This window comes from Microlunatus sp. GCM10028923 (assembly GCF_042666975.1).
Lineage (GTDB): Bacteria > Actinomycetota > Actinomycetes > Propionibacteriales > Propionibacteriaceae > Microlunatus.
This window is the reverse complement of record NZ_JBHTFF010000020.1, coordinates 108,191-153,748: the sequence shown is the minus strand read 5'-3', so window position 1 is coordinate 153,748 and position 45,558 is coordinate 108,191. Positions and strand designations below refer to the sequence as shown.

Below are 45,558 nucleotides of genomic sequence, written 5' to 3'. Positions count from 1 at the left end.
CCAGGCGATGGGCGGGCAGCTGACCAAGATCGAGGACATCGCTCCGATCGTGCAGTTCCTGGCCACCGACGGCTGGTGGATCACCGGGCAGACGATCTTCGCCAACGGCGGCTACACCACCCGCTGATCCCGAGACACCGAGGAGCATGATCATGACCACGATTCCGGAACCCGTCGCGTCGTTCGTCGCGGCGGTCAACCGGCAGGACGAGCCCGCCTTCCTCGGCGCGTTCACCGACACGGGCTACGTCGACGACTGGGGCCGGGTTTTCTCCGGCCGGAACGCGATCAAGGCCTGGAGCGATGTCGAGTTCCTCGGCTCGCACGGCACCCTGACCCCGGACACGGTGACCGAGGAGGGCGACACCGTGACGGTCGTCGGTGACTGGGCCAGCAGTCACGCCAACGGGCGGTCCCGGTTCGAGTTCACCGTCGCCGGCGACAAGATCGCCGCGATGATCATCCGCGAAGGCTGATCAGGCGAGGCCGCGGGCGGACAGCCAGGCGGCGGCGACCCGGTCCACCGGTTCGCCGCTGCCGACCTGGCTCTTCAGCACCGTGAGTTCCTGGGTGGTGAGGGCCGCGTGGACGGCCTCGATCGCCGCCTGCGCGGTCGGGTTCGCCTTGAAAGCGCCGCTCCCGACGGCCGTGATGTTCTCCGGCAGCACCATCGACTCGGTGTCGTCCAGCCGGACGAAGCTGTCGCCGGCGAGCACCGGATCGGTGCCGCTGAACGCGCCGACCGAGACCGTACCGGCACCAAGATCACGAGCCAGCGCGGCCGAGTCCTGGTACGGCTTGAAGGAGGCGAACGTCGCGCCGTAGATCGCGGCCAGCGCCTCCGGGCCGTACTTCTGCCGGGGCAGGTCGGCCGGGCCGCCGAGCACCGTACCGTCGGCGATCTTGGCCAGGTCGTCGAGCGTGGCCACCTGCTTCGCGTCGGCCGTGGCCTTGGTGATCACGAAGCTGACCTTGGCCGAGGCCGGTGCCGGTTCGAGCACCACCAGGTCGGGCCCGGCCGCCTCCGGAAGCTGTTCCTCGACCTCGGTCGCCGTGCTGGCGGCCTGGGACGGGTTGAGTTCGGTGAGCAGGGCGCCGGTGTGGTCCGGGACCAGAGCCAGCGAGCCCTGGCGCAGCCGCTGCAGATAGTCGGCCCGCTCGCCGACCGGCTCGGTGCCGGCCGAGAGCCCCTTGGCCTGCAGGGCGCTGACGTACAGCTGGGCGAGCAGGGCACCTTCGGCCGACTCCGGCGCACCGACCACGAAATCCGGCGCGGCCGAGGCCTGGCCACTGCCGCGCAGCGGATCGGCATCGAGCGAGCAGCCGGCCATGATCATCACCAGCAGAGTGATCATGGCCGGAACGGCGAGACGGCGTCGCATCGGCGTCAGGCGACGCGCCGCCGGGCGGCCCAGCCGAGCCCCGCGAACGTCAGGTAGAACAACCAGCCGAGCCCGATCAGCAGTACCGCGCCGGCGAACACCTGCGGGTAGCCGGAGTCGAAGCCGGTCTTGATCACGCCACCGAGACCGGGGGCGCCGATCATGCCGGCCACGGCGAGCGCGGTCACCGTACCGGCGCCGACCCGGGCCAGCGTGCGCAGCACCAGCGGCAGCAGCAACGGCAGCCGGTAGCCGAAGAACAACCGCGCCCGGGACAGGCCCATCGCCCGGCCCGATTCGATCACCGCGACGTCACTGACCCGGAGTTCCCGGGCGGTCACGCCGGCGACCGAAAGCATGATCAACAACAGCAGGCAGCCGGCCAGCACCGGCAGCCCGGCGCCGAAGATGATCACGCCGACGGCGAGCAGGCCGAGCACCGGAACCCCGGTGCCGAGCCAGGAGACCAGGCGGATCACCGGCCGGCTGCCCCGGAAGGCGCCGAACAGGCAGCCGAGGCCGAGGCCGAGCAGGCCGCCGCCGACCAGCAGCACCAGGGTGGTCAGCGCGTGGACCGCGAGCGCGATCAGCAGCGGGCTGCTCCAGGTCCAGTTGGCCGCGTCGAACAGGTATCCGGTGAGATTCATGCTGCCACCTCCTCGATCGGCTCGGTCGCGGCGATCCGGCGGAGCCCGCGGAAGATCAGGTCGACCACGATCGCCAGCACGACCACCAGAACGATCCCGCTCACCGCCTGGGTGAGGTCCCGGGTGTCCAGGCCGCGCCAGATCAGGCCGCCGAGCTCACCGCCGGGACCGAAGGCCGCGGACACGATCACCCCGCCCAGCGTGGTCAGCACGACCGTGGCCACGGCGACCCGGCCGACGGTGCCGAGCACCCGCGGCGCGAGGTAGGCCAGGTCGAGCCGGAACCGCGTCGCGGCACCGAGACCGGCCACCCGGAGATACGCGTACGGGGCGGCCGGACGCTTCCGGTGCGCCACCAGGACCGACCGGCAGATGCGCAGGATCGCGAGGGTGCCGAAGGCCATGATCAGGTTGAGCCGGTCGTCGATCGCCGTACCGCGCACCAGCGGGGCGATCAGCAGCAGACCCAACGGCGAGGCGTACGAGAGCAGGTCCAGGACCGGCGCCAGGACCGGGCCGACCCGCAGCTTCGCCAGCAGGTAGCCGAGCGGGATCCCGATCACCACGCCGGCGGCCAGCGCCAGGCCGAGGACGATCGCGTGCCCGGCGAGCAGGGTGCCCAGCAGACCGGCGTTCTGGACCACCCAGTCCCAGTTCACCGCCGGCCTCCGGCGGCGACCGGCTGCCGGTCGTCGCTGTCCGTTTCCGGATCGGCCTGGTCGGTGCTCGGACGCACCTTGTCCACCCCGCCGGCCTGAGCGCGGCGGGCGACCGTGGTGCCCGGCTTGGTCTCGGCGGCGTCGTCCGCCTCGGCGTCGGCTTCCGCTTCCTCGTCGGCGGCCCGGATCGCGGTCTCCTGATCGGCCTCGTCGACCGGGCGGACCGTGGTCTCCTCGTCGGCCTCGCTGAGCACGATCTCCGGCGAGCGCGGGCTGGTCGGAGCCGGCCGGCTCGGGTTGGCCGCCGCGTCCTGGGCGGCTTCGATCCCGGCCCGTACCGCCGTGGTCCGCTGTTCGACCGCGGCCGCGACGATCTCGGCCGCGCTGAGCACGCCGGCGTAGCGCCCGGTGCCCCGGGTGACCGCAACGGCCAGCCCGACCGGCGAGGTGAGCGCGGCGTTCAGCGCGTCCTGCAGGGATCCGCTGCCCGGATCGAACACGTCACCGAGCGGCAGGACCGTACCGGAGCGTTCCGGGTCCACCCAGCCGAGCGGCACCGCGTCGTTGTCGACCAGCAGCGTCGCGCCGGCGTCGGGATCGGCCGACGCCGGGTCGCGGACCACCGGGACCCGCTGCAGCGGCAGCCCGATCGTCGTCGCGTACGCCAGCGCCCGGTAGCCCCGTTCGGCGCCGACGATCTCGGCGACCAGGGGGTTCTGCGCGTCCAGCACGGCCTCCGGCGGGCCGGAGTCGATCACCGTGCCGTCGGCGATGACGACCAGCCGGTCCGCGATGGCGAGCGCCTCGTCGACGTCGTCGGTGGCGACGATCGCGGTGAACTCGCGGTCGGCCTGCAGCCCGCGCAGCAACTCCTGCAGGGCCGTCCGGTCGCCCGGATCAAGATCGCCGAACGGGTGGTCGAGCAGCACCAGGCTCGGATCGCCGGCGATCGCGCGGGCCAGACAGACCCGCTGCCGCTGGGCGGCCGTCAGCCGGGACGGCTTCAGCCGGCCGGTGGCGCGGTCCAGCCCGACCTCGCGGAGCAGATCGTTGGCCTCGGTCAGCGCCTTGCCCCGGCCGGCCGCGCGGACCCGCGGCACCATGGCGATGTTCTCCGCCGCGTCCCGGTGCGGGAACAGCCCGCCCTCGCGCAGCAGGAAGCCCTGGCCACGCCGCAAGGCCTTGCGGCGAAGGGTTCGCAGCGGTTTGCCGTTGATCATGATCCGGCCGTCGGCCGGCTCGATCAGGCGGTTGATCATGCGCAGCACGGTGCTGGTCCCGGAGCCGGGTTCACCAAGGAGCACCGTGATCTGGTTCTGGTGGGCGGCGAAGGTGACGTCGGTCACCGCAGCCGAGCCGCGTCGAGAGGCCCGACTCACCGATTCGAACTCGATCACAGGGATCACCAACTACTCTGCCCAACCGTTCGGGGAAGTTTTCTGTGGCCACGGGGGCAGACTTAGCCACGAATCTGAGGCTAGAGGGAGGTTGCCGACTTCCCGTGGAACCACTCCGGCGCGCCTCCACTTTCCCTTCTCACCAACGCCCACAACGCCAATCCCGGACCCAGCCGCGACCGATCCGCCCACCCGCGACTGGTGCAGAGCCTGTCGCACGATGAAGATTGTCGACAACGCGACTGCAGTTCTTGCTGCGTCGGAGTCCGATGCGCCGCTCAGAACCCCGGATCCGACCCGATTTCATGATCAACAAGGCATCCAGCGCCACCGGCCGGACGAGCCACGAGAAATCTTGCGGTGAGCCTCACAGCATTCCCGATTCTGCAACGGGCTCTGCAACGATCGCGAACGCGAGGAACGGTCGCGGATCAGCGCAGCGAGCGGGCGCGTTGGGTTCGGCAGGGAGGACCTCACCGAGGTGATCGGGCCGGTCACCGTCCCGCCACGCCACGCCACTAATCCTGCGGTACGGAAGCGGCCCGCGCCAGGATCTCCCGGGCGACGGTCGCCGGATCCTGCTCCGGGATCCAGTGCGTGATCCCGTCCAGTTCGACGAAGCGGTACGGCCCGGTGACGTGTTGCTCGCAGCGCAGGGCGCCGGCCCGCCCCAGCGCCTGGTCCTCGGTGCTCCAGAGGTAGCTGGTCGGCACGGTCGAGGGCCCCAGCTCGTCGGCTTCGTCGCTCAGCGCCCGGTACCAGTTGAGCGCCGCAGTCAGCGAGGCTCGGTCGGCCATCAGTTCCAGGTGCGGCGCGGCCTGCTGCTCGGTCAGCGGTGGTACGAAGAGCCCACGCAGGGCGTCCGGCCGGCCGGCGAGCCGGTCCTCGAGCTCACCCTCACGCCGGAACAGTTCGATGTAGGCGGATCGCCGTTGCTGGTCGGCGTCGTGCCGACGGGCCCAGGAGAACGCGGCGGGATGCGGCACGGACAGCGCGGTGAGGCTCCTGGTCCGCTCCGGGTGGCGGACCGCGACGTGCCAGGCCACGATCGCGCCCCAGTCGTGGCCGACGACGTGCGCCCGGTCCACGCCCAGGGCATCCAGGATGCCGACCGCGTCGGCGACCAGCGCCGGGATCCGGTAGTCGGCGACGGACGGCGGCCGGGCACCCGGCGAATAGCCGCGCTGGTCCGGGGCGATCGTGCGGTACCCCTCGGCGTTGAGCCGTTCGACGACGCCGTCCCAGCAGTGGTGGGACTGCGGGAATCCGTGCAGCAGCAGGATCGCCGGCGCACCGGCAGGCCCGGAATCCGCGACCTCGAAGATCAGGTCACCGAGTCGGACGGTGGTCAGCGGCAGGGGCGTGAACGTGCCCTCGCCCGATCGATCGGTCATGAGAGCTGGCCCTTCCGAGTTGCCCGACCAGATTCAGACATCTGTCAGATTATGCGGAAGTCGGCCGGACGCAAGTGCGCGGGCTCAGGGCCGCGCGGGGAGGAGGTCGGCGGCGAAGTGGCAGGCGGAGCGGCGGCCGGGGCCGACCTCGAGGACGGGCGGCGGCGGGTCGGTCCGGCAGACGTCCTGGACCCGGCCGCAGCGCGGATGGAACGGGCAGCCGGCGGGGATCCGGGTCAGCTCGGGCGGCCGGCCGGTGATCACCTCGAGCTGCTGGCCCTTCCGGTCCACCCGCGGGATGGACCGCAACAAGGCCTCCGTGTACGGATGCGCCGGCGCCGCGAACAGGTCGTGCACGCCGGCCTGCTCGACGGCCCGCCCGGCGTACATCACGGTGATCTCGTCCGCGACGTCGGCCACCACGCCGAGATCGTGGGTGATCAGGATCAGGCCCATCGACCGCTCGGCCTGGATCTCGGCCAGCAGCCGCATGATCTGGGCCTGCACCGTGACGTCCAGCGCCGTGGTCGGCTCGTCGGCGATCAGCACCTCGGGCTCCATCGCCAGGGCCATCGCGATCAGGACCCGCTGCCGCATCCCGCCGGAGAACTCGTGCGGGTAGTCCCGGACCCGCTGGGCGGAGTTCGGCACCTGGACCAGGTCGAGCAGTTCGACCGCCCGGGCCCGCGCCGCCCGCCGGGACAGGCCGCGCCGCGCGACCAACGCCTCGCCCAGCTGGAAGCCCACGCTGTAGACCGGATTGAGCGCGGCCAGCGCGTCCTGGAACACCATCGCGATGTGCTCACCGCAGACCGCCCGGTGCTCCCGCCGGGACAGGGTCAGCAGGTCGACCCCGCGGAAGTTGATCTTGCCACCCGTGATCTTGGCCGGCGGGGTCTGCAACAACCCGAGTACGGCCTGCGCGGTGACGCTCTTGCCGCTGCCGGACTCGCCGACGATGGCCAGGGTCCGGCCGGCGTCGACCGCGAACGAGACCCCGTTCACGGCTCGGACGATCCCGTCGTCGGTACGGAACTCGACGGCGAGCTGATCGACCTCGAGCAGCGGGCCGTCGTGATGCCCCTCTTCGAACCGGTCCATGATCACCTCAGCTTCGGATCCAGGGCGTCGCGCAGGTTGTCGCCGATCACCACGAAGGACAGGATCGTGGCCAGCAGGCAGCCGAGCGGGAACAGCAACAGGTGCGGGAAACCGCCGGTGAACCATTCGGCGCCGTCGGAGATCATGATCCCCCAGCTGACCGCGGGCGGCCGGACCCCGATGCCGAGGAACGCCAGCACCGCCTCGGTCGCGATCACCCCCGCGATCGACGTCGGCACCAGGGCGGTCACCGGACCGATCGCGTTCGGCAGGATGTGCGAGAACATCAGCCGCAGATCGGAGGCGCCGAGCGAGCGCGCGGCCGCGACGTAGTCGAGGTTCTTCGCCTCCAGCACGCTGGCCCGGACGTAGCGGGTGTAGCCCATCCAGCTGAACAAGATCAACACGATCGCCGGCTGCACGATCGAGGACAGCTGACCGCCACCGAAGTCGACGTTGCGGAACAACGAGAGCAACAGCAGCGCCGCCAGCAGGAGCGGGATCACCAGGAAGATCTCCAGCACCCGGGAGGTCACCGCGTCCACCCAGCCGAGGTAGTAGCCGGAGACCGTGCCCAGCACCAGCCCGATGATCAAGGAGATGCCGACCACGGTGAACGCGAGCACCAGCGACGGCCGGGCGCCGTGCACCAGTTGGGCCAGCACGTCACAGCCGTGCAGATTGGTGCCGAACGGGTGCTCGCCGCCGAGGCCCTGCGGCGGCAGCCGCGACTCGGAGATGTCGCAGCGTTGCGGATCGGTGGCCGTGAACAGGGACGGGAAGACGGCGACGATCACGAAGAACAGGCTGATCAGGGTCGCGATGATCACGTCCGGCCGGCGCCGCATCCGGCGGAACACGTCGGACCAGAGTGACCGCGCGGCCTGGTCGACCCGGCCGCCCGGTTCCGTCCCGGCCGCGATCGCTGCCGAAGTGGTGGGGTCAGTCATAGCGAATCCGGGGATCGAGGACCGCGTACAGGAGATCGACCAGGAGCATCACCGCGATGGTGATCACGGCCAGGATGGTCACGACACCGATCACGACCGACACCTCGCTGCCCCGTACGGCATCCCAGAGCACTCCGCCCATCCCGTAGATGTTCATCATGCCCTCGGTGATCACGGCCCCGGCGAGCGCCTCGGCGAACACGAAGCCGACCGCGGTGATCACCGGGATCGCCGAGTTGCGGACGATGTGGTACGCCGCGACGTGGGTGTCACCGAGTCCCTTCGCGCGGGCGGTCCGGACATGATCGGCGTTGTAGTTCTCCAGCTGGCTGGCCCGGACCAGGCGCAGGAACGGCGCCGCCCCGGCCAGGCCGAGCAGCAGGCCGGGAATGATCACGGTCGCCCACGGATGCTCGGGCGAGAACGAGGGTTTGAACAGCAGCGCCGGCAGGCTGTCGTCGCCGAACCGATCGCTCATCCAGTTGCTCACCGGCACCGTCACGATGAACTTGTAGACCAGCAGCATCACGAACACCGGGAACGCGTCGATCAGGATGCTGAGGAAACGGATCGAGTGATCGGGAGCCCGGCCGCGGAACCGGGCCGCGACCGACCCCAGCAGCATGCCGGCGATCATCCAGGTGATCGTGACGATCACGAACAGGCGCAGCGTGTTCGGGGCCGCGGTGGCCACGATGTCGGCCACCTCGCGACCCCGGTGGTTGGTGCCGAAGTCGCCGGTCAGGTAGTCGCCCATCCGCTTCACGAACGGTCCGACGCAGGGGTTGCCGGGCTGGTCGTAGCAGGGGTCGGCCAGCCCGAACCGTTCCTCCACCGCGGCCAGCTGGGACTTCGACGGCACCCGTTCGCCGAAGAACGCCAGCGCCGGGTTGCCGTTCAGCTGGATCGCCAGCGTCATCAGCAGGTGCAGCAGGAGCATCACGCCGAGCAGTGAGCCGACGCCCTGCAGCACCCGCCGGATGAGGTAGCTACCCAATGATCTTGTCCTTCGACAGCCTCAGGACCCGGACGCTGATCAGCCGACGTACTTCAGCAGGCGCAGCTTGGTCGCGCCGCTGAACGGATCGATGACGACGTTCTCGACCCGGTCGCTGTGGAAGGTGACCGCGAGCGCGAAGCTGAGCGGGACGGTCGGGAAGTCCTGGGCCAGCACCTTCTCCGCCTCGGCGTACTTCGCCACCGCCTCCTCGACGCTCTTCGACTGGTCGCCCTCGGAGATCAACTTCTCGAAGTCCTGGTTGTAGTAGCCGAAGTTCGTGTTGCCCTTCGGGTCGCCGCTGGCGTACACGGGAGCCAGGTAGTTCTCGTTCAGCGGGTAGTCCGGGAACCAGTTGTTGCGGAACGCCCCGTCGAAGTCGCGGGCGCCGCGCCGGGAGAAGAAGTCCGGCGTCGGGTCGAGCTCGTACGGGATGCCGAGGTTGAGCTTGATCTGATCACCGATGGCGCGGAAGTACTGCTCCTGGGTGTCGTCCTGGCCCAGCGAGATGGTCAGTGTCTTGCCCGCCGGCCAGCCGCCGGCCTTGGCCAGCGCCGCCTTCGCCGCCTCCGGGTCGAACGTGCACCACTCGCAGGTGCCCGCCTCGCCGCCGGGAACGCCGCCCGGCACCACCCAGCTGTCGGCCGGCACGGCCTGGCCGGGCAGCACCTGCTCGATGATCGACTTCCGGTCGATCGCCATCGAGATCGCCTTCCGGAACTCGAGGTTGTTCCACGGGGATCCCTTGTACAGCGGGAATCCGAGGTACGTCAGCCCGGCGCCCGGCCGCTCCACCTTGCGCGCCGTCAGCTCCGGATCGTTGTTGGCCGACTGCCATTCGGCGGGCGGCGGCGCACCGGTGTCCAGGTCGCCCGCCTGGAAGTCCGGCCAGGACGAGGAACCCGAGTACTCGGTCCACTCGACCCGGTCGAAGTTCGGCGTCTCCTCGCCCTTGTAGTCCGCCCACTTGTTCGCGGTCAGCTTGACGCCCTGTTCCCACTCCTCGACCTGGAACGGGCCGTTGCCGATCGGCTTCACGGCACAGGCCTTGATGTCGTCGAGGCAGGCCTTGGCGACCGGGAAGAAGCCGGTGTAGCCGAGCATCGTGGAGAAGCCGACGAACGGGGCGTTGAGGGTGACCTTCAGGGTCGCGGCGTCGACCACCTCGACCCCGGACAGCTCCTTGGCCGTCGGCTCCTTGGAGACGGTGACCTTGCCCTCGTCGTCCTCCTCGTACTCGCCCTGCATCTCCTCGTAGCCCTTGAATCGCTCGAAGAAGTAGTTGTTCTCCACGGCGTTCGGGCCGTACGCGGCGTAGTTCCAGGCCCGGGCGAAGGACTCGGCGTCCACCGGCTCGCCGTTGTGGAACGTGAAGCCGTCCTTGATCTTGATCGTCCAGACCGTGTTGTCCGGCGAGCTGATGTCGGAGGCGATGTAGTTGTACGGCTCGGTGGTCTCCGGCTGGTAGCGGACCAGGCCGTCGTAGATCACGTCCAGCACCGCGATGTTGTCGTTGACGTTGGAGTCCATCGGGAGCAGCGTCTCGACGTCCTGGGTGAGCGCCAGCCGGACCGTCTTCGGCCCTTCCGGCTCCTCGCCGCTGGGAGAACTGCCACCGCCGCAGCCGGACAGTGCCAGCGCCGATGCGGCCAGCAGCGCGAGGGCTGCCGTCACCTTCGACTTGATGATCGACATCGATTTCCTCCCGGTCGGCCGAGCTCAGGGTGAAACGGATCATGCCACGATCCACCCCGACACGTGCCAGACGCGCATATTTGTTACACCGCTGTAGCCGGTTACCGGCCAGTAGGGTGTGGGCGTGAGGATCATCGCCATCGTGCTGGCGCTCGCCGTATCGGTCGTCGGCGTCGCCCTCTTCGCCCGTGCCATCGCCGGCATCGCCGGCGTCGTGCGCCTCGGTCGGCCGGTCGGCGGGCTGCGCTCCGACGCGCCCGCCGAACGCTGGAAGCACCTGCTCGCCGAGTCGCTCGGGCACACCCGGATGCTGCAGTGGACCAAGATCGGCGTCGCCCACTGGTTCGTCTTCGTCGGCTTCGGGCTGCTGTTCTTCACCCTGGTCACCGCGTACGGGCAGCTGTTCGACCCGACCTTCGCGCTGCCGCTGATCGGGCACTGGGTGGTCTACGAATGGGCCAGCGAGATCATCAGCTGGATCATGATCATCAGCATCCTGTTCCTGATGATCATCCGCTTCCTGCAGCGGAACAAGGGCCGCGACTCGCGCTTCTTCGGGTCCCGGACCTGGCAGGCCGTGTACGTCGAGCTGACCATCCTGGGCATCGGGATCTGCATCGTCGTGCTGCGCGGGCTGGAATACCGGCTGCTCGGCGCCGAGACCTCGGCGATCCACTTCCCGCTGACCAACTTCCTCTTCCCGGCCGGGATCTCGGCGGCCGCGCTGGCGACGGCGGTCGTCTGGGTCGCCGCGATCAAGATCATCATCTCGATGGCCTGGATGATCACGATCAGCCTCAACCTGACCATGGGGGTGGCCTGGCACCGGTTCACCGCCTGGCCGAACCTCTGGTTCAAGCGGGAGTCCTCCGGCCGGCCGGCCCTCGGCGCCCTGCAGCCGATCATGGTCGACGGGAAGCCGCTGGACTTCGAGCAGATCGAGGACCTCGACCCGGAGGCGACGCCGCTCGGGGTCAGCAAGATCGAGGACTTCACCTGGAAGGGCCTGCTCGACTTCACCAGCTGCACCGAGTGCGGCCGCTGCCAGTCCCAGTGCCCCGCCTGGCACACCGAGAAGCCACTCTCGCCGAAGTTGTTGATCATGGGCCTGCGCGAGCACGCGTACGCCAAGGCTCCGTACCTGCAGGCGGCCGAGGCGGCCCGGGAGACGCTGCCGGCCGAGCTGCGCAACGAGGCGGCCCGGCCGCTGGTCGGCCCGATCCAGGTGACCGACGGGCTGGCCGGGATCGTCGATCCGGACGTGCTGTGGTCCTGCACCAGCTGCGGCGCCTGCGTGCAGCAGTGCCCGGTCGACATCGAGCACGTCGACCACATCATGGATCTGCGCCGGCACCAGGTGCTGCTGGAGGAGGAGTTCCCGGCCGAGCTGAACGGGTTGTTCAAGGGCCTGGAGAGCAAGGGCAATCCGTGGAACCAGAGCCCGCGGAAGCGGATGGACTGGGCCAAGGACCTGGAGTTCGAGGTGCCGGTGGTCGGCGACGACGTCGAGGACCTGACCGCGGTCGAGTACCTGTTCTGGGTGGGCTGCGCCGGCGCGTACGAGGACCGGGCGATCAAGACGACGCGCGCGGTGGCGGAGCTGCTGCACCGGGCCGGGGTGTCGTACGCGGTGCTCGGCAACGGCGAGACCTGTACCGGCGACCCGGCGCGGCGGGCCGGCAACGAGTTCGTCTTCCAGCAGCTGGCCCTGGAGAACGCGGCCACCCTGACCGAGGCGAAGGCGAGCAAGGTCGTCACCACCTGCGCGCACTGCCTGAACACGCTGAAGAACGAGTACCCGCAGGTGGGCGTCGAGCTCGAGGTGGTGCACCACACGCAGCTGCTGAACCGGCTGGTCCGGGACGGGAAGCTGACCCCGGTCGCCCCGCCCGAGGGCTCGGTGGCCGGGCGGACGATCACGTACCACGATCCTTGTTACCTGGGCCGCCACAACGAGATCTACGAGGCGCCGCGGGAACTGCTGGACGCGCTGCCCGGCTCGACGGTGGCCGAGATGCCGCGGAACCGGCAGCAGTCGTTCTGCTGCGGGGCGGGCGGCGCGCGGATGTGGATGGAGGAGACGCTCGGCACCCGGATCAACGCGAACCGGACCGACGAGGCGGTCGCCACCCTGGCCGCCACGAACGGTCACGCGAAGGGCGCGATCGCCACCGGCTGCCCGTTCTGCCGGGTGATGCTGACCGACGGGCTGGCCGCGAAACAGGCCGACGGGACCGCGCCCGAATCCGTCGAGGTGATCGACGTGGCGCAGCTGTTGCTGGAGTCCGTGCAGCGCCCCGACGCTCCCTGAGCCGGCCGGAGGGGAGTGTCAGTGGTCGCACGCAGAATGGCGGCCATGGATGTGACGACGCTGAAGGCGCAGGCCGACCGGCTCCGGGACCTGCATTCCGGCGAGCTGCTGGTGCTGCCGAACGTGTGGGACGCAGGGAGCGCGAAGGTGGTGGCCGAGGCCGGGTTCCCGGCGGTGGCGACGGCGAGCGCGGCGGTCACCGAGATGCTCGGCTACCCGGACGGTGAAGGGGCGCCGTGGCAGGAGATGTTCGCCGCGGCCGGGCGGATCGCTGCGGCGGTGCCGGTTCCCATGACGGTCGACGCCGAGGCGGGGTACAGACTCGCTCCGGCCCAGCTCGTCGAGGAGTTGATCAAGGCGGGCGCGGTCGGCTGCAACCTCGAGGACACCGACCACCGGGCCGGCGGACTGAAGGACGCCGAGGCGCAGGCCGGGTGGCTGGCCGAGGTGCGGGCCGCGGCGGACGCCGCCGGGGTGCCGATCGTGATCAACGCGCGGGTGGACGCGTTCCTGCCCAGCTCCGGAGTCGCCGAGACCGACCGGATCGACGAGACCGTGCGGCGCGGCCGGCTCTATCGCGAGGCCGGTGCCGACTGCATCTATCCGATCGCGGTACGGCGAGCGGACGACCTGGGCGCGCTGATCAAGGGGCTGGACTGTCCGGTCAACGGCAACCCGAGCGACGAGCTGGACCTGCCCCGCCTCCGCGAACTCGGCGCGGCCCGCGTCTCGTACGGTCCGACCTTCTACCGCAAGGCCCTGGCCGGCCTGAAGTCCGCCGTCGAGGGGTTGCGAGCTAGTCTCGACACCTGAGCTTCACGGAACATCGGGGATCAATGATGATCTTGGTTCGCGGACGACCCTGGCTGGTCGTCGGGTTGGTGACGGTACTGGCTGGCCGGGTGGCCGCGGCAAGATCACGAACGAGACGGCCGAGGCGCTGACCTACCAGGACCAGTCGGGGATTGTGCTGCAGTTCGTGCCGGGCGACGGCAAGATCGAACCCTGCGACTGACCGTGGGCCTTGGGGGAAATCCCGCCGGGTAGACGCGGCGGGATCTCACCCAGTCGAAGGCGAAGGCGATCAGCCGAACATGCCCGGCTGGTAGCTGCCGGCGGGCTGCTGGATCATCACGTTGACCCGGTTGTAGGCGTTGATGATCGCGATCTGGACCACCAGGGCGGCGAGCTGCTCCTCGTCGAAGTGCTTGGCGGCCCGCTGCCACACCTCGTCCGGGACGCCGCCGGCCGCGTCGGCCACCCGGGTGCCCTCCTCGGCCAGTTCGAGCGCCGCCCGCTCCGCCTCGGTGAACACCGTGGCCTCGCGCCAGGTCGCCACCAGGTTCAGCCGCTGCTGGGTCTCCCCGGCCGCCGTCGCGTCCTTGGTGTGCATGTCGGTGCAGAACCCGCAGCCGTTGATCTGGCTGGCCCGGATCTTCACCAGTTCGGCGGTGGACTGCGGCACGACCCCGGACTCGGCGGCCTTGCTCGCCGAGGTGACGTACTTGAGGACCTTGCCACCGACCGCGCTGCCCATGAGGTTCAGTCGAGCTTCCATCGTGCACTCCTTCTGCCGTGTGTGCTTACACCTCCTTTGACAGCACGGCCCGGCCCGGTGTGACAGCCCCTCGACGTGATCCGACCCACACCCGGCTCAGAGCCCGTACGTCTCCAGCAGCCGGAGCCAGATCTCGCTGATCGTCGGGTACGACGGCACCGCGTGCCAGAGCCGGTCGAGGGTGACCTCCCCGGCGATCGCGACCGTCGCGGCATGGGTCAGCTCGGCGATGCCCGGGCCGACGAAGGTGGCGCCGACGACGGTCCGCCGGTCCTCGTCGACGACCAGCTTGGCGGTGCCCTGGTAGCCGTCCGCGAACAGGGAGGCGCCCGCGACGTTGCCGATCTCGTACGTCACCGCACGGACCCGCAACCCGGCCGCCTTGGCCTGCTCCTCGGTCCGGCCGACCGCGCCGACCTGGGGCACGGTGAAGATCACGCTCGGCGTGGCATCGTGATCGGCGGTGGCGACCGCCGTACCCCAGGCCTGGTCGTCGACCTCGGTGCCGGCGGCCCGCTGCAGGATCGCCGTACCGCACATCCGGGCCTGGTACTTCCCCATGTGGGTGAGCAGGTTCCGGCCGTTCGCGTCGCCGACCGCGTAGAGCCAGCCGTCCTCGACCCCGGTGGCCCGGCAGGTGTCGTCGACGTCGAGGAACCGGCCGGGTTCCAGGCCGACCGTGTCCAGCCCGAGGTCGGCGGTGGCCGGGTTCCGGCCGGCCGCGACCAGCACCTGTTCGGCCGTGACGGTCTCGCCGCCGACGCTCAGGTGCACCTCCGCCCCCTCGCGCCGGGCCGCGTCGACCGAGACCCCGGTCCGGACCTCGACGCCGGACTCCCGCAGGGTCGCGGCGACCTGCTCGCCGGCGAACGGCTCCAGCCGGTCCAGCAGCCGGTCCCCGCGGACCAGCATGATCACCTTCGTGCCGAGCGCGTTCCAGGCGGTCGCCATCTCGCAGGCCACGACGCCGCCGCCGATGATCGCCAGCGAGGCCGGCGGCTGCTGGGCCGAGGTGGCGTTCCGGCTGGTCCACGGGTCGACGTCCTTGAGCCCGTCGATCGGCGGGATCGCCGCCACGGAACCGGTCGCGACCACGACCGCCTGGCGCGCGGTCAGCGTCGTGCCGGCGCCGTCCGGGCCCTCGACCGTGACCTGGCGCGGGCCGGACAGCCGGCCCCGGCCGCGATGCAGCGCGATGCCCGCACCGTCCAGCCACTGCACCTGGCCGTCGTCCTTCCAGCCCGAGGCGAACGAGTCGCGCCGGGCCAGCGTCGCCGCCACGTCCTGGCTCCCGGTGACCGCGGCCGCCGCGCCGGAGACCGCCTTGGCGTCGACCAGCGCCTCGGTGCCGCGGAGCAGCGCCTTGCTCGGCATGCAGGCCCAGTAGGAACACTCGCCGCCGACCAGTTCGGCCTCGACGATGGCCGCAGTCAGCCCGCCGTCCACCACCCGTCCCGCAACGTTCTCGCCCGGCGGCCCGGCCCCGATGACCACCACGTCGTACTCGAATTGATCAGTCATGGTCGCCATCCTCGCCCCTCCACCCCGGCCGGTCAGCGGCGGGCCCGAAGCCGGCGGGTCATTCGCCGACGCGACTCCAGAAGGTCGTCTCGATGCCGTGGTCCTTGAGGGTGCGTTCCAGTTCGGCCGAACCACCGGGGTGGGCGAACCGCCGGCGGAGCTCGTCGCCGAGGTCCGCTTCGGGGTCGAGGTCGAGGACTTCGCGGAGCCGGCCGACGCCGGCGGCGGTCACGGTGCGGGTGAACTCGTACTCGGTGTTGCCCTCGCCGAAGAAGCGCTCCACGCCCACGCCCAGGTCGTGGCCCTCGATCGTGAGGCCACCGTCGTCGGCGAACAGGACTCTGCGTACCGAGAAGCCGCGGTCGTCGTCGGTCTGTTCCAGGGTCAGGTGCACGGCGGAACGCTCCCGGTCTTGAAGTGACGCCACCATGGTGTCATGATGGCGTCATGGATCTCTCACCCTATCTGGCCTCGGTCCGCGAGGGCGTCACGAACGCCGCCGCGCTCGCCGACGAGAATACGCAACAAGTCGCGCAGCGCCTCGGCACGGCGATCGACTCCTCCACCCGGCTGGCGATGATCCGGGCCCTGTCCGATGCGGCGAGCACGATCAGTGCGGACCTTGCTCCGGCCTCCGTCGAGGTACGGATCGTCGGCGGTGACCCCGAGTTCGCCGTGTCCGTACCCACCGCGCCGAGCGAGCCGACCATGATCGCCCCGGCCGCCGAGGAGCCGGCCGAACCCGAGGAGCCGGAGCCCGGTGCCGAGGACGAGCCGATCGCCCGGATCAGCCTCCGGCTGCCCGCCTCGGTCAAGACCAAGGTGGACGAGCTGGCCGACGCCGACGGCATCTCGACCAACGCCTGGCTGCAGCGCGCCATCCTGGACGCCATCAACGAGCGGCGCCGGCCGCCGCACGCCCCGCACCCGCCGGGACCGCCGTCCGGCGGCGTGTTCGGACCGGACGGACCGTTCGGCCCGAACGGGATCTTCGGCCCGGGCGGCGTCTTCGGCCACAGCGGTCCCCCCGCCGGCAAGAACCGCAACCGTGAGGGCCGCGGCCGGTCCCACCCCGGTGGCCAGAGTGTCCAGGGGTGGGTCAAGTGAGCCTCTTCGAGCAGGTCTACCGCGGCATCAGCTCGGTGTCGGTGAATCTGCCCGGCGAGGGTGACGTCCTGATCAACTCGGGTGCGGAGCCGGAACAGGTCCGCTGCACGATCGAGGAATGGGACGCGAACGATCCGTACGCGCTCCGGGTCGAGCAACGGGACGACCGGCTGACGATCTCCGCCGACCGGGTCTGGGGCCGCGGCTCGAACTCCGACGTGTTCCTCGAGGTGCCGGCCGGCCTGGACGTCGAGGTCACCACCCAGTCCGGCGATGTCGTGATCAACGCCGAGCTCGGCTCCAGCCGGATCGTCACCGGCTCCGGCGACATCGCCGTCGGCACCGCCCGGGCGCTGTCGGCCAAGTCGGGTTCCGGCGACGTCGCCGCCGGTACGGTCGCCGAGGCCGCCGAGGTCACCACCGGCTCCGGCGACATCGTGATCCGCGAGGCCAACGGCCCGGTCACCGCGAAGTCAGGGTCCGGCGACGTGCAGCTGGCCCGGCTCCGGTCGGCCACGCTCAGCGTGTCCACCGGCTCGGGCGACATCAGCGCAGCCTCAACCACCGGCTCCGTGGACCTCCGGTCGGCCTCCGGCTCCATCGAGGTCGGCGTCGCCGACGGGCTGCCGGCCTGGCTGGACCTGAACACGGTGAACGGCGACATCACGATCGATCTCGACGCCAGCCAGCAGCCCGAGGAGGGCAAGCCGTACGTCACGGTCCGCTGCCGTACCGCTTCCGGCGGAATCGACATCCACCGCGCCCGCGACTGACCGGGCGAACACGTTCCCTGAGCCTGTCGAAGGGCGAGGCCCCATCCGGCTTCGGCACTTCGGCAAGCTCAGTGCACGGTGGGTCAGGGGATGTCGGAGCGGTGGAAGTTCAGGTGGGACCGGCTCGGCGTCGGGCCGCGCTGGCCCTGGTAGTGCGAGCCGTACCGCTCCGAACCGTACGCGTGCTCGGCCGGCGAGCTGAGCCGGAAGAAGCAGAGCTGGCCGATCTTCATGCCGGGCCAGAGCTTGATCGGCAGGGTGGCGACGTTGGACAGCTCCAGCGTCACGTGGCCCGAGAAGCCGGGATCGATGAAGCCGGCGGTCGCGTGGGTCAGCAGCCCGAGCCGGCCGAGCGACGACTTGCCCTCGACCCGGGCGGCGACATCGTCCGGCAGCGTGACCGACTCGTACAGCGAGCCGAGCGCGAACTCGCCCGGATGCAGGATGAACGGGTCGCCGCCGGTCACCTCGACCGGCCGGGTCAGCTCGGACTGCTCCTCCGCCGGGTCGATGTGCGGGTAGCGGTGGTTCTCGAAGACCCGGAAATGCCGGTCCAGCCGGACGTCGATGCTCGAGGGCTGAATCAGCCCGGCATCGAAGGGCTCGAGCACGATCCGACCAGCCTCGACCTCGCTGCTGATGTCGCGATCCGAAAGCAACATAGGCAGACCCTACCGACGAGCGCCCGCCGGAGCCCGGTCAGGGGCGCTTGACCTCGAGCCAGTGGTCGCCGAACGACACGATCGTGCCGGCGTCGACCTGGACGACATCGCCCGGCGCGCAGGGCCGGGTCTGGCCCTCCGAGTCGGTGGCCGTCGAGCCGTTGGTCGAGCCGCGGTCCATCACGTACATCCCGCCGGCGTCCACGCCCAGCGCCAGATGGGTCTTGGACACGGTCCGGGTCTCGTCCGAGATCTTGATCAACTGGGCGTCGTCCTCGTTCGGCCGCGCCTGCGGATTGCGGCCCAGCAGCACCAGCCCGTTCACCGCGATCTCCCGGCCGTCGTCCAGCGAGGCCCGCCAGCCCTGGTTCAGCGGCCGCGGGTCGGCGTCCCGGTAGTCCGCCGATCCGGCGCTGCTCCCGGAGACCGGGGGCGGCGCGGCGGCCGGGAACTGGGTGGCGCCGGGGATCGGTGCCGCGACCGCGGGTCCGGAGTCGTAGCCCTGGTCCTGGCCGAATTGATCTTGGTACTGGTCGCCGTAGCCCTGCTGGTACGCGTCCTGCTGCTGACCGTACTGGTCCGGCTGGGCGTATTGATCTTGCTGCTGGCCGTACTGGTCCTGGCCGTACTGCTCCTGCGGATAGGCGTCCTGGGGCTGGCCGTACTGGTCCTGCTGCGGGTACTGCCCCTGCTGTTGCGCGTACTGATCCTGCTGGTACTGGTCCTGGCCGTACTGGTCCTGCGGGTACTGGTCCTGGCGGTACTGGCCCTGCTGCTGGCCGTACTGATCCTGGCCGGCCTGCTGGTACTGGTCCTGCCCCTGCTCCGGGTACGGGCTCTGCTGCGACTGCTGCCCGTACTGGTCGCGGCCGTAACGGTCCGTGTGGCCGTAGCGGACCGGCGTCTGGACGCCGTGCTCCGGCTGCTGCGGGAACAGGCCGCGGTCGCCGGGTCCGGCCGGACCGGGCGCGTACTGCTGCTGGTGGTCCTGCGGCAGCTGCTTCGGGGCGAGCGGCCGGGCCTGGATGACCACGGCGTCGGCGATCTGGTCCGGCCAGGTCTGCCGGCGCGGGTTCTGCAGCATGAAGACGAGCAGCAGGATCGCGCCGATGCCGGTGCCGGCGATGACGCCGAGCAGCAGCCAGCGCAGAATGACCCGGCCCCAGCTGAGCGGCCGGCCGTCGGAGTACCCGACCAGCTGCAGCCCCATCAGCTTCATCCCGGGCCCGGCGGCCTGACTCACGTAGCTCCACCAGACGAACACGACCCAGCCGATCAGGGCGATGAACGAGACGATGCCGAGGACCAGGGAGAGCACCGCGCTCTGGGCGAGCACCCCGATCAGGGACAGCAGCCACACCACGATGCCCGGCGCGGCCCATTCGATCAGGTAGGCGGCGACCCGCTTCCCGACGTCACCAGGCTGCACGCCCGGCGGCAGGCCAGTGCCCGGCGCCGGTACTGGCTGCGGCGATTCCATCTGCGGCTCCTATCCGGACGGCGATCGATCCCCCGTAACGACAACTTATGCGTCACGACAACCTTCTACGGTCAGGCCACAACCTATTGGCTGCACCGTCAACCTGTGCCGATTATCAGCCCAAGCGAAATGTAACTTGGCATCCGGTACCCGGAATCCGGCCTCAGGAGGCCGGATCAACGTTGATGCTGACCCCGTCGCCGAGCTCGAGAATGCTGCCCACCGGCACCACCATCGACTCTCCCGGAGCCAGCCGCCGGCGCACGATGTCGGGCCCGCCGAGCACCACGGCGGTGCCGTTCGTGGAGTGCAGGTCGGTGACCACGATCTCCCAGCCCTCGGCCTCCACCTGCGCGTGGGTACGGCTGATGTCGTGGCCCGGGCTCAGCACCGTCATCAGGCTCGGGTTCTCCGCCGTGCTCCGATCACCGTTCGGGGCCCGGCCGATCACCACCGCCGCGTCCAGCTCGGCGACGACACCGTCCGGGCCGCGCAGCGTGGCCAGCGACGGCCGGGTCACCAGCCGCGGGTTCTGCGGCGGGATCTGGTCCCCACAGACCCGGCAGGAGATGCTCTCCGGCGGATTGCTGTGCTGCTGGACACAGAGCACGGCCATGATGAGCGACTCGCCCGCCATCAGCTCGGCGTCCGGCGCCGCCCGCCGGCCGCGCGGCTCGTCGGCGTAGATCCCGGCTGCGTCGGCGGCCGAGACGTACGGCTCCTGGTAGTCCTCGCGGACCCGCTGGGTCGGCTCGACGTCCTCTTCGTTCCAGCCCTGCTGGTCGTACTGGTCCTCGAACCCGTACTCCGCGGCCTGGCCGTACTGACCCGCGTTCGGGTCGTACGAGTAGTCGGCGTCGGCCGACATCAGCTCGGTGTCGGCGTTCTCGGTCTCGACCTGCGCCGCCGACACCGGCCCGCCGGCCTGCGGCGAGACGACCCGCGCCTCCACCCCGGCCTCGAGCGTGATCGACGACGCGGTCACCACGCCGACGACCAGCGGCAGCTCGAGCAGCGTCTGGTTGCCGTTGCTGGCCAGGTCGACCCGGACCTGCTCGACGGTCTCCAGCCCGACCTCGCGCCAGGTCTGGACGCCCTCGCCGTCGGCGACGATCTTGCCGTCGGCCAGATTCATCACGGTGATGCCGCCGCGGATCAGGGAACGCATCCCGTCCGGTGACCAGAAGAAGGCGGCGAAGCTCGCCATCTCGTCGATCCGGTAGTGGGCCAGCCGCTCCGCGACCTCAGCCAACGACGAGGAGCCCATCACCTCGGCCCACAGCGTGTTGATCAGCGAACTGTGCCCCATCGACGACGGCTCCAGCACCACCAGCGATGTCGGTCCGGACAGGACCACCCATTCGCCGGGGGTGTAGGCCGCCCGCCAGCGACTCACCTCTCCGCTGCCCCGAACGGACTCAGCTGTGTTCGTCACGCGCACTCCCATCGTTTGCCCCGTTCACCGGCAGGCCAGCGCCTGAGCCAACGCGCGCCACACCGGGTTCCCCGACGCCGCCCGACCTTCGAAGCCCCCCGCTTCCGGCTCCGACCGGGCATGATCGTGCCTATTGTCCACGCGATGCAGGACGATGGAAAGCCCGCGGCGGGCGCACCCGCGGCGCGAGCGGTGGATCGGGAACCGTCAGCCGACCAGGGCGTCCCGTTCGGAAGCCTCCATCTCGGCCACGAACTGGCCCTTCGTCGACTGCCACCGATCCTCGGTGTACTCGGTCCGCCAGTAGCCGGAGATCGAGGCCTGGGAGCGGTCCAGCTTGGACTCGACGAAGAGGAACCGGCGCAGGTCGCGGACCAGGTAGGCGTTGCCGTGCACGAACGCCTGCACCCGCCCCTCGGGCAGCCCGGCCGAGCGGACCGCCTGGGCGAGCGCGACGCCGTAATCGGTGCCGGTGTCGTCGCGGTGCACCCAGGTGACGGTGGTGTTGTCGGTCTGCCGCAGCGGGAGTTCCTCGTCGGCGTTGGCCACCTCGACGAAGACGTACGCCCTCGCCTGCGGGTCCAGCCGGTCCAGGGCCGCCGCGATCGCCGGGATCGCCGCCTCGTCGCCGACCAGCAGGTGGGCGTCCGCCTCGGGATCCGGGGCGTAGTCGCCGCCCGGGCCGTAGAAGCCGAGCTGATCGCCCGGTTGAGCCCGCGCCGCCCACGGTCCGGCCAGGCCGGAGTCGCCGTGCACGACGAAGTCGATCGCCAGCTCGTTGCTCTCCGGGTCGAAGGACCGGATCGTGTACGTCCTGGTCACCGGCCACCGCTCTGCCGGCTCGGTCTCCCGCAGTTCGTCCGGGTCGAACGGCCACCGGTAGTCGGCGCCGGCCGGCGGGAAGATCAGCTTCACGTAGTGGTCGGTGAACGTCAGCTCGGGAAGCTGGCGCAGGTCGTCGCCGGTGAAGATCACCCGAACCATCGAGGGCGCCAGCCACTCGGTCCGAACGACCTCGACGGTCCTGGCGACCCGCTTACGGCGGGTCTGCTGCTGGTTCAACGGTCCTCCCCCAACGGATGTGGTAAGGCCGACCTTACCTGACTCGGAACGGCTACCGTCAGGGCATGGTCCACGCCGCGGAATCCGCCGTTCGGGAGTATTTCGACCGGATCTTCGGCCGGCGGGACCTGACCGCGTGCGCGGAACTGCTCGCCGGGAACTATGTTGATCATGATGCTCCGGCCGGGACGCCGCCCGGCCCGGCGGCCACCCGCGCGTTCCTGGAGACCTTCCTGCGCGAGCATGATCCGCTCGAGTTCGAGCTGGTCGATCTGGTCGCCGGCGATGGTTCGGTGGCGGTCCGCGCTCGCTGGCGCGGCCGGCACCGGGACACCGGAGCGCCGCTGCGCCAGGACGGGTTGTTGTTGATCAAGGTCGATCGGGATGGCCGGCTGGCCGAGCGGTGGTCGACGTACCGGGGAGAATGAGGGGACATGTCCGATCTGACCAGCTTCATCGCCGGCCTGCCGAAGGCCGAGTTGCACGTCCACCACGTCGGCTCGGCGTCGCCGCGGATCGTCGCCGAGCTGGCCGCCCGGCATCCGGGCGTGGTGCCGACCGACCCGGCCGAGCTGGTCGACTACTTCACCTTCACCGACTTCGGTCACTTCATCGAGGTCTACCTGTCCGTCGTCGACCTGATCCGGACCGCCGAGGACGTCCGGATGCTGACCTACGAGGTGGCCGCGGACCTCGCCGCCCAGCAGGTCCGGTACGCCGAGCTGACCGTGACCCCGGACTCCTCGATGGTCCGCGGCATTCCGGGCGAGGCGTTCGTCGAGGCGATCGAGGACGCCCGGACGGCCGCCGAACGTGATCATGGAATCCGGCTCCAGTGGATCTTCGACATCCCGGGCAACCGGGGCCTGGCGGCGGCCGAGTCCACCCTGGCGCTGGCGCTGGAGCACGGGCCGTCGTCCTTGATCGGCTTCGGTCTGGGCGGTCCGGAGGCGGGCGTACCACGGCCGCAGTTCAAGCCGTACTTCGAACGGGCCCGGGCCGCCGGGCTGCACTCGCTGCCGCACGCCGGCGAGGTGACCGGTCCGGAGACGATCTGGGACGCGCTCAACGAGCTCGGTGCCGAACGGATCGGGCACGGCACCTCCTGTGTCCGCGACGAACGGCTGCTTGATCATCTGGCCGAACACCGGATCCCGCTCGAGGTCTGCCCGACCTCCAACTACGCGACCGGTGCGGTGGCCGGAACCGAGGTCCATCCGATGGTCCGGATGGTCGAGCACGGCCTGGTGGTGACGATCAACAGTGATGATCCGCCGATGTTCGGCACCACCCTGAACACCGAGTACGGGATCGCCGCCGACCTGCTCGGCCTGGACCGGAACGGCCTGGCCGAACTGGCCCGGACCGCCGTCCGGAGCAGCTTCCTCGACCCGGCCGGACAGACCGCCCTGCTGGCCGAGATCGATGATCACCTGGCCGCGGCCGATGATCAGACGGCGGCGTCGCGATGATCACGGGTGATCAGGTGAGCCGGGTGATCATGGCCGAGGCGGACCGGATCGGCCTCGAGGCGCCGGGCCGGGTGACCGTACTCGATGATCAGGACGGTTCGTTGCTGCTGGCCGCCGCCGAACGGTGGCCGGACGCCGGCCTTGCCTGGTACTGCGACGATCTGGCCGACGAGCGCGCCTGCCGGGCAGCCGCCGAAGCGGCCGGCATCACAGCCCTGGCCGATGATGATCTTGATGCGGCGACGGCCGGGAGCGCGCTCTGCCTGGCCCGGCTGCCGAAGAGCCTGGACGCACTGGACCTGCGCGCCAGCACGCTGGCCGGGCGGGCCGACCCGCCCGTGATCATGATCGCCGGCGGCCGGGTGAAGCACCTGACCCGCTCCATGAACACGGTGCTGGAGCGGCACTTCGGCGAGGTCCGCGGCTCGCTCGGCCTCGGCAAGGCCCGCGCCCTGGTCGCCGCCGGGCCGCGCGACGGGGCCGCGGAACCGGAACCGCACCGGGCGACCGTGACCGGGCTCGAGGTGGTCGCGTACGGCGGCGTCTTCGCCGGCGCCGCCCTCGACCCGGGCACCCGGCTGCTGCTCGACCAGGCCGACCGGTTCCCCGCTGCGGAGACCGCGATCGACCTCGGCTGCGGCACCGGCCTGATCGCCGCGACGCTGGCCAGGCGGTTCCCGAACGCCACCGTGACCGCGATCGACAGCTCCCACGAGGCCGTACGGTCGGCGCGGGCGACCGCGGCAGCCAACGGCCTCGCCGAACGGATCGACGTCCGCCGCGGCGACGGCCTGGCCGAGATCCCGGACCAGTCCGCCGAACTGATCGTCTGCAACCCGCCGTTCCACCGCGGCACCGCGAAGGACAGCTCCACCGCGCTGGCCATGATCAAGGACGCCGCCCGCGTCCTCCGCCCCGGCGGCGAACTCTGGCTCGTCTACAACACCCACCTGCCCTACCGCTCCACGCTGAGGACCATGATCGGCCCGACCGACCTGATCGCTCAGGACCGCAGCTACCTGGTCACCCGCTCCCGCCGGCCCGACTGACTCAGCGGAGGCGAGCGACGTGGCCGAGCAGGTCGGCGTGCACCTGCTCGGAAGCGCTCAGCACCAGCCCCTCGCCCTGATGCAGCGGACCCCCGGAGAGGTCGGTGACGATGCAGCCGGCCGCCTGGGCGATCGCCAGCCCGGCCGCGAAATGGACATCGCCGCGGAGTCTTCCGTCGGACACATACCCGGCCCGGCGGCCCGCGGCGACCCAGGCGACGGCCAGCGTCGAGGACAGCACCCGGGGCGGGTAGTGCGCCCGGAACCCGGCGTCGGCGATGAGCCGGTCGCTGACGGTCGGGGCGTCGCCGGAGCGGTCCAGATTGATCTCGACCAGTCCGGTCGCCGGGCTGGGCACCAGTCGATGATCATGGCCCCGGCGCCGCACCTGCGCGGACCGGCCGTCGGTCCAGAAGATCTCCTTCGCGATCGGGTCCACGGACGCCGCCGCGAGCGCCCGGTCGCCGTCGAGCAAGGCAACGTTCACGGCCAGCAGCGGAGTCACCGCACCGAAGTTGAGCGTCCCGCACAGAGGATCGATCAGCCACCGCCGGGTCGCCGTCGCCGGACCCGACCGGCCGAACTCCTCGCCCTCCCGCGCATCGTCCGGTCTGCGGGCCGACAGCACGGCGACGATGGCGCGCTCGGCGTCCAGATCGGTCTGGGTCGCGAAGTCGGTCGCCGACTTCGCGTACCGGACCTGCTCCTTGCCGTAGGCCGCCGCCACGACCGCGGAGCCGGCCTCGGCGGCCTCGATCGCCACGGCCGCGTCGCCGGAGGTCATGACTCGAGCTGACGCACCCGGCGGCGCCCGAAGTCCCGCAGGGCCCGGACGAAGTCGAGCTCGCGGAAGCCGGGCCAGAGGGTGTCGCAGAAGGAGAACTCGGCGCCGGCGCTCTGCCAGAGCAGGAAGTTGGACAGCCGCAGCTCCCCGCTGGTCCGGATGATCAAATCGACACCGCTCATGGTCGGCGCATAGAGCCGGCTGGCCAGGTCGGCCACCTCGACCCGGCCGGCCAGCTCGGACAGGTTGCCGCCGGCCCGCCGCTCGTCCCAGAGCAGCTCGCGTACGGCATCGACGATCTCCTGCCGGCCGCCGTAGCCGATCGCCAGGGCCAGCCGGCCGCCGGTCACGTCGGCGGTGGCCTCGGCGGCCCGCTTCAGCGCGTGCCGGGTGCCGTCCGGGAGTACGTCGAGCCGGCCCATCAGTTCGATCTTCCAGCGGTTGCCCGGGCGCGCGGCGCGTTCGGTGACGACGCGTTCCATCGCGCCGAGCAGGAAGTCGACCTCCTCGGCCGGCCGGCGGTGCAGGTTCTCGGTGGAGCAGACGAAGATCGTCACCTCGTCGATGCCGTACCGGTTGCACCAGCCGAGCAGCGTGTCCACATGATCGGCACCGTGGGCGTGCCCGACGCTCGGGTTGTCGAAGCCCTGCTGCCGGGCCCAGCGGCGGTTGCCGTCCATCACCAGCGCGATGTGCCGCGGCCGGGGCAGCCGGCGCAGGCCGTGCCGCAGCCCGGACAGATAGGCCCGCCGCAGCAGATCCCCGATCACGCTCATCAGGCGTACGGCTTCCCGGCCTGGGCCAGGGCGTCGCCGGCCAGCCGGTGCACGGTCCATTCCTCCATCGGCACGGCGCCGAGGCTGCGGTAGAAGTCGAGCGCCGGCTGGTTCCAGTCCAGCACCGCCCACTCGAACCGGCCGTAGTCGCGGGCCACGGCGATCGCCGCCAGGGACTGCAGCAACGCCTTGCCGAGACCGCTGCCACGGCTCTCCGGGCTGACGTACAGGTCCTCCAGATAGATGCCCAGCTTCCCTTCCCAGGTTGAGAAGTTGAGGAAGTAGATGGCCATGCCGGCGACCCGTTGTTGATCTTCGGCGACCAGGGCGTAGACCCGCGGGTCAGGCCCGAACAGGAGCGCGGTGAGCTGCTCCTCGGTGATCTTGACCGCGTCCGGTTCGCGCTCGTACGCGGCGAGTTCCTTGATCAGGCCGATCAGGGCCGGCACGTCGGCCTCGGTAGCCGGCCGGATGGCGGGATGGAGTTCGGGCATCGGAAGAGTCACGCGTCCAATATGACCGATCCGTCCGCGGAGGTCTTGTCCAGGCGATGTTAATGCGATTAACATCGAAGCCATGGACGGACGTCGGCAGCGGATCGCGCTGCGCACGGTGCACCTGCTGGTGGCCGCGGCGCTGGGCTGCTACGTCTATCTGCCGCCGGCCTGGACCGGCGGTCTGCGGCTGGCGCTGATGATCATCGGCGTGCCGCTCACCGTGATCACCGGACTGGCCCTCTGGCAGCACGCCCGGGTGCGCGGCTGGCTGCGCAGCCGCCGCCCCGCCGGCGACCGGAGCCGATGATCATGACCCGGAGGCTCGCGCTGGCCCTCGGACTGGTCGCCGTCCTAGCGGCGCTCGCCCAGGTCGCGGTCCAGCGGACCTTCGCGGAGGTACGGCATCCGGTCAGCCTCGGCCAGGCGAACACGACGGCCGATCCCGGCATCGTCCGCGGCTGGTATCGGCAACTCCGGGAGCAGGACACCTTCGGCTGGATGGTGGCGACGGAGCTTGTCGACTGCCTCTGGGTGGCCGCGGTCGCGAGCTTCGTCCTGCTGGGCACACTGCTGTTGTCCCGCCTGGTGTCCCGGCGGAATCCGGCGGCCGCGTGTCTGCTGCGCCGGGCGGCTCCGTGGGTGGCGCTCGCCCCGGCCCTGGATCTGCTGGAGAACGGGCTGTCGCTGGCGATGCTGGCCGACCCGGCGGGCTTCGCCGACTGGCTCGCGGTCGCGCATGCCGCGGTCTCCCGGGTGAAGCTCGGTGCAATGATCGCGGTGGGCGTGGCCGTGCCGGGCTTCGCCCTGGTGGCGTACGTGCTGGGCGGAGGTGGTCGCGATGACGGCGAAGGCGCCGTACCACCACGGCTCGCTGCGCGGAACCCTGATCGACGTCGCGGTTGAGCTGATCGCCGACGACGGCGTCGACGGGTTCACCCTCGCCGAGGCCGCCAAGCGGGCCGGGGTGAGCGCCGCGGCACCGTACCGGCACTTCGCCGGCAAGGCGGCCCTGCTCGGCGCGATCGCCGACGACGGCTTCGAGCGGCTCGCCGCCGACCTGCGCGGCGCCGTCTCGGAGCAGGCTCCGGACGGCGGTCTGGTCGACCTGGCGCTCGCCTACGTCGACTTCGCCATCCGGGAGCCGGCCCGGTTCACGGTCATGTTCGACTCGACCGGACGGTCGCCGCGGAGCCGGGCCGGGCTGGCCGCGCTGGGAGTGCTGGGCGATGTCCTCGAAGGCCTGCACGCGCGGGACCGGCTCGCGATGCCCGTCGACACAGCCCTCCGCGCCACCTGGTCACTCGCCCACGGCATGGCGATGCTGCGCCTCGGCGGCATGCGTACGATCGCGGAGGAGGACTCGCCCCAGCTGCGTCGCCAGGTGTTCACCGCGATGCTGGCCGGCGTCCTGCGACCCGGCCCGGCAACCGATCCGGGCGCGGCCGGATGAACGCCCTGGCCGAGGTGTACGCCCGGATCGAGCGTGGCGAATACCCACCGGAGGATGGCCGAGTACGGATCGTTGAGCCCTCGTCGGATCGGGACACCGTGGTGGCCTCGTTCACCGCGCATTTCGTGGTCGCAGCGAAGGTCGACGAGTCCTGGGCCCGCAGCTACCTTCCCGCCGGTGACTTCTCCGCGCCGGTCGGACCGGCCTTCCTGTCCGCGCTGGAACAGCGGCTCGGCAAACGAGCCGGTTGCCTCGACCACGCCCTGCTCGCGACCGGCCTTCCCGACGACCCCGACCTCGAGCTGACCCGCGTGACCTCCAGCAATCACGGCCGGGTGGAGCGAAGCCTGCGGCATCGCGACGAGGTACGCACCTACCTCACCGAGGGCGGCGTGCTCACCGTCGGGCGTGGGCTCGCCGGACGATGGGAGGCCGCGTTCGAGGTCGAGCCTGCCCATCGGGGACGAGGATTGGGCCGCCGGCTCATCCGCGCCGCGCGGCACCTCGTTCCGGACGGAGCCGGTATCTGGTGCCAGGTCACCCCCGGCAATGCCGCGTCCCTGCGCGCGGTGCTCGCCGCGGGCTTCCGGCCGGTCGGGTCCGAGGTGATCTTCGAGCCTCGCTGAGCCAGCCCATCCGCCCACCAGACCACGGAGGTATCGATGGCGTACGACCCGACCAGCTACGGCGGCGCGGCAAGGCACTACCGGCCGGGCCGGCCGCCGTACGCACCGGACCTTGAGGCCGTGCTCGCCCGGGAGGCGGGCCTGGACGGCACCGGACGGCTGCTCGACGTGGGCTGCGGGCCCGGCATCCTCACTGTGCGGCTGGCTCCACTGTTCTCCGAGGCGGTCGGGCTCGAACCCGATCCGGACATGCTGGTCGAGGGCCGGCGGGTCGCCGAGGCGAAGGGCCTGGACCTCGGGTGGGTCCGGGCCGTCGCCGAAGAGCTGCCGGAGGCGGCGCCGGGACCGTACCGGATGATCACGTTCGGGCAGTCGTTCTACTGGACCGACCAGCTCGTCGTCGCCGAACGGGTCTACGACCTGCTGGAGCCGGGCGGCACCCTGGCGCTGATCGGGCACGCGGCCGACGGGCGGACCAGGCCGCCGAATCCCGGATCGCCACCGATCCCGCACGACGAGCTCGAGGCCCTGGTGCGCAATTACCTGGGTCCGGAGCGCCGCCTCGGCCAGGGGACGACGCCGGCGCCGGGGACGCATCGTTTCGAGGACGTCCTGGTCCGGACCCGGTTCGGCGCCCCACGGACGATCTTTGTCCCGGGCATCCCGGACCTGCGGCGCGACATCGAGAGCGTACTGTCCGGCTACTTCTCCTTGTCCTTCTCGGCGCCGCACCTGTTCGGCGACCGGGTGGACGACTTCGCCCGAGAGGTACGTGAGCTGCTGGCCGGCCACTCGCCAGACGGACTCTTCTGGGACTGGCCCGGCGATACCCAGGTGGTGCTGGCCCGCAAGCCGTCCAAAGCGCACTGAGCCTGCCGAAGTGCCAAGCCGGATCGTGCATTGCCCTTCGACAGGCTCAGGGAACGTCAGCTAGATCGGATAGGTGCCGGCCAGCGGCGAGCCGACCCGAACCCTGATCGGCACGGTGCCGCCGACCGGAGGGATCGGGGCGGCGTCCACGGCGAGTACGGTGCCCGCGACGATGCCGAGGTAGTCCTGCCGGGCCTTTCGGGCCTTCTCGATCCGGGCCCCGACGGCGGAGCGGACGGCCGGGCTGAGGAAGGTGAGCCCGCGCGGGAAGAGCTCGGCCAGCGTTTCGTCGCCGGCGATGAAGAAGTCGACCGTGACGATCCGGTCGCCGCGCAGCGACACCCGGAACTCCTGGAACTCCCGCCGGCAGTAGACCTGTGGTGGGTAGAAGCACTCGTAGCCGGAGTCCTGCAGGTCGCCGACCGCCGCGCTCATCCGCCCGGCGTAGTGCACGGCGTCCGAGGGCCACCGGTCGATCGTGACGCCCCGCGCTTCCATGATCAGCCCGTCGGCGCTGGACATCGTGTAGTCGGCGTGATCATCACGCCAGCTCCGGGTGAACGCGCCCTCGACCGATCGGCCGCGTTCGAGCTGCTCGCGATGATCACGCCCGTAGCCGTCCAGCCCCTCGGCGATCCGGGCGGCACTGTCCGGCCAGAGCGCACCGAGGCTCGGCCCGACCAGCGCGGCCAGCCGCTCGGAATCCGAAGGACGGTTGAGATCCGGACCCTGCGGTGCGGGCAGGATCGGATACCAGGCCCAGTCCAGGCGATCTTGATCATCGAGCAGGAACTGGGCCACCCAGGGATCGTCGGCGTCCCGGTTCCGGCACCACAGGGCACGCCCGTCGGCGTTGCTCCGGACCTGCGCACAGAAGGCGCCGGCGGCGACCAGCGGGGCGGTGATCGTCTCCGCGGCGCCCGGCGGCACCGGGCGGGCGACGCTGTCCTCGCCGGCCGGGTCCAGCGGCTGATAGCGGTCCGGCGGCGGCAGCCGCACCCGCTGCGGCTCGGGGGTACAGGCGGCGGACATGATCACCGACAGCATCATGATCAGGAACGAGACGAGCAGTCCCGCGGGTCCGCGCATCCGTACCTCAATCCTGTCGTCGACGCGCGATTCAGGATAGCCGCGACCGCACAGGCCTCCGGCCGGCTTGTGCGGCGGCTTTCACCACCCGGAGACCGCTCCGTAACACCGCCGGAACCCGCCGCTCTTAGCGTCGGCCAGCAACACCCGTCGCACGCATGCCCTTCAGCCTGGGGAGGCTCCAGCCCATGTCGTACGTCAATCCGTCCGAACTCGCGCAACAGATGATCGCCACCGGCGCCGCGAAGGTGCAACTGAGCACCCGCGACACGCTGATCCGGGCCTTCATGGCCGGCGCGATCCTGGCCCTGGCCGCCGCGTTCGCCGTCACCATCTCGACCAAGACCGGCCAGCCGCTGGTCGGGGCGCTGCTGTTCCCGATCGGGTTCTCGCTGCTCGTCCTGCTCGGCTTCGACCTGCTGACCGGCGTCTTCACGCTGGCGCCGCTCGCCTGGCTGGACCGCCGTCCCGGCATCACCGTCCGGGCGGTGCTCCGCAACTGGGGCCTGGTCTTTCTCGGCAACTTCGCCGGCGCGCTGACCGTCGCGCTGATGATGGCCGTCTATTTCACGTACGGCTTCACGCAGGCACCGGACGCCGTCGGGCAGGCGATCGGCCAGATCGGCGCCAGCCGGACGATCGGCTACGCCGATCACGGCGCCGCGGGCATGCTGACCCTGTTCCTCCGCGGCGTGATGTGCAACTGGATGGTCTCCACCGGCGTGATCGGCGCGATGATCTCCAAGAGCGTGCCCGGCAAGATCCTCTGCATGTGGCTGCCGGTGCTGGTCTTCTTCTACATGGGCTTCGAGCACTCGATCGTCAACATGTTCCTGTTCCCGTCCGGGCTGCTGCTGGGCGGCGAGTTCACGGTGATCGACTACCTGCTCTGGAACGAGATCCCGACCGTGCTGGGGAACCTGGTCGGCGGCCTCGCCTTCGTCGGGTTGCCGATCTACCTCACCCACGCCCGTACCCGGCGCGCCCGGGTCGTCAGCCCCGCCACCCCGGCGGCCACCGCCACTCCCGCGGCCAGCAGCACCGCCGCGGCCGGTGACCGGGTCGACGTATCGGCTCCGGCCGTTGCCGGCATGGCGGAGCGTTGATCATGGACGAGCCGATCCTGTCCAAGGCCGACGCCGCCGAGTTGATCGACTCGGCCCGGACCCGCCGCGGCGTCAGCTGGGCGGAGCTGGCCGCGGTCGTCGACGGCCCGCTGGTCTGGACGACGGCGGCGCTGCTCGGCGCGCACCCGATGACGGCCGAGCAGGCGAAAGCGGCCTGCAGCCTGCTCGGCCTCGACGACCGGGTCGCGGAGAGCCTGCAGCGCCAGCCGGCCCGCGGTCCCGATCCGCGGCTGGCCGCGGACCCGACGATCTACCGGTTCACCGAAGCCCTGGCCGTGTACGGCCCGGCGCTGAAGGAACTGATCCACGAGGAGTTCGGCGACGGCATCATGAGCGCGATCAACTTCAAGATCGACATCGCGCGCCGGGCCGATCCCGACGGTGATCGGGTGGTCGTTACGCTGGACGGGAAGTTCCTCGACTACCGCTGGTGATCAACTTGTGCGTGACACACTGCGTCGATGGACGAGTTGACCGACTACCGCGGTACGGACTTCTACTGTGACGTGGCCTTGCGGCGGGTCGGTGATCTTGACGTCGTCGCCGAGACCGACCAGGTGCTCGCGTTCCGGCACACCAGGCCGTACTGGCGTGATCATGTCGTGGTCATTCCCAGGACGCACCTGGCCTCGTTGATCACCGTGACCGAGGCCGACGAGCCGATCCTGCGGGACCTCTTCGCGGTCGTCCGCCGGGTCGCCGCCGAGCTGACGGCCGATCGCGGCGCGGCGCGAGTGCTGACCAATCTCGGCGAGTACCAGGACTCCAAGCACCTGCACGTGCACGTCGCGAGCGGCCCGGTCCTCGACTGAGGGCTAGGAGGGTGGTGTCAAACGGTGGTGGTGGCGAGCGGCGTCCAGGTGCGTGCTGGACAAGGCGGAGGAGAGAGGCGTAGCGGTGTTCTACGTCGACCGACGACAACGCAGTCCAGTGCGTGCCTGGGCGTCGCTCGCTGCCGCCACCGTTTGACACCACCCTCCTAGTCGGCGGCCCGCCGGCGCAGCGCCCGGTCCAGCACCACCAGGCCGATGCAGCCGATCAAGGTCAGCACGGCCGGCAACAGGAACACCCGGGGCAGGCCGAACGTGCCGACGGCGACCCCGCCGATCAGCCCGCCGACGGCACCGGCCACCGGGATCGAGCTCATGAACAGGCCGGAGGCTGTGGCGACCCGCTCGGGATAGAGGTCCTGCGCGATCGTCACGCCGAGGACGCCGATGCAGGCCCACAGCAGGGCGATCTGCAGCTGCCCGGCGAACAGCCCCGCAGCCCCGTCCGAGAAGGCGTACGTGAGGTTGCCGGTGACGCCGAACGCGACGCCGACCGGCAGCACCCGGAGCGCGCCGAACCGGTCGGCCAGCCGGGCCGCGATCGGCATCAGGGCGAACTCGAGCAGCGGCTGGACGCCGATCACCGCACCGCGGAGCAGCGGCGTCAGGTGCAACTGCTGCTCCATGTAGATCGGCAGGTAGCCGAACTTCATCGTGTCGCCGGCCATCGCCAGCACGATCAGCGCCATGAAGATCAACAACGGCAGCAGCCGCCGGAAGCCCGGATCCCGGACCGTGCCGGGCGTCTCGGGCCGGTGGTAGCGGAGCACCCGCTGCCGGCCGAGCGGCACGATCTGCAGCAGCACCAGGACCGCGGTCGCGAACACCATCGAGCGCAGGCCGGCGACGCTGCCGTACCAACTGCCGAGCACCGGCCCGAGCACCCAGCCGGCCGTGAACGCCATCCGGACCAGCGCGATCACCTGGTTGTCGACCGTGGTCGGGTGCCGGCTCAGCTCGTCCCGGCAGGCGGCGAACAGCTGACCCATCGCGGCACCGCCGATGCTCAGCGCGACGACGCTGACCACGAACGGCACCCAGATCGCCTGGGCCAGCCCGACCACCAGCCAGCCCGCCGCGCCGACCACCGCACAGACCCGGAACATCGCGAGCCGATCGTCGGACCGGTCCGACCAGCGCCCGACCAGGTAGCCGGCGACCGGCGCCGCCAGGTTGGTCAGGTAGTACAGGCCGGCGACCGGCAGCGACGCGTCCAGTTCCTCGACCAGGAACAGGGTCAGTTGCGGCGTCACCGCCGAGACCCCGATCCCGGAGCAGAACAGCGCGACCACGGCCGCCCGGAGGAACCTGGAGCGGGCGACCACACCGATCGCCGAGTCGCCCGCCTGCATCCCGTACGCCTTCCCGCCGGCCCGCTCGGACCGCCCTGCCCACGGTACGGTCAGCGGACCCGCCCGGCTGCGGCGGGTTCCGGAGTCAGCCAGCCGGGACCGAGAACCGGATCGGCATCATCCGGTTCGGCTCGCGGGTCAGGAACTCCCCGACCAGCGCCCCCGTCTCGTCCGGCCGTTCCCACAGCAGCAGGTGACTGGTGCCGGGCAAGATCGCCAGCTGGGCGTCCCGGATCGCCTGATAGACCTCGACGGTGTGGGCCAGGCTGACGATGTCGTCGTCGGCGCCGAGCACCAGCGTCGGGCAGTCGACACCGGTCGGGTCCAGCGCCGGGCCCTGCTCCATGCCGGCGAACTTCCGTACCACCTCGGGAAAATGATCACGCCCGTCCGGCGACACGTCGGCGTAGGCATCCACCACCACGGCAGGGAACTCCCCCTCCGGGTCCGGATGGACCAGCCAGCCCTCCCGGCTCGCCGCGGTGTTGATCAAGATCAGCCGGCGGACCAGGTCCGGCCGCCGCAGCGTCGTGGCGAGGGCGACGACGCCGCCGAAGCTGTAGCCGGCCACGGCCGCCGGGCCGCCGACGACCTCCTCGAGGAAGGCCGCCGTGTCGTCCGCCAGCTCGTCCAGCGTGACCGGGCCGGGCACGTCCGGGGTCCGGCCGTGCGCCCGCCGGTCGAACCGGTAGACGGTGAACCGGTCGGCCAGCCGGCCCAGGTTGTCGTCGAAGTCGCGCGAATCGGAGAAGCCGCCGTGCAACAGCACAAGGGGTTCGCCGCCGCCCTGGACGTCGTACCAGGCTGGATGGCCGTTCAGGGTCAGGTTTCCGGACATGGAGATCCTTTCGTTGCTCGCTCTCACACTCCGGTTGTACGAACCGTGACCCGGAAACTCATCGGAACGCGTCGGCGCAATTCGATCGGCAGGCCGAACCGGGCGAAGTCGTCGGCGGCGTCGAGGAACGTGGTCATCCCGACGATCCGCCCGTCGGCGAGGTCGAGCACGTCGATCGCGAAGGGCCGGTAGCGGTCGCCGTCCGGGTGGTACTGCCCGAAGGCCGGCGTGCCGTTGACCGCGACCGGCAGCAGCCGGGCGCCGAGGCAGGTCCCGTCCGAATGTTCCAGCGCGGTACGGATCGCGGCCCGACCCCGCAACCACCAGGCAAACGGCGGCATCGACATCGTCGCGTCCTCGTGCAGCAACGCGGTCAGGGCCTCGATGTCGAACCGCTCGAACGCGTCGACGTACCGGTCCAGCAGGGACCGGTGCGCAGCGTCCAGCGGCGCCGCCGGAGCGGGCTGCCGGAGCGTGGCCCGGGCCCGCTGCAGGGCGCTGTTCACCGAGGCGACCGAGGAGTCCAGCAGCGTCGCGACCTCCGCGGCCGGCCAGCCGAGCACCTCGCGCATGATCAGCACCGCCCGCTGCTTCGGCGGCAACTGCTGCAGCGCCGCCACGAACGCCAGTCGAACCGACTCCCGTTGCGCCGCCAGGTCGGCCGGGTCGCCGGGCAACATCCGGGCGTCCGGCATCGGACGGACCCAGTGATCATTCGGCAGCGGAATCCCGAGCTCGGGCCCGGTCGCCGCCGGACCCAGGTCGATCGCGATCGCCCGGCGGGCCGAGCCGCGGAGCAGGTCGAGGCAGAGGTTGGTCGCGATCCGGTAGAGCCAGGTGCTGAACGCACCCCGGCTCGGGTCGTAGGAGTCGGCCGCCCGCCAGGCCCGCAGCATCGTCTCCTGCACCGCGTCCTCGGCCTCGGCCGCGCCGCCGAGCATCCGGTAGCAGAATCCGGTCAGGCCGATCCGGTGCTCTTCCAGCTGCTCGGCCGAGAAGAGCGTCACTGGCGCGAGGGGTGCCAGGCCGGGAGGTTCTCGGGGCTGCGAGGGTAGGCCTCTTGATCATCTTCGAGCAGGTCGGCGGTGTACTCACCACCGAACGGAGGTTGGTCGTAATCGAAGTCGGAGTCGAGTTGCCCGTCCGCGCTGAGCGTGAACTTGGCGTTGTACCAGGTGCCCAGGCTCTCGCGGTACATCGAGTCACGAAGATCATCGAACGCCAGCAGGGTGCCGGAGTCGATTCTCGTCGACTCGTTCACGGTGCCGTCGGCGAGTTCGAAGATCGGAACGACCTGCGTCCTGGAAGCGACGGCCGACACGGTCACGGATGCTCGCGACCATCCGTCCGGAGCGGCAGCCGACAATCCTCTGGCAATAGCCTGCAGGTGATCTTCACGTGTCATCGTTCTGTCCTCGTGTCCTCGCTGGCCGATTGTGAATAACGTCGTAGTGGATCTTCCCGTCGATCCAGTAGGTCACCTGGAACGCATCCGCACGCATCTTCTCTGAGCGGTAGACGAGTTCGACTTCCGCCCTGACCTCCTTGCCCTCCAGGAGCGCCTTCCTCCAAGAGTTCTCAACGGCCTTGTACGCGCTGAGGTTGACCCTGTTCCCCTCCATAGGCGTGAGGTTGATGGCATCACCCGGGCCCTGGAAGATTCTCGCGAACAGATGTCCCGCATGATCACCGGGGAGTTTGCCGATCAGGTTCGCCTGCGCCGATCTATCCCGTGGATGATCAAGATCGACGACCTCCAACTTCGCCGAGGCGTGGACGACGCGTCCCCGATCATCGGTGCGATAGGTGAAGCGCTCGTCGACCACCACGGTGCTGTCGCGGGGCGGCTGATTCAGCAACTCCTTGTGCTCCGGATTCGAGGTCGACAGGCGCAGTGAACCGTCCTTCGCCTCGTCGGCGTGACCGTACTGCTCGTGCAACTCCGCATCGACCAGCCAGACCGTCCGGCCGTCCTCGGCCTTGTGCCAGGTCTTGCCCTCCGGCGTGCGCTCCCAGCCGAAGATCACGTTGGCCCGGTCGTCCACCTCGGCATGCTCCGGGCGGTCGAAACCGTTCCGCAGCTCGACGGTCTTGCTCGCGTACCGACCAAGATCAGGATGACCGTTCTCGGTGTAGTCGACGCCGGCCGGGTAGCGCTCCTGCAGCGACTCGGTGGCCGGCTGGGTGCTGCCGGCCAGGTCGGTCCGGCCCTCGGGCATCCGCCCGGACTCCCGCTCCTGATCGGAACTCTCGTACCGCTGGTACACCAGATCGTCCCGACGACTCAGATCGCCCGCAGGGAACGGCGGATCGCGGCGGCCCCACTCCGTTGCCGGGAAGCGCCGTCGCCGATCCGGGTCGATCGGCGTGTTCTCGGGCCCCTCGACCGGCACGGTCCGGAAGTGCTCCAGCGCCCGGTCCTGCCGTTCGTACGGCTCCCGCCGCTGCGCCTCGTGCGTCTCCGGCGGCCCCCACAACGTGGGCTTCCTGATCTTGTCCCGGGCCGCGGAGAGTTCCTGGGCCTGCCGCGCATCCTCGCGGGCCGCCTCCTCCTTCGCCGCGAACTCCTCGCGGGACACGCCGCGCTCGGCGGCCTCCGCGATCCGCTCCTCCCGGGCCTCGTGTCGCCGCCGCGCATACTCCAGCCGCAGCTCGTCCAACGCTCGCGCCGCCGGGCGTCGATCCTCCTCGGACCGGCTCGGCAGCTGCGACTCCGGAACGCCCCGCCCGTCCGCAGCGTCCCGTTCGCCCTCCGCCCGGCCCAACTCCCGCACCGCCATCACCTCCCGCCGCTTCGCCGAGGCTAACCGACCGCACCGGCCGGGAACAGACCGTCCGGCCCACGCCCGCATCCGTGGCATCGTCGACATCCCCACCCATCTCGAGCCCCCGTACGTGGCGTTGTCGACATTCCCACCCATCTCGAGCCCTCACGCGCGGCGTTGTCGACATTCCCACGCATATCGAGGCCTCATCCGTGCCGTTGTCGACAAACCCACACCTGTCGCGGGCCGGGCCGCTCGGCTCGGCTCGGCCGAGGGTCACGAGGTCGGGTAGTCGATCTTGATGGGGGCCGTGGTCGGGTTGCCGGGTGAAGGTACGGGTGCCGGCGGCGTATTCGATCATGAGCCGGTCCGCGGCGCGCCAGGTACACCGGAGAGCGAGCGCCTGCCGAGGCGAGCCGCGGAGCAGGTCGAGGCCGAGGTTGGTCGCGATCCGGTAGAGAGCCAGGTGCTGAACGCACCCCGGCTCGGGTCGTACGCGTCAGCCGCCCGCCAAGCTCGCAGCATCGTCTCCTGCACCGCGTCCTCGGCCTCGGCCGCGCCACCGAGCATCCGGTATCCCGATCCGGTGACCCACCAGTTACTCGGCCGCGAATCCCTCCACGCAACGGGATCCTGTCATGAGGTCAGGCCCCCTGCCGTCGACCGGTGCAGTCCGGCGGTCACGGCGTCCAGCTCGGTCACCTACCGGAGCGGCTCGCGCCGGATGTCACACCTTCGCGTCCGAAAGGGCTTCCTCCAGTGAAGGCACGGAAGGACCGCGCCGGACACCCGAAGGAGTCCCATGATCACGTTCAGGTTCGCCAGGAAGCGGTGAGTCCGGGACTGTCGAAGGATTGACGATAGCTTCGGAAATCGCCCGTTCAGGGGCCGCTTTCACGAACTACCGTCAATTCTGCGACAGCCGTTCCGAACCGTCAGCGTTTCGCGAGGTCGACCTTGATCACCTTGCCGGTGAGCGTGACGACGAAGGCCCGGTCACCGATCAACTCGAACGACGTCGGCCGGTCCAGCCCGCCGACGACGGTCAACAGGCCGCCGCGACCGTCGGCCCGCAACACCTTTCCGGTGTCCGGCGATGCCGGCTTGCCCTCGTTCTCCGGCGTCTGCGGCAGATCCCAGACTCCCTGGGACAGCGCATACAGCTGCTGCCGACGGCCCAGTTCGACGTCGACGATCAGCGGTGCACCGGACGCGACCTCCCGTACCGCCGACTGGTGCGAGAGTCGCACGACCTTGCCGTCCTCGGGATGGTGCGGGATGGGCCCGGCCTGGGCGACATAGATCCGGTCGCCGTGGGTTTCGAGCCCGGTCGGGACGACGTTGCCGAACGCCTCCAGCTCGCGGATCTGGCCCTGCCGCGACACCCACAACACCCGGTTGTGGTGGCCGTCGCTGACCAGCAGGCCGCCGCGGTACGACTCCAGCGCATACTGCACGCCGCTGGCGACGAAGAAGTCCGTCTCCGGCGGGTGTGCGGCCGACCAGGCGCCGAGGTCCGCGATCACTGTCGCGGAGCCGTCCCGGGCGATGCGATAGATGCCGGCGACCACGCCGGGCTGGCCGAGTTCGGGGCCGACCGCGGAGACCAGCACATAGGCGGTACGGCCGAGGAAGACGACATCCATCGCGCCGCCGGTACCCACGGCAGGGATCATCGGTGGCAGGCCGTCGGCGAAGACCTCGACGTCTCCCGTACGGGGATCGACCCGGAGCACCCGCCCGCCGGCGGCGTCGGTGACGTAGAGCGCCCGATCCGGTCCGACCGTGCTCCCGGAGCCGCATCCGACCTCGCAGCCGGGCGCCGCGAAGTGCACCAGCTCACGGACCGCCGGGCTTTCTCGATGACTCGTGGTGGCGGTGGCGGATCCGGTGATCATGACTCCCGACAACAGGAGCGCGGCCATGGCTCTGGCGAGGAATGGTGGTTTCATCAGCTTGTCCTTGTCTCGATGCCCGCGTTCCGCAGTTCGTTCGCGGGCGTGAAGTTCTGATGGACCCGGAAGAATTCGTCGGGTCGTACGTGGCCTTGACCTTGGTCGACCGGTCGCGGTTGCCGCGATATCCGACCCTGATCCGGTGCACCGCGCCGTCGCCGGGATACAGCCGATAGCCGGCGGCCGGGTGATCGTGACCAAGCCACTCCGGGGCACGCATCGCCTGCGATGCAACGGCGTTGCCGTGATGCACCGCGTTCGCTGCATCACTGATGGTCACGGTGTGCCGCCCCGGTCGGCCCCCACTGGGGCCGCATCCTTGCGACCTCTGGAACCGATGCCAGCCTACCGTCGGGCGACCGTCCGGTCTGCTAAACGCCTCAAAGAAACGGCAATCGCTGCCACGGGTCAAGACTCGCGGTAGTCGATCTTGATCGGGCCGCGGTCGGGCTGCTGGGTGAAGATCCGGGTGCCGGCGGGATATTCGATCATGAGCCGGTCCGCGGCGGACCAGGTGACCCGGAGGGCGAGCGCGTTGTCGGGACCGAGCGGCACTACGCCGTCGTCGCCGTCGGCGCTGAAGATCTCGTTGTCGTCGCCGACCGCCTGGTCCGGCGCGACGACCGAGACATGGGTGCTGTAGCCCGTGGTGGCGCCGCAGTTCTTCACAAAGACGACCGCGGCCCGGTCGCCCTCGGGAGCGGCCACCCGCTTGACCTCGGTCCGTTCGCACAGATCCGGGCCGGTACTGCAGCCGGCCGCGCCGAGTACGCCGAGCAAGATCAACAGCAGGGCTCCGAGGCCGCGAGTCATCACAGGGACGAGGTTCGCACGGACCGGGACCGAATTCCCCCTTGCCCAATGCGTAACCGATCGGTTACGCTTTCGACATGGACGGAGCACGAGCGATCGCGGACCCGGTGCGCCGGGAGATCCTCGAACTGCTGCACGCCTCCCCGCTCCCCGCGGGTCGGATCGCGGAGCGGTTCCCGATCAGCCGGCCGGCGATCAGCAAGCACCTCCGGATCCTGACCGAATGCGGCGTGGTCGAGGCCGAGCTCACCGGACGACAGCGGATCTACCGCCTGCGTACGGAACCGCTGGCCGAGGTCGCGATCTACCTGAACCGACTGCTCGGGCCCTCCCTGCCGAGCCGGCTCGACGCGCTGGCCACCGAGGTCGCCCGGGCCCGCCGCGATCGCCGTACCGCAGCACCGAACACCAAGGAGCAATCAGCATGAGCACACCCACCCCACCGGACGCCTGGTGCCGACCACCGACGGCCACGACCTCGTCCTCACCCGGAGCCTGCCCGGCTCGATCGACGACGCCTGGGCCAGCATCACCGAGCCGGACCGCACCGCCCGCTGGATCGGCCACTGGGAAGGCGAAGGAGCCGTCGGCGCGTCGGTCAAGCTGCGGCTGGGCTTCGAGGAGGACACCCCGTGGACCGAGGTCAAGATCATCGAGTGCGCGGCGCCGCGCCGGCTCCGGGTGCTGACCATCGATGAGCAGGGCACCTGGGACCTCAGCCTCGAACTGAGCAGCGCCGGTGATCACGCCGCCCTCCGGTTCGTCATGCACCGGATCGATCCTGCGGTCGTCGGCTCCGTCGGACCCGGCTGGGAGTACTACCTTGATCAACTCGTGGCCTCGGTCACCGGTGCACCGGCACCGAGCTTCGACGACTACTACCCGGCCCAGAGTGCCCACTTCGAGAATCAGGTTTCCTGATCATGAACGGGCCGTGTTAGAACACGAGGTATGGCCTCCCCCTCCTTGATCGTCGTCAGTGGTCCGCCCGGTTCCGGCAAGACCACGCTGGCCCACCGACTGGCCCAGGGGGTCGGTTGTCCGGCGCTCTGCCGGGACGAGCTCAAGGAGGGCATGGTGCACGCGCACCCCGGCTTCACGCCCGGCCCGGTCGACGAGCTGAACCTGCGCACCCTGCCGGCCTTCTTCGGGGCGGTGGAATACCTGCTCCGGGCCGGGATCACGGTGGTCGCCGAGGCCGCGTACCAGGACAAGTTGTGGCGCCCGGGCCTGACCCCGCTGCTCGAGCTGGCCGCCGTCCGGCTGGTCCGCTGCCAGGTCGATCCCGACACCGTCGCGGACCGGATCCGCCGTCGCTACGAGGAGAACGGACTTCGCGCCGCCGCCCACGGCGACCTGGCCCACCTCGCCGAGGTACGGGAGCGCACCCTCACCTTCGACCCGATCACGCTGGACGTCCCCACCGTCGACGTGGACACCACGGACGGCTACCGGCCCGGTCTCCCCGAGTTGATCAACTTCGCTCGGGAGCGAGCCAGTCGATGATCGTCTGCCGGTAGACGTCGAACCAGTCGCCACCGGCCATCAGCTCGTAGTGCAGGGCGTCCACCCGCTGGATCGCGCGATAGCAGGCCAGGGTCCGGGACAGGTCGGCGTCGAGCGTGAGCCCGTACCCCTCGAGCGCCGGCCGGAAGATCGCCTCGTCGGACACCGACAGCCGGGCCAGGTCGTAGCGCGGATCACCGTAGGACGTGTCGCCCCAGTCGATGATCGCCGACAGCCGTCCGTCGGCCACGAACAGGTGGGCCGGCTTCAGGTCGCAGTGCATCAGCACGCCTTCGCCCTGGTACGTGATCGCGTCGGCATGATCGGCCACCGCGGCCCGGAATCCCTCGGCCAGCTCCGCCGTGATCACGCCGTGCCGGACCAGCGGCTCGGCCTTCGCCATGATGGCGGCGATCCGCTCGGCCCAGCTGCTGTACCTGCCGACAGCGGCCCCGCCCGCGACGTCGACCAGCCCGAAGCCGGGCCCGCTGATCCGGTGGTAGCGGCGGATCGCCCGGCCGGCCTCGACCAGCGCCTCGACGTCGTCCGCGGTCGCCGGCCCGCCCGCAACCCAGCCGGTGATCATGAAGCCGCGTTCGCCGCCCAGGTCGCCGGCCGCGGCGACCGGAGGCACCGGTACGCCGACCTCGGCGGCCCGTTCCAGTCCCCAGCGCTCGCCCGCGAGTTCGCTCTCGGCGGCGAGCTTGATCGAGAAGGTGCCCCGCTCGGTGTCCAGCCGCAGGTTCTGGTTGCCGACCGATCCGGACAGCGGGGCGGTCGCGGACACAGTGACGCCCAGGGCCTGCTCGGCGAGGGCGCGGATCTCGGCCTCGGCGAGCTGAGGGGCGGATACGGGTTCATTCATCGCCGGCCAGCTTAGTGTCGCGAGTCAGTAATGCGGCACCGATATTCGGAACCGTACTACTGACTCACGACACTAGGCAGAGCACGCTCACCATGCGACCGGATTTCGAGGCGCCGGACCCGTCTCGTACCCTCGGTCGGGTGAGTCCCGTCGAGATCCTGCTGATCCTGCTCGCCGGAGTCGGCGCCGGCACGATCAACGCGGTGGTCGGTTCCGGCACCATGATCACCTTCCCGACCTTGATCACCTTCGGGTACGAGCCGGTCACGGCGACCATGTCCAACGCGATCGGACTGGTCCCGGGCAGCGCGTCCGGGTCCTGGGGTTACCGCAGGGAGCTCAAGGGCCAGGGGCGGCGCCTGCTGCAGCTGCTGCCGGCCTCGCTGCTCGGCGCGATCTGCGGCGCGTGGCTGTTGCTGCACCTGCCGCCGAGCGTGTTCCGGTTCATCGTCCCGTTCCTGCTCGGGCTCGCCCTGATCTTGGTGATAGCCCAGCCCCGGATCCAGGCCTGGGCCCGGCGCCGGACCGAGGCGACCGGCGCCGACGGACAGACCCTGACCCGCGGCCGCACGGTGCTGTTGATCTTCCTGGTGTTCCTGGTCGGCATCTACGGCGGCTACTTCACCGCGGCCCAGGGCATTCTGCTGGTCGGGGTGATGGGTGCCTTGATCCCGGAGAGCCTGCAGCGGCTGAATGCGGTGAAGAACGTGCTCGCCCTCGCCGTCAACGTCGTCGCCGCCGTCACCTACACGCTCGTCGCGTTCGACAGGATCAGCTGGCCGGTCGTCGGCCTGATCGCCGTGGGCTCGCTGGCCGGTGGCTTCCTCGGGGCCCATTTCGGCCGCCGGCTGCCGCCGATTGCGCTGCGGACCATCATCGTCGTGCTCGGCGTGATCGCCATCGCGCGCCTGCTGCTCATCCCGTAACTTCCGCCCGGAACGGGGCTCCCCGCGCCCCTTCCAACCCAGTTGTGAAATCGATTACAATCGCCTATCGTCGGGCCGTTCGGAACCCGAGGCCGAGGAGGGTCAGTTGGCCACCGCAACACCGAGCCCGCCGGGCACCGCCGCCGCACCGTCGCGAGCGGCCCGCCCCGCTGAGCCCCGCCGGACCGGCCGGCTGCACCGCTCCAACCTGATCGCCTACCTGATGCTGGCGCCACTGATGGTGCTGCTGGCGATCTTCGTGATCGTGCCGTTCTTCCAGGCAGCTTCGCTGTCGTTCTTCGACTTCTCGTTCTACCTGCCGTCGACCTTCATCGGCTTCGACAACTACCGCAACGTGCTCAGCGACCCGATCTTCACCCAGTCGATCGTCCGCGGCCTGCTGTTCATGGTGCTGGTGGTCCCGGTCGGGCTGGTCCTGGCGTTCGTCTTCGCCTCGGTCGTCAAGGGCATGGGCCGCCGGCTGGCGTCCTTCGTGAAGACCTCGATCTATCTGCCGACGATCGTGTCCGGCGTGATCGCCTCGATCGTGTTCATCCTGATCTTCGACTACTACGGCGGGATCCTGAACTGGTTCCTCGGCCTGCTGGTCAGCCCGTTCCGCGACTTCGAGCCGATCCCGTGGCTCGGCGACCCGGCCACCGCGCTGCCGTCGCTCGCCGTACCGGCGGTCTGGATCGGCTTCGGCGTCACGGCGTTGATCATGCTCGCCGGCATGCTGGACATCCCCGACTCCTACTACGAGTCGGCCTCGCTGGACGGCGCGACCTGGTGGCAGCAGACGGTCCACATCACGATCCCGATGCTGAAGAACGTGCTGATCTACCTGCTGATCGCGGGTTGCACCGGCGCCATCCAGCAGTTCGAGCTGCCGTTGATCATGACCGGCGGCGGCCCGCTGAATTCGACCATGATGCCGAACCTCTACATCTTCCAGCACTTCACCCAGGACCAACGCCAGGGCCAGCCGCTGGCCGCGGCGCTGATGCTGTTCGTGGTGCTCGGCCTGGTGTCGGCGCTGATCTTCCGGTTCATCAACTCCGAGAAGACCCAGGAGGGCTGACCGGTGGCCAAGAGTCCCGCTCCGGTCCGGGTGGCCCGGACCCTGGTCGGCCTGCTGTTCGCGGCCGTCGCCCTGTTTCCGCTGCTCTGGATGGCCCTCTCCGGCTTCAAGCCGAACAGCGAGGTCACCGCGACCCCGTTCAAGCTGCTGCCGACCGAGTGGATGGTGTCGAACTACGTCACCATCGCCACCGACCCGGCCTTCCAGCGCGCCATGGTGATCACCTTCGTCGGCGCGGCGATCTTCACCGTCGGCACGCTGGCGGTGAACTCGATGGCGGCGTACGTCTTCGCCCGCCTGGAGTTCTCCTTCAAACCGCTGCTCTGGGTGCTGGCCATCGGCACCATGTTCGTCCCGTCGATGGCGATCCTGCTCACCTCGTTCATCATGGTGACCCGGCTCTACATGCTGGACACGCTGACCGTGTTGATCTTGCCCGGGATGGCCTCGGCCGGTCAGATGTTCTTCATCCGCCAGTTCTACCTGTCGATCCCGACCGCCCTCGAGGAGGCGGCCATGATCGACGGCGCCGGCCGCTGGCGGATCTACACCCGGATCTTCCTGCCGCTGTCCCAGCCGGCGTTCGTCGTGGTCGGCGTGGTGTCGTTCCTGGCGTACTGGAACTCCTACATCTGGCCGATCATGACGATCACCAGCCCGGACCTGTTCCAGATCCAGCAGTACCTGGCGAACTTCCGCTCCGAACGGTCCCCCGAGCGCGGACTGCTGATGGCCGGGTCGTTCCTGGCCGCCCTC

The 45,558-nt window shown here is 70.2% G+C and carries 50 protein-coding genes and 1 pseudogene (1 of these 51 running past the window's edge); 22 read left to right on the top strand and 29 right to left on the bottom strand.

From position 1 onward, the window contains the following. Positions 1 to 152: 152 nt before the first annotated feature. Complete coding sequence (locus ACFQU4_RS34430) at positions 153 to 476, top strand: nuclear transport factor 2 family protein (RefSeq protein WP_377501007.1); 324 nt, start codon at positions 153 to 155, stop codon at positions 474 to 476. Here ACFQU4_RS34430 and ACFQU4_RS34425 read toward each other — a convergent pair whose 3' ends face one another. The 9 genes from ACFQU4_RS34425 to ACFQU4_RS34385 all read right to left on the bottom strand — a co-directional run bounded on the left by ACFQU4_RS34425 (position 477) and on the right by ACFQU4_RS34385 (position 10,222). Further along, positions 477 to 1,382, bottom strand: a complete 906-nt coding sequence (locus ACFQU4_RS34425; RefSeq protein ID WP_377501005.1) for a glycine betaine ABC transporter substrate-binding protein — start codon at positions 1,380 to 1,382, stop codon at positions 477 to 479. Between the two features lie 5 nt (positions 1,383 to 1,387). Next, positions 1,388 to 2,029, bottom strand: a complete 642-nt coding sequence (locus tag ACFQU4_RS34420; RefSeq protein WP_377501003.1) for an ABC transporter permease subunit — start codon at positions 2,027 to 2,029, stop codon at positions 1,388 to 1,390. Next, positions 2,026 to 2,688: a hypothetical protein gene (locus ACFQU4_RS34415; RefSeq protein ID WP_377501001.1), complete on the bottom strand. Its 663-nt coding sequence runs from the start codon at positions 2,686 to 2,688 to the stop codon at positions 2,026 to 2,028. The genes ACFQU4_RS34420 and ACFQU4_RS34415 overlap by 4 nt, the downstream gene beginning before the upstream one ends. Further along, positions 2,685 to 4,034: an ATP-binding cassette domain-containing protein gene (locus tag ACFQU4_RS34410; protein ID WP_377500999.1), complete on the bottom strand. Its 1,350-nt coding sequence runs from the start codon at positions 4,032 to 4,034 to the stop codon at positions 2,685 to 2,687. Before ACFQU4_RS34410 ends, ACFQU4_RS34415 begins: the two co-directional genes overlap by 4 nt. A 569-nt stretch (positions 4,035 to 4,603) precedes the next feature. Beyond that, complete coding sequence (locus ACFQU4_RS34405; protein WP_377500996.1) at positions 4,604 to 5,479, bottom strand: alpha/beta fold hydrolase; 876 nt, start codon at positions 5,477 to 5,479, stop codon at positions 4,604 to 4,606. A gap of 84 nt (positions 5,480 to 5,563) precedes the next feature. After that, positions 5,564 to 6,580 carry an ABC transporter ATP-binding protein gene (locus tag ACFQU4_RS34400; RefSeq protein ID WP_377500994.1) on the bottom strand — a complete coding sequence of 339 codons (1,017 nt, stop codon included), beginning with the start codon at positions 6,578 to 6,580 and terminating at the stop codon, positions 5,564 to 5,566. A gap of 2 nt (positions 6,581 to 6,582) precedes the next feature. Then, positions 6,583 to 7,530 carry an ABC transporter permease gene (locus tag ACFQU4_RS34395; RefSeq protein WP_377500992.1) on the bottom strand — a complete coding sequence of 316 codons (948 nt, stop codon included), beginning with the start codon at positions 7,528 to 7,530 and terminating at the stop codon, positions 6,583 to 6,585. Continuing rightward, positions 7,523 to 8,527 (bottom strand): ABC transporter permease, encoded by a 1,005-nt coding sequence (locus tag ACFQU4_RS34390; protein WP_377500989.1) that lies wholly within the window; start codon positions 8,525 to 8,527, stop codon positions 7,523 to 7,525. The genes ACFQU4_RS34395 and ACFQU4_RS34390 overlap by 8 nt, the downstream gene beginning before the upstream one ends. 39 nt (positions 8,528 to 8,566) lie before the next feature. Then, complete coding sequence (locus ACFQU4_RS34385) at positions 8,567 to 10,222, bottom strand: ABC transporter substrate-binding protein (RefSeq protein ID WP_377500987.1); 1,656 nt, start codon at positions 10,220 to 10,222, stop codon at positions 8,567 to 8,569. 124 nt (positions 10,223 to 10,346) lie between these two features. On the opposite strand from ACFQU4_RS34385, the gene ACFQU4_RS34380 reads away from it, so the two are divergent. After that, positions 10,347 to 12,533, top strand: a complete 2,187-nt coding sequence (locus ACFQU4_RS34380; protein WP_377500985.1) for a (Fe-S)-binding protein — start codon at positions 10,347 to 10,349, stop codon at positions 12,531 to 12,533. A 45-nt stretch (positions 12,534 to 12,578) separates the two neighbouring features. Next, positions 12,579 to 13,346, top strand: coding sequence for an isocitrate lyase/phosphoenolpyruvate mutase family protein (locus tag ACFQU4_RS34375; protein WP_377500983.1), 768 nt, complete (start codon positions 12,579 to 12,581; stop codon positions 13,344 to 13,346). A 271-nt stretch (positions 13,347 to 13,617) separates the two neighbouring features. Here ACFQU4_RS34375 and ACFQU4_RS34370 read toward each other — a convergent pair whose 3' ends face one another. The 3 genes from ACFQU4_RS34370 to ACFQU4_RS34360 all read right to left on the bottom strand — a co-directional run bounded on the left by ACFQU4_RS34370 (position 13,618) and on the right by ACFQU4_RS34360 (position 16,042). Further along, positions 13,618 to 14,091: a carboxymuconolactone decarboxylase family protein gene (locus ACFQU4_RS34370; RefSeq protein WP_377500981.1), complete on the bottom strand. Its 474-nt coding sequence runs from the start codon at positions 14,089 to 14,091 to the stop codon at positions 13,618 to 13,620. A 96-nt stretch (positions 14,092 to 14,187) separates the two neighbouring features. Then, a complete protein-coding gene (locus ACFQU4_RS34365; RefSeq protein ID WP_377500979.1) occupies positions 14,188 to 15,612 on the bottom strand; it encodes a dihydrolipoyl dehydrogenase family protein in 1,425 nt (474 codons plus the stop codon). A gap of 58 nt (positions 15,613 to 15,670) precedes the next feature. Continuing rightward, positions 15,671 to 16,042 (bottom strand): hypothetical protein, encoded by a 372-nt coding sequence (locus ACFQU4_RS34360; RefSeq protein ID WP_377500977.1) that lies wholly within the window; start codon positions 16,040 to 16,042, stop codon positions 15,671 to 15,673. 17 nt (positions 16,043 to 16,059) lie between these two features. Between ACFQU4_RS34360 and ACFQU4_RS34355 the strand changes: the two genes are divergently transcribed. Continuing rightward, the gene (locus tag ACFQU4_RS34355; RefSeq protein WP_377500975.1) at positions 16,060 to 16,719 is read left to right on the top strand and encodes a hypothetical protein; all 660 of its coding nucleotides are present in this window, start codon (positions 16,060 to 16,062) and stop codon (positions 16,717 to 16,719) included. Further along, positions 16,716 to 17,492: a DUF4097 domain-containing protein gene (locus tag ACFQU4_RS34350; protein WP_377500973.1), complete on the top strand. Its 777-nt coding sequence runs from the start codon at positions 16,716 to 16,718 to the stop codon at positions 17,490 to 17,492. Before ACFQU4_RS34355 ends, ACFQU4_RS34350 begins: the two co-directional genes overlap by 4 nt. An 83-nt stretch (positions 17,493 to 17,575) precedes the next feature. On the opposite strand, the gene dcd is transcribed toward ACFQU4_RS34350, so the two are convergent. The 4 genes from dcd to ACFQU4_RS34330 all read right to left on the bottom strand — a co-directional run bounded on the left by dcd (position 17,576) and on the right by ACFQU4_RS34330 (position 22,131). Next, a complete protein-coding gene (dcd, locus tag ACFQU4_RS34345) occupies positions 17,576 to 18,154 on the bottom strand; it encodes a dCTP deaminase (RefSeq protein ID WP_377500971.1) in 579 nt (192 codons plus the stop codon). A gap of 37 nt (positions 18,155 to 18,191) precedes the next feature. Further along, complete coding sequence (locus tag ACFQU4_RS34340; RefSeq protein ID WP_377500969.1) at positions 18,192 to 19,634, bottom strand: RDD family protein; 1,443 nt, start codon at positions 19,632 to 19,634, stop codon at positions 18,192 to 18,194. A 163-nt stretch (positions 19,635 to 19,797) separates the two neighbouring features. Beyond that, the gene (locus tag ACFQU4_RS34335; protein WP_377500967.1) at positions 19,798 to 21,069 is read right to left on the bottom strand and encodes an FHA domain-containing protein; all 1,272 of its coding nucleotides are present in this window, start codon (positions 21,067 to 21,069) and stop codon (positions 19,798 to 19,800) included. 207 nt (positions 21,070 to 21,276) lie between these two features. After that, positions 21,277 to 22,131, bottom strand: coding sequence for a siderophore-interacting protein (locus ACFQU4_RS34330; RefSeq protein ID WP_377500965.1), 855 nt, complete (start codon positions 22,129 to 22,131; stop codon positions 21,277 to 21,279). A 65-nt stretch (positions 22,132 to 22,196) separates the two neighbouring features. Between ACFQU4_RS34330 and ACFQU4_RS34325 the strand changes: the two genes are divergently transcribed. The 3 genes from ACFQU4_RS34325 to ACFQU4_RS34315 are packed head-to-tail and all read left to right on the top strand — an operon-like array spanning position 22,197 to position 24,652. Continuing rightward, on the top strand, positions 22,197 to 22,559 hold the full coding sequence (locus ACFQU4_RS34325; protein WP_377500963.1) for an ester cyclase: 363 nt from the start codon (positions 22,197 to 22,199) through the stop codon (positions 22,557 to 22,559). 6 nt (positions 22,560 to 22,565) lie between these two features. After that, the gene (locus ACFQU4_RS34320) at positions 22,566 to 23,603 is read left to right on the top strand and encodes an adenosine deaminase (protein WP_377500961.1); all 1,038 of its coding nucleotides are present in this window, start codon (positions 22,566 to 22,568) and stop codon (positions 23,601 to 23,603) included. Then, positions 23,600 to 24,652, top strand: a complete 1,053-nt coding sequence (locus ACFQU4_RS34315; protein ID WP_377500959.1) for a class I SAM-dependent methyltransferase — start codon at positions 23,600 to 23,602, stop codon at positions 24,650 to 24,652. The genes ACFQU4_RS34320 and ACFQU4_RS34315 overlap by 4 nt, the downstream gene beginning before the upstream one ends. A gap of 1 nt (position 24,653) precedes the next feature. Here ACFQU4_RS34315 and ACFQU4_RS34310 read toward each other — a convergent pair whose 3' ends face one another. The 3 genes from ACFQU4_RS34310 to ACFQU4_RS34300 are packed head-to-tail and all read right to left on the bottom strand — an operon-like array spanning position 24,654 to position 26,718. Further along, positions 24,654 to 25,436 (bottom strand): inositol monophosphatase family protein, encoded by a 783-nt coding sequence (locus ACFQU4_RS34310; protein WP_377500957.1) that lies wholly within the window; start codon positions 25,434 to 25,436, stop codon positions 24,654 to 24,656. After that, positions 25,433 to 26,212, bottom strand: coding sequence for a polyprenyl diphosphate synthase (gene uppS, locus ACFQU4_RS34305; RefSeq protein ID WP_377500955.1), 780 nt, complete (start codon positions 26,210 to 26,212; stop codon positions 25,433 to 25,435). Before uppS ends, ACFQU4_RS34310 begins: the two co-directional genes overlap by 4 nt. Further along, on the bottom strand, positions 26,212 to 26,718 hold the full coding sequence (locus tag ACFQU4_RS34300) for a GNAT family N-acetyltransferase (RefSeq protein ID WP_377500953.1): 507 nt from the start codon (positions 26,716 to 26,718) through the stop codon (positions 26,212 to 26,214). Before ACFQU4_RS34300 ends, uppS begins: the two co-directional genes overlap by 1 nt. A 70-nt stretch (positions 26,719 to 26,788) precedes the next feature. Between ACFQU4_RS34300 and ACFQU4_RS34295 the strand changes: the two genes are divergently transcribed. The 5 genes from ACFQU4_RS34295 to ACFQU4_RS34275 are packed head-to-tail and all read left to right on the top strand — an operon-like array spanning position 26,789 to position 29,655. Further along, a complete protein-coding gene (locus tag ACFQU4_RS34295; RefSeq protein ID WP_377500951.1) occupies positions 26,789 to 27,016 on the top strand; it encodes a hypothetical protein in 228 nt (75 codons plus the stop codon). Further along, positions 27,013 to 27,612 (top strand): hypothetical protein, encoded by a 600-nt coding sequence (locus tag ACFQU4_RS34290; protein ID WP_377500949.1) that lies wholly within the window; start codon positions 27,013 to 27,015, stop codon positions 27,610 to 27,612. The genes ACFQU4_RS34295 and ACFQU4_RS34290 overlap by 4 nt, the downstream gene beginning before the upstream one ends. Beyond that, complete coding sequence (locus tag ACFQU4_RS34285) at positions 27,548 to 28,159, top strand: TetR/AcrR family transcriptional regulator (protein WP_377500947.1); 612 nt, start codon at positions 27,548 to 27,550, stop codon at positions 28,157 to 28,159. Before ACFQU4_RS34290 ends, ACFQU4_RS34285 begins: the two co-directional genes overlap by 65 nt. Further along, a complete protein-coding gene (locus ACFQU4_RS34280) occupies positions 28,156 to 28,785 on the top strand; it encodes a GNAT family N-acetyltransferase (RefSeq protein ID WP_377500945.1) in 630 nt (209 codons plus the stop codon). The genes ACFQU4_RS34285 and ACFQU4_RS34280 overlap by 4 nt, the downstream gene beginning before the upstream one ends. A 36-nt stretch (positions 28,786 to 28,821) precedes the next feature. Next, entirely contained in the window at positions 28,822 to 29,655 is an 834-nt protein-coding gene (locus ACFQU4_RS34275; protein ID WP_377500943.1) for a class I SAM-dependent methyltransferase, read from the top strand. A 60-nt stretch (positions 29,656 to 29,715) separates the two neighbouring features. On the opposite strand, the gene ACFQU4_RS34270 is transcribed toward ACFQU4_RS34275, so the two are convergent. Beyond that, a complete protein-coding gene (locus ACFQU4_RS34270; RefSeq protein WP_377500941.1) occupies positions 29,716 to 30,744 on the bottom strand; it encodes a hypothetical protein in 1,029 nt (342 codons plus the stop codon). Between the two features lie 188 nt (positions 30,745 to 30,932). On the opposite strand from ACFQU4_RS34270, the gene ACFQU4_RS34265 reads away from it, so the two are divergent. From ACFQU4_RS34265 to ACFQU4_RS34255, 3 genes are read left to right on the top strand one after another with little or no spacing between them, the layout of a single operon-like run. Then, entirely contained in the window at positions 30,933 to 31,850 is a 918-nt protein-coding gene (locus tag ACFQU4_RS34265; protein WP_377500939.1) for a formate/nitrite transporter family protein, read from the top strand. 2 nt (positions 31,851 to 31,852) lie between these two features. Then, positions 31,853 to 32,305 (top strand): cyanase, encoded by a 453-nt coding sequence (gene cynS, locus ACFQU4_RS34260; protein WP_377500937.1) that lies wholly within the window; start codon positions 31,853 to 31,855, stop codon positions 32,303 to 32,305. Between the two features lie 27 nt (positions 32,306 to 32,332). After that, on the top strand, positions 32,333 to 32,683 hold the full coding sequence (locus ACFQU4_RS34255) for an HIT family protein (protein ID WP_377500935.1): 351 nt from the start codon (positions 32,333 to 32,335) through the stop codon (positions 32,681 to 32,683). Positions 32,684 to 32,850: 167 nt separating this feature from the next. Here the strand turns inward: ACFQU4_RS34255 and ACFQU4_RS34250 are convergent, their stop codons facing one another. From ACFQU4_RS34250 to ACFQU4_RS34215, 8 genes and pseudogenes are all read right to left on the bottom strand, one after another. Then, a complete protein-coding gene (locus ACFQU4_RS34250) occupies positions 32,851 to 34,053 on the bottom strand; it encodes an MFS transporter (protein ID WP_377500933.1) in 1,203 nt (400 codons plus the stop codon). Positions 34,054 to 34,138: 85 nt separating this feature from the next. Continuing rightward, on the bottom strand, positions 34,139 to 34,891 hold the full coding sequence (locus tag ACFQU4_RS34245) for an alpha/beta fold hydrolase (RefSeq protein ID WP_377500930.1): 753 nt from the start codon (positions 34,889 to 34,891) through the stop codon (positions 34,139 to 34,141). Between the two features lie 23 nt (positions 34,892 to 34,914). Continuing rightward, positions 34,915 to 35,898 carry a sigma-70 family RNA polymerase sigma factor gene (locus tag ACFQU4_RS34240; protein ID WP_377500927.1) on the bottom strand — a complete coding sequence of 328 codons (984 nt, stop codon included), beginning with the start codon at positions 35,896 to 35,898 and terminating at the stop codon, positions 34,915 to 34,917. Further along, complete coding sequence (locus ACFQU4_RS34235) at positions 35,895 to 36,212, bottom strand: hypothetical protein (protein ID WP_377500925.1); 318 nt, start codon at positions 36,210 to 36,212, stop codon at positions 35,895 to 35,897. The genes ACFQU4_RS34240 and ACFQU4_RS34235 overlap by 4 nt, the downstream gene beginning before the upstream one ends. Before the next feature lie 73 nt (positions 36,213 to 36,285). Next, positions 36,286 to 37,665 carry a DNA/RNA non-specific endonuclease gene (locus ACFQU4_RS34230; RefSeq protein ID WP_377500923.1) on the bottom strand — a complete coding sequence of 460 codons (1,380 nt, stop codon included), beginning with the start codon at positions 37,663 to 37,665 and terminating at the stop codon, positions 36,286 to 36,288. 348 nt (positions 37,666 to 38,013) lie between these two features. After that, positions 38,014 to 38,235: pseudogene (locus ACFQU4_RS34225) on the bottom strand (sigma factor); the annotation flags it as partial. A 356-nt stretch (positions 38,236 to 38,591) separates the two neighbouring features. After that, complete coding sequence (locus ACFQU4_RS34220) at positions 38,592 to 39,608, bottom strand: ScyD/ScyE family protein (RefSeq protein ID WP_377500921.1); 1,017 nt, start codon at positions 39,606 to 39,608, stop codon at positions 38,592 to 38,594. Positions 39,609 to 40,019: 411 nt separating this feature from the next. After that, a complete protein-coding gene (locus ACFQU4_RS34215) occupies positions 40,020 to 40,424 on the bottom strand; it encodes a hypothetical protein (RefSeq protein ID WP_377500919.1) in 405 nt (134 codons plus the stop codon). 77 nt (positions 40,425 to 40,501) lie between these two features. Between ACFQU4_RS34215 and ACFQU4_RS34210 the strand changes: the two genes are divergently transcribed. The 3 genes from ACFQU4_RS34210 to ACFQU4_RS34200 are packed head-to-tail and all read left to right on the top strand — an operon-like array spanning position 40,502 to position 41,930. Then, the gene (locus ACFQU4_RS34210; protein ID WP_377500917.1) at positions 40,502 to 40,852 is read left to right on the top strand and encodes an ArsR/SmtB family transcription factor; all 351 of its coding nucleotides are present in this window, start codon (positions 40,502 to 40,504) and stop codon (positions 40,850 to 40,852) included. Between the two features lie 25 nt (positions 40,853 to 40,877). Continuing rightward, entirely contained in the window at positions 40,878 to 41,345 is a 468-nt protein-coding gene (locus tag ACFQU4_RS34205; protein ID WP_377500915.1) for an SRPBCC family protein, read from the top strand. Positions 41,346 to 41,375: 30 nt separating this feature from the next. Further along, entirely contained in the window at positions 41,376 to 41,930 is a 555-nt protein-coding gene (locus tag ACFQU4_RS34200) for an AAA family ATPase (protein ID WP_377500913.1), read from the top strand. Here ACFQU4_RS34200 and ACFQU4_RS34195 read toward each other — a convergent pair. After that, entirely contained in the window at positions 41,899 to 42,795 is an 897-nt protein-coding gene (locus tag ACFQU4_RS34195) for a phosphotransferase family protein (protein ID WP_377500911.1), read from the bottom strand. The genes ACFQU4_RS34200 and ACFQU4_RS34195 overlap by 32 nt on opposite strands. A 140-nt stretch (positions 42,796 to 42,935) precedes the next feature. On the opposite strand from ACFQU4_RS34195, the gene ACFQU4_RS34190 reads away from it, so the two are divergent. From ACFQU4_RS34190 to ACFQU4_RS34180, 3 genes are all read left to right on the top strand, one after another. After that, complete coding sequence (locus tag ACFQU4_RS34190; RefSeq protein WP_377500909.1) at positions 42,936 to 43,721, top strand: sulfite exporter TauE/SafE family protein; 786 nt, start codon at positions 42,936 to 42,938, stop codon at positions 43,719 to 43,721. A gap of 106 nt (positions 43,722 to 43,827) precedes the next feature. Beyond that, positions 43,828 to 44,802 (top strand): carbohydrate ABC transporter permease, encoded by a 975-nt coding sequence (locus ACFQU4_RS34185; RefSeq protein ID WP_377500907.1) that lies wholly within the window; start codon positions 43,828 to 43,830, stop codon positions 44,800 to 44,802. Positions 44,803 to 44,805: 3 nt separating this feature from the next. Continuing rightward, positions 44,806 to 45,558, top strand: the 5' portion of a protein-coding gene (locus tag ACFQU4_RS34180; protein WP_377500905.1) for a carbohydrate ABC transporter permease. Its footprint extends 72 nt past the window's final position; only the first 753 of its 825 coding nucleotides appear in the window; it begins with the start codon at positions 44,806 to 44,808; its stop codon lies off the right edge, out of view.

What these genes read in the sequence shown, in the direction of transcription:
- ACFQU4_RS34430 (WP_377501007.1), top strand. Translation starts at nt 153, where the DNA reads ATGACCACGATTCCGGAACCCGTCGCGTCGTTCGTCGCGGCGGTCAAC.
- ACFQU4_RS34425 (WP_377501005.1), bottom strand. Translation starts at nt 1,382, where the DNA reads ATGCGACGCCGTCTCGCCGTTCCGGCCATGATCACTCTGCTGGTGATG.
- ACFQU4_RS34420 (WP_377501003.1), bottom strand. Translation starts at nt 2,029, where the DNA reads ATGAATCTCACCGGATACCTGTTCGACGCGGCCAACTGGACCTGGAGC.
- ACFQU4_RS34405 (WP_377500996.1), bottom strand. Translation starts at nt 5,479, where the DNA reads ATGACCGATCGATCGGGCGAGGGCACGTTCACGCCCCTGCCGCTGACC.
- ACFQU4_RS34400 (WP_377500994.1), bottom strand. Translation starts at nt 6,580, where the DNA reads ATGGACCGGTTCGAAGAGGGGCATCACGACGGCCCGCTGCTCGAGGTC.
- ACFQU4_RS34395 (WP_377500992.1), bottom strand. Translation starts at nt 7,530, where the DNA reads ATGACTGACCCCACCACTTCGGCAGCGATCGCGGCCGGGACGGAACCG.
- ACFQU4_RS34385 (WP_377500987.1), bottom strand. Translation starts at nt 10,222, where the DNA reads ATGTCGATCATCAAGTCGAAGGTGACGGCAGCCCTCGCGCTGCTGGCC.
- ACFQU4_RS34375 (WP_377500983.1), top strand. Translation starts at nt 12,579, where the DNA reads ATGGATGTGACGACGCTGAAGGCGCAGGCCGACCGGCTCCGGGACCTG.
- ACFQU4_RS34370 (WP_377500981.1), bottom strand. Translation starts at nt 14,091, where the DNA reads ATGGAAGCTCGACTGAACCTCATGGGCAGCGCGGTCGGTGGCAAGGTC.
- ACFQU4_RS34365 (WP_377500979.1), bottom strand. Translation starts at nt 15,612, where the DNA reads ATGACTGATCAATTCGAGTACGACGTGGTGGTCATCGGGGCCGGGCCG.
- ACFQU4_RS34360 (WP_377500977.1), bottom strand. Translation starts at nt 16,042, where the DNA reads ATGGTGGCGTCACTTCAAGACCGGGAGCGTTCCGCCGTGCACCTGACC.
- ACFQU4_RS34355 (WP_377500975.1), top strand. Translation starts at nt 16,060, where the DNA reads ATGGATCTCTCACCCTATCTGGCCTCGGTCCGCGAGGGCGTCACGAAC.
- dcd (WP_377500971.1), bottom strand. Translation starts at nt 18,154, where the DNA reads ATGTTGCTTTCGGATCGCGACATCAGCAGCGAGGTCGAGGCTGGTCGG.
- ACFQU4_RS34340 (WP_377500969.1), bottom strand. Translation starts at nt 19,634, where the DNA reads ATGGAATCGCCGCAGCCAGTACCGGCGCCGGGCACTGGCCTGCCGCCG.
- ACFQU4_RS34325 (WP_377500963.1), top strand. Translation starts at nt 22,197, where the DNA reads ATGGTCCACGCCGCGGAATCCGCCGTTCGGGAGTATTTCGACCGGATC.
- ACFQU4_RS34320 (WP_377500961.1), top strand. Translation starts at nt 22,566, where the DNA reads ATGTCCGATCTGACCAGCTTCATCGCCGGCCTGCCGAAGGCCGAGTTG.
- ACFQU4_RS34315 (WP_377500959.1), top strand. Translation starts at nt 23,600, where the DNA reads ATGATCACGGGTGATCAGGTGAGCCGGGTGATCATGGCCGAGGCGGAC.
- ACFQU4_RS34310 (WP_377500957.1), bottom strand. Translation starts at nt 25,436, where the DNA reads ATGACCTCCGGCGACGCGGCCGTGGCGATCGAGGCCGCCGAGGCCGGC.
- uppS (WP_377500955.1), bottom strand. Translation starts at nt 26,212, where the DNA reads ATGAGCGTGATCGGGGATCTGCTGCGGCGGGCCTATCTGTCCGGGCTG.
- ACFQU4_RS34295 (WP_377500951.1), top strand. Translation starts at nt 26,789, where the DNA reads ATGGACGGACGTCGGCAGCGGATCGCGCTGCGCACGGTGCACCTGCTG.
- ACFQU4_RS34290 (WP_377500949.1), top strand. Translation starts at nt 27,013, where the DNA reads ATGATCATGACCCGGAGGCTCGCGCTGGCCCTCGGACTGGTCGCCGTC.
- ACFQU4_RS34285 (WP_377500947.1), top strand. Translation starts at nt 27,548, where the DNA reads ATGACGGCGAAGGCGCCGTACCACCACGGCTCGCTGCGCGGAACCCTG.
- ACFQU4_RS34280 (WP_377500945.1), top strand. Translation starts at nt 28,156, where the DNA reads ATGAACGCCCTGGCCGAGGTGTACGCCCGGATCGAGCGTGGCGAATAC.
- ACFQU4_RS34275 (WP_377500943.1), top strand. Translation starts at nt 28,822, where the DNA reads ATGGCGTACGACCCGACCAGCTACGGCGGCGCGGCAAGGCACTACCGG.
- ACFQU4_RS34270 (WP_377500941.1), bottom strand. Translation starts at nt 30,744, where the DNA reads ATGCGCGGACCCGCGGGACTGCTCGTCTCGTTCCTGATCATGATGCTG.
- ACFQU4_RS34265 (WP_377500939.1), top strand. Translation starts at nt 30,933, where the DNA reads ATGTCGTACGTCAATCCGTCCGAACTCGCGCAACAGATGATCGCCACC.
- cynS (WP_377500937.1), top strand. Translation starts at nt 31,853, where the DNA reads ATGGACGAGCCGATCCTGTCCAAGGCCGACGCCGCCGAGTTGATCGAC.
- ACFQU4_RS34255 (WP_377500935.1), top strand. Translation starts at nt 32,333, where the DNA reads ATGGACGAGTTGACCGACTACCGCGGTACGGACTTCTACTGTGACGTG.
- ACFQU4_RS34250 (WP_377500933.1), bottom strand. Translation starts at nt 34,053, where the DNA reads ATGCAGGCGGGCGACTCGGCGATCGGTGTGGTCGCCCGCTCCAGGTTC.
- ACFQU4_RS34245 (WP_377500930.1), bottom strand. Translation starts at nt 34,891, where the DNA reads ATGTCCGGAAACCTGACCCTGAACGGCCATCCAGCCTGGTACGACGTC.
- ACFQU4_RS34220 (WP_377500921.1), bottom strand. Translation starts at nt 39,608, where the DNA reads ATGAAACCACCATTCCTCGCCAGAGCCATGGCCGCGCTCCTGTTGTCG.
- ACFQU4_RS34215 (WP_377500919.1), bottom strand. Translation starts at nt 40,424, where the DNA reads ATGACTCGCGGCCTCGGAGCCCTGCTGTTGATCTTGCTCGGCGTACTC.
- ACFQU4_RS34210 (WP_377500917.1), top strand. Translation starts at nt 40,502, where the DNA reads ATGGACGGAGCACGAGCGATCGCGGACCCGGTGCGCCGGGAGATCCTC.
- ACFQU4_RS34200 (WP_377500913.1), top strand. Translation starts at nt 41,376, where the DNA reads ATGGCCTCCCCCTCCTTGATCGTCGTCAGTGGTCCGCCCGGTTCCGGC.
- ACFQU4_RS34195 (WP_377500911.1), bottom strand. Translation starts at nt 42,795, where the DNA reads ATGAATGAACCCGTATCCGCCCCTCAGCTCGCCGAGGCCGAGATCCGC.